The organism is Pseudomonas sp. WS 5503, assembly GCF_012985385.1.
Classification (GTDB): domain Bacteria; phylum Pseudomonadota; class Gammaproteobacteria; order Pseudomonadales; family Pseudomonadaceae; genus Aquipseudomonas; species Aquipseudomonas paracarnis.
This window is the reverse complement of sequence record NZ_JAAQWI010000007.1, coordinates 341,984-394,503: the sequence shown is the minus strand read 5'-3', so window position 1 is coordinate 394,503 and position 52,520 is coordinate 341,984. Positions and strand designations below refer to the sequence as shown.

General features: G+C 59.0%; 68 protein-coding genes, 1 tRNA gene and 1 pseudogene (1 of these 70 cut by a window edge). 20 read left to right on the top strand and 50 right to left on the bottom strand.

The genetic code is table 11. The features are described from left to right. Positions 1-106: 106 nt before the first annotated feature. A pseudogene (locus HBO10_RS31380) lies at positions 107-409 on the bottom strand (tail fiber domain-containing protein); the annotation flags it as partial. Between the two features lie 1,075 nt (positions 410-1,484). Then, positions 1,485-5,507 (bottom strand): DUF1983 domain-containing protein, encoded by a 4,023-nt coding sequence (locus HBO10_RS19900; RefSeq protein ID WP_169922085.1) that lies wholly within the window; start codon positions 5,505-5,507, stop codon positions 1,485-1,487. A 119-nt stretch (positions 5,508-5,626) separates the two neighbouring features. Between HBO10_RS19900 and HBO10_RS19895 the strand changes: the two genes are divergently transcribed. Beyond that, entirely contained in the window at positions 5,627-6,007 is a 381-nt protein-coding gene (locus HBO10_RS19895; protein ID WP_169922084.1) for a hypothetical protein, read from the top strand. Between the two features lies 1 nt (position 6,008). Here the strand turns inward: HBO10_RS19895 and HBO10_RS19890 are convergent, their stop codons facing one another. From HBO10_RS19890 to HBO10_RS19725, 34 genes are all read right to left on the bottom strand, one after another. Then, a complete protein-coding gene (locus tag HBO10_RS19890) occupies positions 6,009-6,596 on the bottom strand; it encodes a tail assembly protein (RefSeq protein WP_057977709.1) in 588 nt (195 codons plus the stop codon). Then, positions 6,593-7,375, bottom strand: a complete 783-nt coding sequence (locus HBO10_RS19885; protein ID WP_169922096.1) for a C40 family peptidase — start codon at positions 7,373-7,375, stop codon at positions 6,593-6,595. The genes HBO10_RS19890 and HBO10_RS19885 overlap by 4 nt, the downstream gene beginning before the upstream one ends. A gap of 2 nt (positions 7,376-7,377) precedes the next feature. Beyond that, positions 7,378-8,082, bottom strand: a complete 705-nt coding sequence (locus HBO10_RS19880; RefSeq protein WP_038449272.1) for a phage minor tail protein L — start codon at positions 8,080-8,082, stop codon at positions 7,378-7,380. A 48-nt stretch (positions 8,083-8,130) separates the two neighbouring features. Continuing rightward, positions 8,131-8,481 (bottom strand): phage tail protein, encoded by a 351-nt coding sequence (locus HBO10_RS19875; RefSeq protein ID WP_038449270.1) that lies wholly within the window; start codon positions 8,479-8,481, stop codon positions 8,131-8,133. After that, positions 8,481-11,909 (bottom strand): tape measure protein, encoded by a 3,429-nt coding sequence (locus HBO10_RS19870; RefSeq protein ID WP_169922083.1) that lies wholly within the window; start codon positions 11,907-11,909, stop codon positions 8,481-8,483. Before HBO10_RS19870 ends, HBO10_RS19875 begins: the two co-directional genes overlap by 1 nt. A gap of 55 nt (positions 11,910-11,964) precedes the next feature. After that, complete coding sequence (locus HBO10_RS19865) at positions 11,965-12,300, bottom strand: hypothetical protein (protein ID WP_138739195.1); 336 nt, start codon at positions 12,298-12,300, stop codon at positions 11,965-11,967. Positions 12,301-12,341: 41 nt separating this feature from the next. Beyond that, positions 12,342-12,551 carry a hypothetical protein gene (locus HBO10_RS19860; protein WP_169922082.1) on the bottom strand — a complete coding sequence of 70 codons (210 nt, stop codon included), beginning with the start codon at positions 12,549-12,551 and terminating at the stop codon, positions 12,342-12,344. Positions 12,552-12,592: 41 nt separating this feature from the next. After that, positions 12,593-12,922 (bottom strand): hypothetical protein, encoded by a 330-nt coding sequence (locus tag HBO10_RS19855; RefSeq protein WP_057977697.1) that lies wholly within the window; start codon positions 12,920-12,922, stop codon positions 12,593-12,595. A gap of 39 nt (positions 12,923-12,961) precedes the next feature. After that, positions 12,962-13,462, bottom strand: a complete 501-nt coding sequence (locus HBO10_RS19850; protein ID WP_038449260.1) for a hypothetical protein — start codon at positions 13,460-13,462, stop codon at positions 12,962-12,964. A 55-nt stretch (positions 13,463-13,517) separates the two neighbouring features. After that, positions 13,518-13,904, bottom strand: a complete 387-nt coding sequence (locus tag HBO10_RS19845; protein ID WP_169922081.1) for a DUF3168 domain-containing protein — start codon at positions 13,902-13,904, stop codon at positions 13,518-13,520. Then, positions 13,897-14,400, bottom strand: coding sequence for an HK97-gp10 family putative phage morphogenesis protein (locus HBO10_RS19840; protein ID WP_169922080.1), 504 nt, complete (start codon positions 14,398-14,400; stop codon positions 13,897-13,899). The genes HBO10_RS19845 and HBO10_RS19840 overlap by 8 nt, the downstream gene beginning before the upstream one ends. Positions 14,401-14,403: 3 nt before the next feature. Further along, the gene (locus HBO10_RS19835) at positions 14,404-14,574 is read right to left on the bottom strand and encodes a hypothetical protein (RefSeq protein ID WP_169922079.1); all 171 of its coding nucleotides are present in this window, start codon (positions 14,572-14,574) and stop codon (positions 14,404-14,406) included. 9 nt (positions 14,575-14,583) lie between these two features. Then, the gene (locus HBO10_RS19830; protein WP_169922078.1) at positions 14,584-14,916 is read right to left on the bottom strand and encodes a head-tail adaptor protein; all 333 of its coding nucleotides are present in this window, start codon (positions 14,914-14,916) and stop codon (positions 14,584-14,586) included. Beyond that, complete coding sequence (locus tag HBO10_RS19825; RefSeq protein WP_169922077.1) at positions 14,913-15,230, bottom strand: head-tail connector protein; 318 nt, start codon at positions 15,228-15,230, stop codon at positions 14,913-14,915. Before HBO10_RS19825 ends, HBO10_RS19830 begins: the two co-directional genes overlap by 4 nt. Then, a complete protein-coding gene (locus HBO10_RS19820) occupies positions 15,223-15,636 on the bottom strand; it encodes a hypothetical protein (protein WP_169922045.1) in 414 nt (137 codons plus the stop codon). The genes HBO10_RS19825 and HBO10_RS19820 overlap by 8 nt, the downstream gene beginning before the upstream one ends. Before the next feature lie 41 nt (positions 15,637-15,677). Next, positions 15,678-16,883 (bottom strand): phage major capsid protein, encoded by a 1,206-nt coding sequence (locus tag HBO10_RS19815; protein WP_169922076.1) that lies wholly within the window; start codon positions 16,881-16,883, stop codon positions 15,678-15,680. 10 nt (positions 16,884-16,893) lie between these two features. Beyond that, on the bottom strand, positions 16,894-17,547 hold the full coding sequence (locus tag HBO10_RS19810; protein ID WP_034127822.1) for an HK97 family phage prohead protease: 654 nt from the start codon (positions 17,545-17,547) through the stop codon (positions 16,894-16,896). Continuing rightward, positions 17,525-18,736 (bottom strand): phage portal protein, encoded by a 1,212-nt coding sequence (locus tag HBO10_RS19805; RefSeq protein WP_169922075.1) that lies wholly within the window; start codon positions 18,734-18,736, stop codon positions 17,525-17,527. Before HBO10_RS19805 ends, HBO10_RS19810 begins: the two co-directional genes overlap by 23 nt. After that, entirely contained in the window at positions 18,736-18,927 is a 192-nt protein-coding gene (locus tag HBO10_RS19800) for a hypothetical protein (RefSeq protein ID WP_038449240.1), read from the bottom strand. The genes HBO10_RS19805 and HBO10_RS19800 overlap by 1 nt, the downstream gene beginning before the upstream one ends. Next, a complete protein-coding gene (locus tag HBO10_RS19795) occupies positions 18,924-20,651 on the bottom strand; it encodes a terminase large subunit (RefSeq protein WP_169922074.1) in 1,728 nt (575 codons plus the stop codon). Before HBO10_RS19795 ends, HBO10_RS19800 begins: the two co-directional genes overlap by 4 nt. Continuing rightward, the gene (locus HBO10_RS19790; protein WP_169922073.1) at positions 20,651-21,136 is read right to left on the bottom strand and encodes a phage terminase small subunit P27 family; all 486 of its coding nucleotides are present in this window, start codon (positions 21,134-21,136) and stop codon (positions 20,651-20,653) included. Before HBO10_RS19790 ends, HBO10_RS19795 begins: the two co-directional genes overlap by 1 nt. A gap of 134 nt (positions 21,137-21,270) precedes the next feature. Further along, positions 21,271-21,666: an HNH endonuclease signature motif containing protein gene (locus HBO10_RS19785; RefSeq protein WP_169922095.1), complete on the bottom strand. Its 396-nt coding sequence runs from the start codon at positions 21,664-21,666 to the stop codon at positions 21,271-21,273. 18 nt (positions 21,667-21,684) lie between these two features. Then, positions 21,685-22,002: a hypothetical protein gene (locus HBO10_RS19780; RefSeq protein ID WP_106118679.1), complete on the bottom strand. Its 318-nt coding sequence runs from the start codon at positions 22,000-22,002 to the stop codon at positions 21,685-21,687. Then, positions 22,002-22,373 carry a chemotaxis protein gene (locus HBO10_RS19775; RefSeq protein ID WP_167418559.1) on the bottom strand — a complete coding sequence of 124 codons (372 nt, stop codon included), beginning with the start codon at positions 22,371-22,373 and terminating at the stop codon, positions 22,002-22,004. Before HBO10_RS19775 ends, HBO10_RS19780 begins: the two co-directional genes overlap by 1 nt. A 409-nt stretch (positions 22,374-22,782) precedes the next feature. Beyond that, on the bottom strand, positions 22,783-22,983 hold the full coding sequence (locus HBO10_RS19770) for a hypothetical protein (protein WP_169911787.1): 201 nt from the start codon (positions 22,981-22,983) through the stop codon (positions 22,783-22,785). Positions 22,984-23,121: 138 nt separating this feature from the next. After that, complete coding sequence (locus HBO10_RS19765; protein ID WP_034127827.1) at positions 23,122-23,475, bottom strand: antiterminator Q family protein; 354 nt, start codon at positions 23,473-23,475, stop codon at positions 23,122-23,124. A 3-nt stretch (positions 23,476-23,478) separates the two neighbouring features. Further along, entirely contained in the window at positions 23,479-23,796 is a 318-nt protein-coding gene (locus HBO10_RS19760) for a hypothetical protein (protein WP_169922072.1), read from the bottom strand. A 205-nt stretch (positions 23,797-24,001) separates the two neighbouring features. Further along, entirely contained in the window at positions 24,002-25,282 is a 1,281-nt protein-coding gene (locus HBO10_RS19755) for a site-specific integrase (protein WP_169922071.1), read from the bottom strand. After that, entirely contained in the window at positions 25,279-25,695 is a 417-nt protein-coding gene (locus HBO10_RS19750; protein ID WP_169922070.1) for a VRR-NUC domain-containing protein, read from the bottom strand. The genes HBO10_RS19755 and HBO10_RS19750 overlap by 4 nt, the downstream gene beginning before the upstream one ends. Continuing rightward, the gene (locus HBO10_RS19745) at positions 25,692-25,988 is read right to left on the bottom strand and encodes a DUF1364 domain-containing protein (RefSeq protein ID WP_032903588.1); all 297 of its coding nucleotides are present in this window, start codon (positions 25,986-25,988) and stop codon (positions 25,692-25,694) included. The genes HBO10_RS19750 and HBO10_RS19745 overlap by 4 nt, the downstream gene beginning before the upstream one ends. Beyond that, positions 25,960-26,721, bottom strand: a complete 762-nt coding sequence (locus tag HBO10_RS19740; RefSeq protein ID WP_130174703.1) for a replication protein P — start codon at positions 26,719-26,721, stop codon at positions 25,960-25,962. The genes HBO10_RS19745 and HBO10_RS19740 overlap by 29 nt, the downstream gene beginning before the upstream one ends. Next, on the bottom strand, positions 26,721-27,497 hold the full coding sequence (locus HBO10_RS19735) for a helix-turn-helix domain-containing protein (protein WP_169922094.1): 777 nt from the start codon (positions 27,495-27,497) through the stop codon (positions 26,721-26,723). Before HBO10_RS19735 ends, HBO10_RS19740 begins: the two co-directional genes overlap by 1 nt. 11 nt (positions 27,498-27,508) lie before the next feature. Then, entirely contained in the window at positions 27,509-28,252 is a 744-nt protein-coding gene (locus tag HBO10_RS19730) for a phage regulatory protein/antirepressor Ant (protein ID WP_346343136.1), read from the bottom strand. Positions 28,253-28,393: 141 nt separating this feature from the next. Further along, positions 28,394-28,621, bottom strand: coding sequence for a helix-turn-helix domain-containing protein (locus HBO10_RS19725; protein WP_138726142.1), 228 nt, complete (start codon positions 28,619-28,621; stop codon positions 28,394-28,396). Between the two features lie 44 nt (positions 28,622-28,665). On the opposite strand from HBO10_RS19725, the gene HBO10_RS19720 reads away from it, so the two are divergent. The 6 genes from HBO10_RS19720 to HBO10_RS19695 all read left to right on the top strand — a co-directional run bounded on the left by HBO10_RS19720 (position 28,666) and on the right by HBO10_RS19695 (position 31,615). Further along, entirely contained in the window at positions 28,666-29,394 is a 729-nt protein-coding gene (locus HBO10_RS19720; protein ID WP_262378115.1) for a LexA family transcriptional regulator, read from the top strand. A 284-nt stretch (positions 29,395-29,678) separates the two neighbouring features. Then, entirely contained in the window at positions 29,679-30,062 is a 384-nt protein-coding gene (locus HBO10_RS19715) for a LuxR C-terminal-related transcriptional regulator (protein ID WP_169922069.1), read from the top strand. Between the two features lie 23 nt (positions 30,063-30,085). Then, the gene (locus tag HBO10_RS19710) at positions 30,086-30,247 is read left to right on the top strand and encodes a hypothetical protein (protein ID WP_155290851.1); all 162 of its coding nucleotides are present in this window, start codon (positions 30,086-30,088) and stop codon (positions 30,245-30,247) included. Between the two features lie 340 nt (positions 30,248-30,587). Beyond that, positions 30,588-30,869 carry a hypothetical protein gene (locus tag HBO10_RS19705; protein WP_169922068.1) on the top strand — a complete coding sequence of 94 codons (282 nt, stop codon included), beginning with the start codon at positions 30,588-30,590 and terminating at the stop codon, positions 30,867-30,869. Further along, positions 30,866-31,180, top strand: coding sequence for a hypothetical protein (locus tag HBO10_RS19700; protein WP_169922067.1), 315 nt, complete (start codon positions 30,866-30,868; stop codon positions 31,178-31,180). The genes HBO10_RS19705 and HBO10_RS19700 overlap by 4 nt, the downstream gene beginning before the upstream one ends. An 81-nt stretch (positions 31,181-31,261) precedes the next feature. Then, complete coding sequence (locus HBO10_RS19695; RefSeq protein ID WP_169922066.1) at positions 31,262-31,615, top strand: hypothetical protein; 354 nt, start codon at positions 31,262-31,264, stop codon at positions 31,613-31,615. Here the strand turns inward: HBO10_RS19695 and HBO10_RS19690 are convergent. Continuing rightward, positions 31,571-32,086 (bottom strand): hypothetical protein, encoded by a 516-nt coding sequence (locus HBO10_RS19690; RefSeq protein WP_169922065.1) that lies wholly within the window; start codon positions 32,084-32,086, stop codon positions 31,571-31,573. The genes HBO10_RS19695 and HBO10_RS19690 overlap by 45 nt on opposite strands. 86 nt (positions 32,087-32,172) lie before the next feature. Beyond that, entirely contained in the window at positions 32,173-32,937 is a 765-nt protein-coding gene (locus HBO10_RS19685; RefSeq protein WP_262378116.1) for a DUF4145 domain-containing protein, read from the bottom strand. A 51-nt stretch (positions 32,938-32,988) separates the two neighbouring features. Here HBO10_RS19685 and HBO10_RS19680 point away from each other — a divergent pair, with 51 nt between their 5' ends. The 5 genes from HBO10_RS19680 to HBO10_RS19660 all read left to right on the top strand — a co-directional run bounded on the left by HBO10_RS19680 (position 32,989) and on the right by HBO10_RS19660 (position 35,328). Beyond that, positions 32,989-33,492, top strand: a complete 504-nt coding sequence (locus HBO10_RS19680) for a DUF4406 domain-containing protein (protein WP_169922063.1) — start codon at positions 32,989-32,991, stop codon at positions 33,490-33,492. Then, positions 33,489-34,052, top strand: a complete 564-nt coding sequence (locus HBO10_RS19675; RefSeq protein WP_169922062.1) for a hypothetical protein — start codon at positions 33,489-33,491, stop codon at positions 34,050-34,052. Before HBO10_RS19680 ends, HBO10_RS19675 begins: the two co-directional genes overlap by 4 nt. A 79-nt stretch (positions 34,053-34,131) precedes the next feature. Beyond that, positions 34,132-34,731 carry a hypothetical protein gene (locus HBO10_RS19670; protein ID WP_169922061.1) on the top strand — a complete coding sequence of 200 codons (600 nt, stop codon included), beginning with the start codon at positions 34,132-34,134 and terminating at the stop codon, positions 34,729-34,731. Next, complete coding sequence (locus HBO10_RS19665; protein WP_169922060.1) at positions 34,712-35,119, top strand: HNH endonuclease; 408 nt, start codon at positions 34,712-34,714, stop codon at positions 35,117-35,119. Before HBO10_RS19670 ends, HBO10_RS19665 begins: the two co-directional genes overlap by 20 nt. Then, positions 35,095-35,328 carry a hypothetical protein gene (locus tag HBO10_RS19660; protein WP_169922059.1) on the top strand — a complete coding sequence of 78 codons (234 nt, stop codon included), beginning with the start codon at positions 35,095-35,097 and terminating at the stop codon, positions 35,326-35,328. The genes HBO10_RS19665 and HBO10_RS19660 overlap by 25 nt, the downstream gene beginning before the upstream one ends. Positions 35,329-35,363: 35 nt before the next feature. Here the strand turns inward: HBO10_RS19660 and HBO10_RS19655 are convergent, their stop codons facing one another. After that, positions 35,364-35,555: a hypothetical protein gene (locus HBO10_RS19655; protein ID WP_238346546.1), complete on the bottom strand. Its 192-nt coding sequence runs from the start codon at positions 35,553-35,555 to the stop codon at positions 35,364-35,366. Positions 35,556-35,731: 176 nt separating this feature from the next. On the opposite strand from HBO10_RS19655, the gene HBO10_RS19650 reads away from it, so the two are divergent. The 3 genes from HBO10_RS19650 to HBO10_RS19640 are packed head-to-tail and all read left to right on the top strand — an operon-like array spanning position 35,732 to position 37,279. Beyond that, on the top strand, positions 35,732-35,962 hold the full coding sequence (locus HBO10_RS19650) for a hypothetical protein (protein WP_169922058.1): 231 nt from the start codon (positions 35,732-35,734) through the stop codon (positions 35,960-35,962). A gap of 11 nt (positions 35,963-35,973) precedes the next feature. Next, complete coding sequence (locus HBO10_RS19645) at positions 35,974-36,210, top strand: DUF4224 domain-containing protein (protein WP_169922057.1); 237 nt, start codon at positions 35,974-35,976, stop codon at positions 36,208-36,210. A gap of 4 nt (positions 36,211-36,214) precedes the next feature. Next, positions 36,215-37,279 (top strand): tyrosine-type recombinase/integrase, encoded by a 1,065-nt coding sequence (locus HBO10_RS19640; protein ID WP_169922056.1) that lies wholly within the window; start codon positions 36,215-36,217, stop codon positions 37,277-37,279. Positions 37,280-37,406: 127 nt separating this feature from the next. Here HBO10_RS19640 and HBO10_RS19635 read toward each other — a convergent pair. Then, a tRNA-Ser gene (locus tag HBO10_RS19635) sits at positions 37,407-37,497 on the bottom strand. A gap of 152 nt (positions 37,498-37,649) precedes the next feature. Between HBO10_RS19635 and HBO10_RS19630 the strand changes: the two genes are divergently transcribed. Continuing rightward, positions 37,650-38,321 (top strand): Bax inhibitor-1/YccA family protein, encoded by a 672-nt coding sequence (locus HBO10_RS19630; RefSeq protein WP_003192030.1) that lies wholly within the window; start codon positions 37,650-37,652, stop codon positions 38,319-38,321. A gap of 70 nt (positions 38,322-38,391) precedes the next feature. On the opposite strand, the gene murB is transcribed toward HBO10_RS19630, so the two are convergent. The 8 genes from murB to HBO10_RS19590 all read right to left on the bottom strand — a co-directional run bounded on the left by murB (position 38,392) and on the right by HBO10_RS19590 (position 45,247). After that, the gene (gene murB / locus HBO10_RS19625; RefSeq protein ID WP_034127854.1) at positions 38,392-39,411 is read right to left on the bottom strand and encodes a UDP-N-acetylmuramate dehydrogenase; all 1,020 of its coding nucleotides are present in this window, start codon (positions 39,409-39,411) and stop codon (positions 38,392-38,394) included. After that, the gene (locus HBO10_RS19620; protein WP_034127855.1) at positions 39,408-39,872 is read right to left on the bottom strand and encodes a low molecular weight protein-tyrosine-phosphatase; all 465 of its coding nucleotides are present in this window, start codon (positions 39,870-39,872) and stop codon (positions 39,408-39,410) included. Before HBO10_RS19620 ends, murB begins: the two co-directional genes overlap by 4 nt. Further along, positions 39,872-40,636: a 3-deoxy-manno-octulosonate cytidylyltransferase gene (kdsB, locus tag HBO10_RS19615; RefSeq protein ID WP_034127856.1), complete on the bottom strand. Its 765-nt coding sequence runs from the start codon at positions 40,634-40,636 to the stop codon at positions 39,872-39,874. Before kdsB ends, HBO10_RS19620 begins: the two co-directional genes overlap by 1 nt. Beyond that, entirely contained in the window at positions 40,633-40,818 is a 186-nt protein-coding gene (locus HBO10_RS19610) for a Trm112 family protein (protein ID WP_003174668.1), read from the bottom strand. The genes kdsB and HBO10_RS19610 overlap by 4 nt, the downstream gene beginning before the upstream one ends. A gap of 24 nt (positions 40,819-40,842) precedes the next feature. Then, positions 40,843-41,853: a tetraacyldisaccharide 4'-kinase gene (lpxK, locus tag HBO10_RS19605; protein WP_034127857.1), complete on the bottom strand. Its 1,011-nt coding sequence runs from the start codon at positions 41,851-41,853 to the stop codon at positions 40,843-40,845. Next, positions 41,853-42,281: a biopolymer transporter ExbD gene (locus HBO10_RS19600; protein WP_014718877.1), complete on the bottom strand. Its 429-nt coding sequence runs from the start codon at positions 42,279-42,281 to the stop codon at positions 41,853-41,855. The genes lpxK and HBO10_RS19600 overlap by 1 nt, the downstream gene beginning before the upstream one ends. After that, the gene (locus tag HBO10_RS19595; RefSeq protein ID WP_034128146.1) at positions 42,278-42,913 is read right to left on the bottom strand and encodes a MotA/TolQ/ExbB proton channel family protein; all 636 of its coding nucleotides are present in this window, start codon (positions 42,911-42,913) and stop codon (positions 42,278-42,280) included. Before HBO10_RS19595 ends, HBO10_RS19600 begins: the two co-directional genes overlap by 4 nt. 108 nt (positions 42,914-43,021) lie before the next feature. Then, a complete protein-coding gene (locus HBO10_RS19590; protein ID WP_230633859.1) occupies positions 43,022-45,247 on the bottom strand; it encodes a DNA internalization-related competence protein ComEC/Rec2 in 2,226 nt (741 codons plus the stop codon). A 135-nt stretch (positions 45,248-45,382) separates the two neighbouring features. On the opposite strand from HBO10_RS19590, the gene HBO10_RS19585 reads away from it, so the two are divergent. Next, positions 45,383-45,898 (top strand): DUF2062 domain-containing protein, encoded by a 516-nt coding sequence (locus tag HBO10_RS19585; protein WP_003192045.1) that lies wholly within the window; start codon positions 45,383-45,385, stop codon positions 45,896-45,898. 3 nt (positions 45,899-45,901) lie between these two features. Here the strand turns inward: HBO10_RS19585 and HBO10_RS19580 are convergent, their stop codons facing one another. Together HBO10_RS19580 and HBO10_RS19575 are read right to left on the bottom strand one after the other, a co-directional pair. Continuing rightward, entirely contained in the window at positions 45,902-47,260 is a 1,359-nt protein-coding gene (locus tag HBO10_RS19580) for a sensor histidine kinase (RefSeq protein WP_034127859.1), read from the bottom strand. Further along, positions 47,247-47,975 (bottom strand): response regulator transcription factor, encoded by a 729-nt coding sequence (locus HBO10_RS19575; RefSeq protein ID WP_034127860.1) that lies wholly within the window; start codon positions 47,973-47,975, stop codon positions 47,247-47,249. Before HBO10_RS19575 ends, HBO10_RS19580 begins: the two co-directional genes overlap by 14 nt. Before the next feature lie 205 nt (positions 47,976-48,180). Here HBO10_RS19575 and HBO10_RS19570 point away from each other — a divergent pair, with 205 nt between their 5' ends. From HBO10_RS19570 to HBO10_RS19560, 3 genes are all read left to right on the top strand, one after another. Further along, positions 48,181-50,934 carry a response regulator gene (locus tag HBO10_RS19570; RefSeq protein WP_034127861.1) on the top strand — a complete coding sequence of 918 codons (2,754 nt, stop codon included), beginning with the start codon at positions 48,181-48,183 and terminating at the stop codon, positions 50,932-50,934. 146 nt (positions 50,935-51,080) lie between these two features. Next, positions 51,081-52,070 (top strand): 2-hydroxyacid dehydrogenase, encoded by a 990-nt coding sequence (locus HBO10_RS19565; RefSeq protein WP_034127862.1) that lies wholly within the window; start codon positions 51,081-51,083, stop codon positions 52,068-52,070. Between the two features lie 71 nt (positions 52,071-52,141). Next, a protein-coding gene (locus tag HBO10_RS19560; RefSeq protein ID WP_003192054.1) for a hypothetical protein crosses the window boundary here: on the top strand, positions 52,142-52,520 show its 5' portion. Its footprint extends 62 nt past the window's final position; 379 of the gene's 441 nt are visible here — the first part of the coding sequence; its start codon is at positions 52,142-52,144; its stop codon lies beyond the right edge, outside the window.

Sequence of the window (52,520 nt, the reverse complement as noted above, 5' to 3'; positions counted from 1 at the left end):
AAGCCACAGCCGCACTACCCAACTGAAGCCCAGCTCGGGCCGCTGCTGGGTTGGTGCCGCCGGTGCCCCCCATGGTTACAGGGACAACGTTTTGTGTGGAGACCAAACCAAGGCCCGCCAATGTCGCCCCCCACTGCTGAATCATCGCCCGGACTTGGTCGGCCAGATCTTTCGTGTATCCCTGCACAGGCATGAGCGCATACGAACCGGCACCGTTAGATGCGCTTCGATAGTTCGGCGTGATCGATAGCGAAGTATTGCTGGCGATATTGGTTACTTCGTACTGCCCGCCATCAGGGCCTATAAATGCGTCTCCCACTCGACTATTAGCGAGAAAGGCTGTGCCGGAGCCGACTACGGCATTCGAATTCAACGCTACAGAAACTGTTCCCGTTCTATACCAAGGCATATTTATCTCCAAATAAAATTTTTTCGTGACGGCGATACGATCTAGAAAATCAAGTAGCTTAAATCAAGTCCCAGGGAGCCTTGCATATACTGCCGCCATGCTACCGATATCCGTCCAAGCCCCAAGAGCAGTCACGCCAAAAACCTGCAAGCAGGACTCGTTATAATTAAATCTAACTCCAATTGGCGTCCAGTTAATATGCGATGGTGTAATTAACCCTCGAGAAAATGGGTTAATCATAAAATACTCATCGCTCAAAAGCTGACCTACAAGCAAGCTCTTCCAGTAATAGCCGTTAGCAATAGGGTTAATTATCACTCTCCCCTGAAACGACCATGAGTGACTGGCTCGGGAGAATAGTACCGGCACAGTGCCGGAGTCGTAGATTACGCTCCCGTCTTCCCCCCACATTCGCAACCCGTATTGAGCCTTAGAAAGCGAAGCAAAGACTGCTGCAAACCACTTACCGTAAGGCCGATCATTGATATTACGCGTCGAAAGAACAAAGCCTGTCCAGTTCCCCGCGCCCCCGGTTATGACCAGCCCTGCATATAAATCATCAGGCCTAGCGGGAGTATTCTGCATAAATATGCATGGAGGCTCCTGCGTGGTTATTGGGGCTGGAAAGTTGACATATGCATTGGAGTTAGAGGTTGCAGCATACGAGCCGCTATAAACAGCACAAAGCCTGGGCATCTCAGAATCTATTTGTATATAGCGCTCATCGTTAGCCACCGACAATCCGAAAGTCAATTTTTATACCTCATGACCAGCAATCTAAATTTGATCACCGTACCCAAAGACTTGTCTGCTTCAGCAGGGTGTTTTCCGTATACATTAACGACACCCTCCCCAACCGACACGTATGGCAGTGCACTGTATATATATTCATTGGCAGGGGGCTCGGTTGGCAGTATCACAGCAGAGCAGTTGCTTGGACTGAAGCCGGGGACAGAGACGGTAATGGGGCCTCCGGTGGTTGCTTGATAGAGTCCGTTGTGGAGGATTTGATAGGTAAAACTATCAGTGTCCATTTCTAGAGCGCCTGATTCGCTCCACGTTCTTACACCATGGCTCATGCGTCTAGATCTCCAAGCTGTACACGTCTACGACCACTTGCGTCGTATACCTTGATGGCCCGATTCGTCATTGATAGACGGCCGCCACCAGGTGCTGGCCCGTTGAATTCAAGGTTCCCCGCCTTATCCAAAAGCCATCCCTGTACGCCGGCGACATAGTTGTCTGATTGCAGCGCCTGGCCGATCTTCAGCATTGTTATAGTGCCGTCCTCGATCATTGCCGACCGCATAAATACCTGGCCGTTGCTCACAACGAATGGGGTAGTAATTCCACCGCCGGCAAGCGTATTCACCACGGCAAACCTGTCAGCACTCACCAGGAACTGGCTTTGCAGCAAGCCATCGGCATTCTGTTCAATGCCCAGGCCAATCCCTGCAGCCACGTACTGGCCGTTTGAGTTCACCTGCATCTTCACCGCCCACATGGTGGACAGCTTTCCATCGGTGTCGGCCTGGGCCTTGGCGGTGATCTGGATCGCCGCCTTGCTCTTCCACTCGCTGAGTGCGCTAGCCAGGTCTCCCTCGTCGGTACCGTCTCGCCCACCACCCACAACAGCCTGAAGCGTGGTTGACTGCGAGGCGACGGCCTTATCGGTGTCGGCCAGAGATTTGGTAACCGTCTGAACGGCTGACGAGTTCTCGTCAACTTGAGCCTGCGTGGTGTCGACTCTTTGACCAAGTGCGGTATCCGCATTCGCCCGGACGGTTGCCTCTTGGATTATCGCCGCGGCGTTGCTGCCGACGTTTGCCCCCATTTGGTCGATGCGCGCGCTAAGGGCGCTGTCACCATCAGCCCTTGTCGATGACTCCACGCCAATCGCGGCCGTGTTGCCATCGATACTGCTTTTCAACTGTTCCAGCCGGGTGACTGTCGCCTGCTTGTCAGTGGCCACCACCTGCTCCAGCGTGGTCAAACTGGCCTTGTTCGCACCTACTGCCGCATCCAGCGACGTCGTGCGCTCGACCATGGCCAGGTTGTCGGAGGCTTGCACCTTCACCTGCTGGGCGAACTTTGCCGCCGCATCCCAGTTCTGCAGCGCGTCTGTCAGTGACCCTTCCCCGTCATCCTCCCTCCAGCTTGCCTGAAGCGATTGCACCGCAGATGCCTGGGCAGTGACCTTGCCGTCCACGGTGTCGATGGACGCCTTGTTCTGCTGGATCTGGACCGCCATAGCCTGGGTTGTTTCGGCAATGGTGCCTATGTCGAACCAGTAAGCGGCGTTGGGAGGCGTGGTGTTTTTCGGTACCGGCCCGGTGGCTTGGTACAAATGCTGGTCCTGCCGCACCACATCGCCGGCGGCGTAGGTTTTGGCAGGATCGTAGACCAGAGCGTCCGTTATCTGGTCGATTAGGTCTTCCAGCTCCTGCTTGGCCTGCTCCAGCCGTTCATTAACCGATCCAGGGCCTGAGCCAGAGATGAGTTCTATCTCGTCTAGAATCTCCTTGACCAGCTCCGTTTTTCCAACCTGTCCGGCGATCAGATCAAGGATCGGGCCGCCCTGAGAACTGGCCTGCCCTATCACTCCATTCGCCACCGGATAGAACGGCCCGATGTTGCCGGTCCGGTCCACCAAGCGCGCCCAGAAGAAGAACCGAGCGCCCGCCAACAGCGATTGCATACGGTAGTCGGCCTGCGGATATGCCAGGTCGGCCAGCTTCGTCGCAGCCGGCAGGTTATTCGCCGGGCCATACCAAAGCTCGGTCCGCTGGGTGTCCTCGGCGCCAGCAGGGAAGCCCCACTTGATGCCAATTCCGAACAGCTCGCTGGTGGTGGTAAGGAACGACACTGCCGGCGGCAGGCCGGTTTTGCCTTCCAAGTTGGTCAGCGCAGAGGTTGCCGGAATCGACGAAACGTTGAGCGCACTAACCGCCCGCACCCTGGCCATGTACTGGCCCGAGTAAATACCGCGGACGTCGACCATCTGCTCGGCGGTACGCGGAACCCTGATCCACTCCCGGGCGCCCCACTTCCATTCAACGTCATAAGCCACAGCGTTTGGCGCTGCATCCCAGGCGATCGACATCACCGTGACGGCGATGCCCTGCTCAATCACGACGTGCTGACTGAGCATGACGCGGGCCGGTGCGTCCTGGCTGCCAATCGGAATACCAGTGATTGGGCGAGGATCCACTACGGCGCCGTTGTCGATAGCGTCAAACTTGCTCGGGTCGTGCTGGATCACCTCGAGCTGGAACTGGTGCCACTCCGGCCGCGTGACGTTGCGTACATAGAACTGCATCAGCTTCAAGTCTTGGTAGTCGAGAATCCACCCGCACTCCGCCTGCGGCTGCTCGCTGAAGTCGGCCATGACGGTCACATCTCGCCCTGCCACAGACTTGACCACCCGGCCCTCTGACTTGCCGCTGGGAAGGTTGACCATCAAGCGGGCACCGACCGGCACCACAGTGTCGCGATCCAGCGTTACCACCCTGCCCGCCGCCGCGGCAATACGCCCGCCGTTTTTGCGGCCCACCAGCATTGGATCGGCCACCGCGATGACCTGCCCAGGCTTGGGAATGTCACCATCAAGGCCGACACGAAACACGCCGCCCTGGGTTTGCAGCTTTTCGGTGAGCGCCGCCCACTGCCCTGCGCGCTGTGCCTGACCCAGGGATGTGCAGCCAATCGCGCCAACCGTGGTTTCGCGCACGATACCGCCAAGCTCGATCATTGCCTCATCGTCGAAGACAGGCTCTTTGTCTGTTTCAAAGCCCTGGTCTGGATTGTCCCATCCGACCATGTACAGCGTGTGCCGGTCCCGCGCCCGGGTGCCCTCGTACTTAATGGCTCCGTTGTTCAGGATCTGCGTCTGGTTGTAGGTGAACACCGGGTCGCCCGGCATATCGGCGTTGACCACGATCTGGCTGCCGTCCCAGTAGGCCAGGCCGTGGAAGATCGAGGCCAGGTCCTGGAGCACTGCATAAGCTTCGGCTTGCTTCTGGAAGTACAGGTTGCAGGTGAAACGCGGCTCCATGCCCCCCTTTCCGTCCGGCACCATCTGATCGCAGTACTGCGCGATGCGATAGAGCGACCAGCGATCAACCATTGTCGCGTCGATGCGGTCGCCGAGGCCGTAGTACGGGTGCAGCACCAGGTCGTAGAAGATCCACGCAGGGTTGTTGGTATAGGCCTCTTTGAAGGTGCCATCCCAAATGCCGTTGCTCGTACCCGTGCCAGATGTTGAGTACGTGCGTGTCTCCGGGTTGTAGTTGGTGGGAACCCGAATGATGCGACCGCGCATCAGCACAGCAATCTTGGCGATGTCGCCGCCGAACGTCTGAGCGTCGTACTCGATGCTGCTGACGGCGGTTAGCGGGTATTCCTGATCACTATCGACAACCTCTGCGATGGCCTTGACCACCATCTGGTCGACCACCAGGTCGGAGTTGGCATTAGGGGTCAGGCGGCGCACCCGAACTGTCCAGCGGTTGCCGGCGGGAAGCTCAAGCCGATGGGCGCGCTCGTACTCGGTGACGTTCTTCCGATCGACAAACGAGACCAGTGCCTCCAGGTAGGGGCCATTGTCCGTGGAGATATCCACCGCGTAGTCAATGCGCACGCCATTGATGTTGCCGGCGGCATCTTGGCTGCGAAGCACTGGCCAGCTCAGGCGCAGGCGTACCGCGTCGAGTACCGGATTGGTGATGCTGTGCAGCCAGGGAGTGCCAAAGATCAGCTCTTGCTTGACGTCGATCTCGTTGCTGGACTCGGTGTTGCCTTCCAGACGAGCCTGATTCAGCTCACCGTTACGGAACTGCCATTTGACGCCAGGGTAGTTCAACGTGCCGTCCGGGCCCTGGATTGGGGTGCCGTCCAGCTTGATCGAGCGCAGACCATCAACCGGGCCAACAATTGGTCCCCAGCTCCACATGTAGAGGATCCGAGCGGTAGAAATCGAAGGAACGCTATTCTGCGCAATGCTCGGCCGTTTCTCTTTGGCCTGGCCGCCTTTGCCGCCGATCACGGCGCGCCGGGTGCGCGCTGCGGCGCGGGACGTCTTCTTTGCTGCTGCGCTCATGCGCCCTCCATAATGCAAAAACCCGCCAAGGCGGGCTGCAAAATATGCAAACTTGCTCGATTGTTTCGCTTTGCTACATATCTTTGATATACAAGAAACCCATGACAAGGAGCGCTGATATGACCGATTTATTCCACGTAGAAGCACTAGATCTAGCTACTCAGCCACAAGGCACGAAACAGGTTTGGTATGTAAAAGAAGGTGACTTTCTGCACTGCACCTGCGATAGCGAAGAAGCGGGAAGACTTTCTTTGCAGCACTTTAAAGATGTGCATCAAATCAACGCTTCTCTAGCCAGAATGAAAATTTTGCATGAGACCCTGACTGCGGAAGAGCATGTATTTGTCGTGGAGACAGAGCTTGCAGCGCAAGCAGTTGGGAGGCTAAAAGCTGTCCTAGAATTTGAAGCTATGATGCAAGCTGCCCCTGATTCGGCTGACAATGACGATGATTCAAAAGCGGGGTTATCCAACAGAAACAAAAACGGTCTAAAGGGCTGAATCAGATGTTGTCTTGCGTGTAGACCCCGCCAGATTCGATGGCGCCACCGATCTCGCGCTCACCGTATAGCAATGGGTAGGGATTGCCCTGGGCAATTGTGGTCACCGCGCCGCCGAAGCCGTAGCTCGGGTTGTTGCCGTCGTCGTTCTTGCCCTCGGCGGTTGCCTTGGTGGTAGGCGAGAGCATCTGCACAACACCGCCTAGCCCCACGGCAGCGCCGGCGGCCAGAAGGCCCATGCCGAGCGCAGACGAAGTACCACCTGTAAACAGGCCGGCCACGATCAGCACCACCCCGAGCAATGTCTGAAACATGCCAGCCTGCTTGCTGCCCTGGATAATCGGCTGTATGCGAATATCGCCTTCGGCACGGCCGACAAGCTCAAGCTCCTGCGCGCTGACGTTCCGCTCATCAACAAACACAGCGAAGACCAGGCCCCGCTCGTGTGCGGTCCGCATGAACTTCTCGAAGCCGGGTTTCATCGCGCACAGCGCCGCAGTGGCGTCATGAATACCGTTCAGGTCGAGTCGGTACTCTTTGCCGAACTTTTTGCCCAGCACCCCGCCTAGCTTGATGGTGCGCATGGTCATGGGCGGTAGTCCTTGTGTCGCAGGATCAGTTTCACCCGGTTCGCCATCGACCAGCCGTAGACTTCACGGGCAGCCAGGCGGCCAGGCATGTGGTGGTAAATGAAAGGGCCTGACCCGCCGAGCTTCGGTGCCGGCTCGCTGAGCAGCGCGGGCTCATCACCCAGATAAATCACCGCGTGGTTCGGGAAATAGCACTCCCGCCCTGGCGTAGGGATCTGCAACACCAGCATGTCGCCGCGCTTTGCCTCGTTGACCTGGTAAAAGCCGGTGGCTGCAAAGTTGTCCTCGTAGAGGCTCGGGCCGTCCTTGCATTCCCACCACAGGTCGGCCCGCTCAAAGTTCGGCAACTGCAGGCCCGCCTCCCTGGCGTACCAGTCCCGGCAAGCTGCCCAGCAATCAAGTAGCCCGTGAGAGAAGTCCCGGCCCAGCAGCGGCGCCTGGAAGCCGGACGGCTTAAACCACTCAATGTCACCGCCAGGCCAGCCGACGATGCCCCAGGGCAGTTCGTGCAACTCGCAGCTGACCCGGTCGGCCATGCTGGGCGTCGGCGCTTTATCCGGATGGCTGTGGATGACCGCCAGCACTTCCCCGCGATCTTCGGCGCGGGCCATGTCCTTGTGATCGATCTGGAAGTGTTCTCGCGGCGTTGTGGCCAAGTTCGTGCAAGGCACATACTCGCGACCCTCGGCAGACTTCACCAGCACCCCGCAAGCCTCGGACGGGTAAGCCCGCTCGGCGTGTGCGCGGATCTCGTCCTGCAGTTTCTGATTGATGCGCATGACTACCTCGAACTTGCGATGAGGCTTGCGCCCATGGAACCACCGAACCGGCGGGTGTTGCCCCTGATCTTGCAACTGCTCCACCAGCCCCCACAGCGGTCGAGCGCGGGGTTGTCGGTGGGTTGGTTCTTCTTATCGAACATCGCAGCTCCTGTGTAGGCGCAAGCCTCCTGCCGGTACCCGCCACGGCAGGCCCACCTGCAGAGCTTGGTTATCTGCTGGCCAGGGAGCATTTGCCCTTCCATATCGGTAGGGCTCGACAGCGAGAACGTGACCGAGATGCTCGGCAACGCCTCGGTCTTCTGCTCGATAAACCAGAGGTTCGTTTTCGATTGGTCGCTGGCTTCCGGGTTGCCGTCGGGAAAGTTGGCGGCATCCAGGAAGTGGCGAAACGTCTCGATTACTTTGACCCGGGCACCGGCCAGGTCGCGGAACTGGAAGCACAGAGCGGTTATCGCACCGCGCACCCCGCCGAGCTCATCATCCACCTGCAGCGTGGGTGTAGCTGGGCGCCCGTCGCCGCGAATGTCAAAGCCCTTGGCCTCGATCTGGAGCGGCGAGTAGAGTTGGCCCTGCCAGATGATGTCGCCCTCATGGGCGTGGCCGTGGAAGCGCCAAACCGTAGCGCCCAGGCGCGTAGCGTCCAGCTCGTACAGCCTGATCTGGTTGCCGGGCTCGAGTTTTTGAATATCGGTGTTGTAATTCATAGGGCCCCAGAAACAAGAAACCCCGCACTTGGCGGGGCTTGATAAGGGTTAAGTTCGAGGATTGAACGCCTGCTTTACCGTGAAGGTGACGGTATAGATGTTCGCGCCCAAGGCTTTCTTTTTGTACCCGTTGGATCGATACCAACCTTCTGACTCTCCAGGCGGCGAGTAGCGAAAGGCCTTGTAGCCTTCGTGTCGATCGAGGAACTTGATCAGCTCAGGAAATTCCTCACCCGGGGAGTCCTCGCCGGTATGCACTAGGTTCCAGACCTGGCTCTTGGTATTGATGCCAATACCTCCGGTCTGGGTCATGCCGTCGCCGAACTCGTTCTCCCAGGTGCGCTGGCTTACGTCGCCATCGGCCCCTACCTCAACGTCAAAAGTAAATGTCTCAGCCATCAACGCCTCCACAGCCGGCCGCCCTGGCGCATCTCTGCATCCAAGAACTTGCCCATACGCGCCTCAAGTGCCGATCCGATGGAATCACCCTGCATTTGCGCCTCTTGGCTGCTCATGCCCGGCTGGGCCTGAACGGTAACTGGTGCGCTGAAGATGATTTGTGAGGGACCGCTGGGCGACGATTCCGTCGAAGAGCCGACCAGCGCAGCCCGGCCATTACCCGTAGACTCCAGACTACCGACCCCAATGCGCGCTTCGGGTTGTGCACCGCTTAGGCTGTTGTCGATCCTTGACAGCATTGCATCCAGCTTCGCGCTGGTTTGAGCAGTGGTAACCCGCTCACCCTTTTGCAGAAACCAGCTGCCATCCTCGGGAACCGAGTCGATACCGTCGTGCGCCATACCTGCCAGCGCGGTCATGCCCACGGCCGAGGCCAGGGGGCCAGTAATCGCCATAGCAGTAGCCATTGCCGCCGGCGCGGCTGCTGGCCCTATGATCGGAATGGCCGCAGTGGACGCAAAGGCATTGAGGCCTGCCGTTAAAGACATAGCCTGAGCGTTTGCGCCCATCATCCCAGCCGCACTTGACTGCGTGGTCTTCCCCACCAGCATCTGAATGCCCTGGTAGATCAACCACTGCGCGGCCATGTCCCCCAGCGCCTTCAACATCGACTTGGCAAAATTGCCGACCATGTCGCCCAACGCATCACCCGCATCTTCTGCACCGCTGGCCACATCTGAAAAGAACGTGCCCAGCCCGCCAGTGGCCTCGCTCAACGCCGTGTTAGTGATATCCGCAGCCTGGGCCGAGTAGTCTCGGGCGGCATCGGCATAGTTCACCCACGCCTCGTTGACGCCATTCATCCAGTTGGCTTGCTGTTCGTCGGTGGCGGCGTAGTAGTTCTCCTGCGCCAGCAGCCGCTTATTCAGCTCATCCTGCAGGACCAGCGTTTCATTGGCATACAGCTCGGGTGTGATCTGCCCAGTGTTGCGTTGCTCATTGAGGGCGGCCACGTCAGCGGCATACTTCTGCCGCATCGTCAGATCAGCCCGCATCCGGTCCCTGGCCTTGTCACCCATCCCGACGCCAGCCAGTTCCTGCTCAAAACCATCCTTCGTGGTTTGGGTGGTCAATGCCTGGGCGTTTTTGAAGGCCGTCAGCTTTAGGTCATCCTCGTTGGCCTTCTTCAGCTTGTTCAGCGCATCCAGCTCGGCAGCCATGCCCATAAGCTTTTTCTTTTGAGCCTCGCTCAGCTTGCCGAGCTTCCCCTCCTGCAGCTCAAAGGAAAGCTTCATCACCTCGGTGGCGTCTTTCTGCTTGTCACCGGTGGTGTTGATCAGCTCGATCTGGCGCTTGTAGCCTTCCTCTGCAGTGTCAAACGACTTGAGCTGTTGCTTGGCGGCCGATTGCCCTTCGGCGGTGTTCTTCCGAGCGGCCTTGGTAGCGGCGTCATCAGAGGCTTTCTGCGCATCCTTCGCCGCGGCCGCGGAACGGATTGCGACGATCATCCCTTCAGTGAGATCTTTATTCTCAGCAATAAACCGATTGGCAGCTTCAAGAGCGGTTTTATCTTGAGCGGCACCGAGTTGCTTTTGCAACTGCTCCAGATACTTTTGCCCGACGCCTGCGGCCGCAGCTTTGGCGGCGGCGTTCTCCAGCTGGGCGCGTGTGTTTTCATTGGTCTGGCCGGTGAGCGCAGTAAGTGCCGCTTTAAGCTGGGAAACCTTTTCGGCATTCTCAGCCGCAGCGCCACCACTTTTCTCCAGGGCGTCTGCCATCTCAGTAGTGACGCCGGGCACCACGCGCACTTGATCCGCCACCGACTTCCAGTCGACAACCATACCGGCCGACTGATCAGAGGACGCTTTCTTGATGATTTCCATTGCCGACTGGAATTCAGGCGGCAGCGGAGCTATGCCGGCCATGAAGCCGGAGGCGCCAGCAAGGCCGGCGTTTGTCAGGCTGCTTTGAAACTCAAAAGCGATTGAGCCCGCCGCGGTAGTCAGATCGCTCTCAGCATCCTCAATGGAAGCCTTGAGCTCCCGAAGGGTGACAGACTGGGTTGCCCTGTTGAGCTTGTTGAATTTCTCAACGAGCTTATCAATCGGGTCACCGAGATCGCCCAGTTTCTTCTCAAGTCCGCTGGTATTGTCGCGCAAAGTAAGGAATGCAGTGGCCGCACCTACGGCAAGCGCAGCGATGCCAACAGGACCGCCAAGCATTCCGACCAAGCCAAGGCCGGCTCGGCTGACACCCGACTGCGCTACAGCTACTGCGTTGGTTGCGCGCGTTTCTGCGAGCCTGGCCTCTGCGAGCTGAAGGGACATCTGGGTTTGTACGGCGGTGCCTCGCGCAGCGATAGCTTCTTTCTCAGCCAGAAACACCGATGTCTGCGCTTTCTGTTGCTCCGCTTGCGCCACCAGCAAGACCGCTGTCGCTTGGGCCTTTCTCGCTGCCGCATCCTTGAGCGCCGAGTAAACAGCCGCCGCGCCCGATGAGGCGGCCATTGCACCGTATCGAGAAAGAGCAGCAACCGCGGCGATGATCGACACATCTGCCAAGGTTGAAAAATTGTCGCCTATCGCGCCAATAGCGTTTCCGAGAACACCGGTAAAATTGGTAGTTTCGTCCAGGCGCCCGACATATACGTCGAAGGCATTTGTCAGATTTTGCAACGCATCACGGACTGCGACCGTCATGCTGTCAGCGAGCTTCCCATTGGCCTCAGCGGCCTTTTGCAAACCTTTGGTGAGTACATCAAGACCAAGCTTGCCGTCCGCACCAAGAGAGCGAATCGCTTCGGCGGATTTGCCAGTTGACGTGGAGACGGTTTCTACGATGGAGGGCATAGCGGCGAGCATCGCCTGCCAACCATCAGCATCTACCTTGCCTGTTTGCAGCGCTTTTGAGTAACCGTCAATAGCGGATTTTGCTCTATCAGCTGATGCCGAGTTGGTCACCAAAAGGAAACTGAAGCTGTCCATAACATCCAGCGCCTGGCTGGTGTTATAGCCCATAGACTTCAGGCTTCCCGAAGTCCTGATGTAGAGTTCTTGTGCTTCGGCGAGCGGTCGATAGGTGCGCTTAGCTGTATCCAGAAGACGTTGCTGGACCAGATCGTACTCAGCAACACTGGATGTGGCCATGCCGATACGGTCGGACATTTGCCCGTAGGAGTCGGCGGCCTCAATGATCTTTCCAATACCAGCCGCGCCGATAGCTCCTGCCAGTGCGGTCTTGATCAACCCTGACGCGTTGAGAGCCCGCTCGCCAACACGATCAAAAGCGCTGTCGATTCTCCCTAGGCTCTTATCAATCTTTCCCGATGCCATGCCTACGCTGGAGTCTGCGCGCGCCATCTCCTGACGCAGCTGGGCCGTGGTCGCTTCGATGCGTACCAGCATCCCCTGTACGTCGGTATCGGCCATGCTTTTCTCCAGACATAAAAAAACCCGCCGGAGCGGGTAGCGAAATTGATAAAAATTAGCGGCAGAACTGTGACCAAGCTTGCTCAAAGTCAGTCGAGGTCATGCGATCATCGCCCGCAAACACCACCATTTCCTCAGACGCCGCGATGAATCTCTTGAAGCCGGCATACCCCCCGAAGGAGTTCTTCGAGTTCACCTCGCCGCAAAAACCTTTCTGATTACGAAATTCAGCGCTTTCTGGATCTTTCAAGACCCCGGACACGAACTCTCTCGCAACACGTTGAGATCGTATTTCAGCCATCTCGGCCTTGCTCCTAGCCTTATCGGCCTCGGACTGACCACAAGCTGCCAGCAACAAAAAAAACGGAACAACCATCATCAGCTTTTGCATTCCCAATCCCTCGCGTTTAATCGGAGAAGACTATCAAAATGCTACGCTGACTGCCTCCCCGTGAGCGCCTGCCGCAGCTTATCCGCTACGCTCGACGGCGAAGGTTTGTCGGTCTTAGTCTTTGTCTTGCCGGTGCCAAACGGGTTGGTCATCTGCGCCCACTCGATCTTGGCGTCCATGGCCAGGAACAGTTCGGGCATCGGCGTGCGCCAGGCCATATCAGGAGGCCAACCCAGCCAGCCCGTGGCCACCGCGTAGAGCCGGTCGACGTAGCTGCCGTCCTCGACAGCACTTACGCCGCCGCCGGCTTTTCCTTTCCCGCATCAGGGCCTTTCGGGTTGTAGAGCGCTACCAGGTAGGCGTTCAGCTGCACGGACACATCCAGCACGCCTGCCTGCCACACTTGCTCAGCAACGGCCTCGGCCGCCTTGCCTTTCAAACCAGCACCGCCGGCGATGATCACGGCGCAACCGTCGATGCTCAATGCGTTGATGGCCTGGGACGCACCACGCAGGCCACCGAAGTGGGCCTCAATCGCTCGCACGGCGCCGAGTGTCGGCATCAAAGTGTAGGTCTCGTCGCCCAGCTTGATGTCGACGGTTCCGTAAAGGGTTTTGCTCATGTGTCGAAACCTCGGGGGGCGGGGCCGAAGCCCCTGTGTTTAAGGGGTGACAGGTGCCGGGAGGATTTCCAGGATGTCTGAGTTGATGCCAATGGTGACGTTGCGGCGGACCACGTTGTCAGCAGCACCGGCGGCGACGGTGTTGTTCATCACCTTGCCGCGCAGGTAGAACGTGGTCGGCAGCACGGCCGGGGTGGCATCTGGATCGCCATCGTTCAGGGTGATCTTGATGTTGTAATCGCCCTTGCTGCGATCGCGGTGAGCGATCTTCAGCTTGGCCTGGCCCAGGTCGCCGTTGTCCAGGCCGACGGCCAGGGTCAGGTCGCCGGCGTCCGCCGTGCCCTTGTACTTGCGCACGCGGCCATCGCGCAACGACGTGAAGGTCACAGAGCTGAACGTGTCGCCGAACTCGCCCAGGTCTTCCACTTCGCCGATATCGACGTAGGTGTCTGCCTTGTAAAGCGCTTCAGTGTCCGCGCCGTTCTTGCTACCGATACCGATCCGGCAGCCGGCGGCTGTATTGAGGTTGTCTTCGGCCATGGGGGTTCCTCCAGGGGCACATTGGATAAAGCCGCGGTGCGGCCGGGTGTTGGGTTTAGTGCGTGGTAATGACGCGGACCGTGACCGATCCTTGATACGTGACGCCGTCAGAATCGCGCTGGGCGTCGGCCTGCTCGACGCGGACCGATACAGCGCGCCCGACGGACAACGGCAGGCGACGCTCGTCCAGAGCAGCCACAACCTCGCCGAGGATGCGCTTCACCTCGGCCTGGCCATGGGCATCCGACCAGACCGACAGATAGACCAGGCGCTGCTCGCGCTTTCTGCCGGTAATGGGCGATATGTTGGTGGATATCTCCCGGTCAAACGAGACGTATGGCATCGGTGAGTTCATCGGAGCGCCGTCGTAAACGGGGCATGACAGCTCGGCCAATAACCGAGCGTACAGCGCCTCCTGCAACGCAACAGAAGGATCAGCCATTGGTAAGCCCCTTGCTCGCCTTGAGCAGCGTTCGCCCGATGGCTGCCTTGATGTTGGCCACCACATACTCCCGATTCACGTCCTTCGCTGGACGAAGCCATGGATGCGCGGGGCGCGCTGGGATGTCCGGGTACTTGCCGAAGAAGTGCGAACCATCCGTCTTGTTTGTAGGCCGACGGCTGCGCCCTCCGGCGCGCTTGTTGCCGGTGTAACCCTTGGTGCCGTACTCGATGAAGCGCAAGTAGAAGAAGCGCTGCTTGTTCTTCTTGCCCCTGATGCCGATTCGGGCGTCCAGGCCGCTTTGCGAAATAAACACCGTCAACGCTGCAGCCGCGGCGCCAGTGTCTTTTGGGATCAGGTTTTTCATCGTTGCAAGGATCTGCTCAGCACTGTCACGCATCACCGGTGCCAGCTCGTTATCCATGGTTTGGTGGATGGTGCGCAGCGTCCGACGAAGCTTGAAGTCGCCGGACATGCGCGATCGGCGGGCGGCCATGGCCTACTCCTTGGCTTTGCCTGCCTTGTAAGCGGCTGGCGGCGCCTCTGGAGCAGGCTCTACCAGGCCGCGGCCCACCAGGTCGGCACCAAGCTTGGCGTCGACCACAAACTCATCACCCTTCTCTCGGTCACCAGTGGCGCCGGACAGGGTTCCCAGGGCAACAACTTTCATAATTCACCTCTATGGATTGGGTACGTTTGAACAGAGCAGTCGAAGCATGTCGCGCTCGTTGTTCGGGAGCGCGGCTTCGATCAGGTAGGTGGTGGCGATTCCATTCGCCTGGTAGACCAGCCGATTGCCTGCGACCGCGTCAGGGCGGGGATGCATGCGAATCTCTGCTGTTACCACCGCTTTCAGTTGCTCAGCCACGGGGGATACCCGCCCCGTCGGCAATGTAATCTCAGACCAGAGCTTGCCGACTTCGACCCAGGCGATATCGAAACCGCCTGTTTTGTTCTTGGTGAGCACTGGCTTGAACATCGTGCCCCGGTGGCGCAGCGGTCCCGCTCTCATACATTCACCCAGCGGTGAGGCTTCCACAGTGCATTGGTTGCCATTGGCAATTCCGCAGTGATCGTTCCGATCACCACCGTCTCGCGGCTGCTATACCAGTGCCCGATCAGCAACAGCGCTCCTTGCTTAATTGCCTTGGTCATCAGCAGCGCATTGCCGACCGGATCAGGCAAAGCCGTCTCAGGATCGACTAGTGTGCGATTGGTCCAGGTCTCAAACGCGCTGAGGGCTGCATCCGTGTAGCCCTGAATCAGCGCATTCTCGTCGTCATGGTCGACCCGTAAGTGAGCCTTGACGATGGGGAGATCAATCAACCTTCGGCACCAACGCCTGAAGGGCTTCTTTGTTGGCGGACGGATCGAACTCGATCCCTTTGCCAGCGAGCCAGACCTTCAGATCGGAAACCTTCATCTTGAGCGGATCGGTTTCTTTCTGCGCATCGATCGCTGCGTCGATTTCTTCCTGAGAGCTGCGCGATGCGTAACCCTCGGGAGGGTAATTCACTGCCAGGTAGCCAGCCTCAACAAACTCAGCAACTGTAGGGCCATCCAGTTTCAGGCCCCTGGCATCTAATTGATCGAGGTAAGACGCCACGCCCAGGTGCTCGATAGCCACCAGCGCGCACCGATCCGAGACCTCCTGCTCGCCAGCAGGAACCTCAACCACATGGTTGCCGTCCGCAGAGAATGGGAACGGCTTCTTCACAAGAATAATCGGCATAAATCCTCCGGTAGGCTGGGCGCCCCTAGGCGCCAGCCGATTTAGGCAGCGGCGCTCAGGGTGAGAATCTTCACGGCCTGGGAGTCAACCAGCATGCCGCCGACACGCTTGGTAGTGTAGAAACCAACGAACGGCTTGTTGGTGTAGGGGTCGCGCAGCACGCGGGTGCCGATGCGGTCGACAATGGTGTAAGCGCGCTTGAAGTCACCGAATGCAATGGCATTGGAGTCAGCCGCAACATCTGGCATGTCTTCGTTTTCGGTGATGCCGTAGCCCAGAAGGACCGACGGCGCACCCGCTTCCAGGCCTGGGCGCCACAGGTAGTTGCCATCGCTGTCCTTCAGCTTGCGGACGTAGGCAACAGTCAGGTTGCCCATCATCCAAGTGCCATTGGCGCGGTAGCCCGCCTTGAGGGCGTGAATGAGGTTGATCAGGCTGTCGCCAGTAATCGCCCCGGCAGTGCCAGAAATGAGCTTTTGAAGAACGCCGAACGCGCGATCGTCATCGCCCTTCAAGTCGAGGCCGTAAGCCAGCATACCTTTGGGCTTGTTGATGCCATCACCTTTCGTAAAAGCACTGCCTTCCTTCTCGGCGAAGTCGCGAGCAACCTCGCCATTCAGCCAGCCCTCGGCATCGAAGAAGATGTCGTCAAGGCTGGTCTGAGTGGCTTGCGGGTTGGCGTACAGCTCACCCATAAACGCAGAGATGTTGCCGAGCTTTGGAGTGTTGGTTGCCGGACGAGGGTCGGTTTCACCCACCCAGCCAGCACCGTTGCCGCCGAGGTTAACCAGGCGTTTGTAGTCTGGGCTACCAACAGTGATCTGATTGCAGACCTGACGCATAGGCGATGTATCGCGCAGCAGTTCGATGATGCTGCGATCCAGTTCTTCGGGAACCGCAAAACCGCCATCGGCATCAACGCCGACCTGCAATGCCTTGGCCTGCAGTTCGCCCAGGCCAGTCTCGGTACCCTTGCGCACGAACTGCATGAATGCGGCCTTGTGCTCACTGGCGGCCTTGGTGCCGGTACCGTCTGGGCGCTTGAGAGACAACAGCTCTTTTTCCAGATTGCTTTTCAGCTCATCCAACTCGCTCAACTTCTCGTTGAGGGTATCGACCTGGCCGGACAGCTTGCCCTTTTCTTCTTCCAGGCCATCAATGCGCTTGTCATTGGTCTTTTTGAATTCGTCGAACTTCTTGCCCAGGGCTTCGGCGACGTCATCGATATCTTTCTTTTCAACAGCCATGAGAGGCTCCTTAAATGCGGGTCAGTAAAGATTTGAGGGATTGCATTGCATCGTCGGCATCCGCCTCTCGCGGTGAAACTGCGCCGTAGCCCTTGGCCATAAAGGCCTTGGCCTGGGAGCCAGAAAACCCAACCTCTCGAAGGGCTCGCTCCACTTTGCTGGGCGGCGGTGTTTCGCCGCGGGCCAGCAGAGATTTCACATCGGTGATACGGGCCTCATCGTTGGCCGGGAACGTCACCAGGGAGAGCTCCCAAAGGTCGATTGCCTTCAGAATCCAAACTCCCTTCTCCTTGTCATACTCGTAGTCATCGAGCATGTAGCCGATGGAGGTCCCGGTCAGGCTGCCTGCCTTCATGTGCGCATGGGCACGCTTGGCAAGCGGGTCATCCTCAATAAGCAGGCGCCCTTTGAAGAACAACCCCACATCGTCTTCACGCATCTCGGTGTAGATGCCGATCGGTTCGTTCATGTTGTGCTGCCAGAGCATGGCCGGCAGGCGGCCCTTCTCTTTCCACTTGGCCAGACTAGCCGTGAATGCCCCGCGAACAACCACGTCGCCGTAGCTGTCCTCGACACCAAACACAGAGCCATAGCCCTCGAACTCGCCGCTTTCGCTGACCGATTTAATGGTGAGCGGTCGGTCAAGACGCTGTTTTGTCTGCATCGTCGGCAGCCTCTGGTTTGGTAGTCATGTTCATCGGGGTTAGGTAGATGTCGCCGCCCTCGCGGGGATTTTCGTCTTCCAGTTCGCGGCAGTCGTTGGGGCTCAAAATCCCCCATTGGATGCCCTTTCCATAGGATTCGTACCGGCCTTTAAGGTCACCACGCATCAGTGCCCCAGCATTGAACTTGGCGTAATGCGTCAGGCGGTCTTTCTCGTTGAGCAGGCCGACCTGAATGCGGTGCTCAATACGAGTCATGATCGGAACCAGCGAGTAGTTCACGAAGCTCATGCCCATGTGTTCGATGTTGTTGAGCGTCATCTTTTCCATGCTGGCCACCAGGTGCGGCGGCACGCGGAACAAGCCGCAGATCTGCGACTCGGTAAGCTTTTTTGATTCGATGAACTGGGTGTCTTGGGCGTTAAGGCTGATCGGCTTCCAGTCCAGCCCCATCTCCAGAATCATCGGCTTATAGGCATTGGCCACGCCCATGTGCTCGCCCTGAAAATCCGCCTTGAGCCGCGCGAATGCTTCGTCGGTGAGCTGCTGCTCAGTGCGCAAAACACCGCTGGTAACGGCACCGTTCGTGAAGAGCTTGGCGGCGTGAGCATCCATTGCCTGGCCCAGGCCCAACGCCTGGCGCGCATACGCAATAGGGTTTAACCCGTTGAGTCCGTCAAGCGTGAATAGCCGCACATGCCACAGCTCATCCTGGGTCAGCGTCCGTGTTCCCGACTTAAAGTTGACGGTGTATTCAACCGTCCAGTCGTCTTTGAGTTTTGGCGTAACGATGTCAGGGCTGAGCGGCAATAGCTCAACCACGTTACCCAGCGCCATCACCTTGTAAGCATAGAAGTTGCCACGAAGACAAAGGCACGCCACCAACATCTCCCAGAACTCCTGGGAGGTCATGTAGCTATTTGGCGCCATAGTGATGAGCGGGTAGAGCCGATGTGTCGTTGCGGGCAATCGAACTCGACCGGTCTGCTTAAGTAGCCGACAAGGCAGCATCCCCATCGACTCAGCCAACACCCGAACGCAATTGAATACGACCAGTTGCTGCATGGCGCTGGTGGTAGTCACGCGCTGGCCGGCATTGCTTTCGTAGCCCGCACCCAGCGCCTGAGCCAGCTTTTCTGGCGTATCAATAACCTGGGTTCCGCTCTTCCTTCCAAGCATTGCGCGGAGCATCAGCGACCCCCTCGAATAATAGAGGCCACTGACAAGGTGATTAACAGTGCACCACAGACAGTCAATGCCAGCGGCTCACCCATCCAGGACCAAAGACCACGGGTCAGCAATGCCAAACCAAGGACGCCGACGAGATCGGGGGCAGCCTCTTTCAGCGCCTCCAGCTTTGGCGGCTTGATTTCGTTGGTCATAGGGTTCGAATTCCGTGCTTTGAGATGTGGTCAGAGAGAGTGTCTTCGGGATGGAGGTTTGCCAGGACACGCCCGATCGCCATGATCAGAGCTACGGCGCCGTCGATTTTGTTGTCATCGCCCTGCTTGATTGGACGGACAATGTCGTCGTTTCCCGGCATGTTTTTGCCAATCACGTTGGCGATACACCAGGTCATAATCGGATGGCCATCATGGTGAAAACGGCCCGCCTCAATGGCGGCCTCCAACTCCTTCATGGGGTCGGACATGTTGGTGTAGTTCTGAGTGATCGTGATCGGCTCAAAACCCTGGTCATCAAGGTCGTGACTGAGGCCTGTGGCGCCGTGCGGGTCAATCGGGCATTCACGCACCGGTGCGTGATGATTTGCCTCTTTGGTGTCCTCAAGGATCTCGCGGTAGTCAACCTCAGCACCGTCGGTCACCTCCAAATGCTTAGTGTGAATCCAAGCCTGGAAGCGCTCAGCCATTCGCTTGTTGTCGGTGTTATAGGCGGTGTCGTATGGGACCCAGAACTTTGGCGCAATGCTGTAGTAGTGGTTCTTCCCATCGATAACACGCCAGAACAACCGGGCTCTCGAGTTCATGTCGAGCTTTCGCGCCAAGTCGAAACCGGCAATCCACTCCTGCCCCTCGAACTGCTCCAGGGTCAGCGAGGTGTCCTCGCAGGCCTTCCAGCTTTCCATGTTGTAGAAGCCGGACTTGGCGCTCACCCAAAGGTTGAGGTGCTTTGTTTTGAAGGTGTTGGCAAAGCGGGCCGAGCGAATGGCTCGTGCCTGCTGACTCTCCAGGTACTCCTGAAACACTGACACGCCGTGGTTCGGGTTGGCCTTGGCCAGCATCTTCGGATCGGTCCAGTCGTCGCCCTCGTCGAGCGTCCAGATCCAGCCGAACAACTCTTCGTCCGGCACGGTACCGGCTAGCATCTCGACGACCTGGCGGCGTTTGTCGTAGCACGGGCCTTCAATGTCAGCGCCGGCAGTGGTGATGATGAACATCAAAGGCTGACGCCGCGCGCCCATGCCGGTGAGCATGGTGTCGTACTGGGCTGACGTTGGGTGCTCGTGGTATTCGTCGACGATGGCGCAGCTTGGCGACGCGCCGTCGCCGGGGTTGCCGATTAAGGGTTCGAAGCGGCTGAAGTCGGACGGAATGTTCATGTTCGAGGCGTTCACCTCGATGCCGGCGGCCTGAATCAGCATCGGCGACTTGCTGACCATCAGCTTGGCGGGCCGGAAAACCTCCCACGCTTGCTTCTCTGTGGTCGCACCGGCATACACCTCGGCGCCGAACTCGCCATCGGCGACGAACATACTGATGCCCACGCCGCCGGCGACAACAGACTTGCCGTTCTTCCTGGGCACTTCCCAGTAGCTTTCACGGAAGCGGCGGTGGCCGCCCTTCTTCTTGACCCAGCCGAACGTCACGGCAAGACCGAAAAGCTGCCAGGGCTCCAGCGTGATCAGCTGACGCTTGAATGCCCACTCGCCCTTGGTGTGCGGGAGCAGCTGCATCAGCTTCAGTTTTTTCTCGGCCTTTGCCGCGTCGAACTTGAAACGGAAGCCGCGTTTGCGGCTGGCCGCCAGGTCGTCGAAGTGGCGCTGCACCGCCTGGTGTATGTAGCGGCACGCCGGCACCTTCCCGCGGAGCAACGACCGACCCCACGCCATTGCCTTGTCGACATTGGGGTGGGCAGATTTGGTCATCAGGTTCTCAGCAGGCTGGCAAATTCGTTGGTTTCTTTCTCCTTATTGCCGCCGATCAGTCGCGTTCGACTGGCCGGGTCCAGGCCCAGCATCGAACCGAACGTCACCATTTGGCGCATCGTTTCGTTCGCGGCGGTAAGTGCGGGGTTCTTCATCGGCCCGCCCATGGCACCAGTCACAACGATCCCGTGCTCCTGGATCGACTCCTGCGCAAGGCGCCAGTTGTCGTAGGCGCTACAGAAGGCCTCAACGTTGTGCAGGTCCGTGATCGCCACCACGTTCTCCCGCAACAGCTCCGGGACAATCATGTTCCACATGGTGGCGGCGCGCGGGCTGAACCAATCCGGCGGGTCGATCTGGGTAATCTTGGAAAACTGCGGCTCGGCTGTGTTCAGCGCGCGCTTGCCAGGGTTCCCGGCGAGTGCTTTTTTGGCCGTTGGCTTGGGTTTGCGACCACGGCCGGCGACCGTGGCGGTGCCTCCCATCGCGCAACTCCTGAATTTTTAATTTCGCGGGTGTAAGAAAAAGGCCAAGGGGACGGTCTAGCTACCAAAAACCCCAGACTTTTTACCCTCCCCCACCTAAATGAGAATCACGATCATTTGAGCGTGACTTTCGGTCAATTTGCACGACTTTTCGACGGATTGCCCCAGCCGCCGTCCTCAGACGCCGTCTTCCTGCTGTGGCAAGGGTGGCAAAGGGCTTGCCAGTTCGCGCTATCCCAGAACACGGCCTTGTCTCCTTTGTGAGGGGTTATGTGATCGAGATCAGTGGCCGCTACTACGAGACCTTGGCGCTCGCACTCGACACAGAGAGGATGCTTGGCCAAGTACGCCTTGCGTGCTTGCTGCCACTTATAGCTGTAGCCGCGCTGCGCGCTGGTCTCACGTTGCCGCTCCTTCCGCTTAGCCTCGGTGCTCTTGCCGATGTCCGCATGGTCATCACAGTAACGAGGGTTGCGGGTAAGGACGTTGCAGCCCTGCACGTTGCATGGCTTCTTTGGCCTCAAAGGCATAACCGCATCCACTCCGAATCATTGGGCCGCGCGACTAAGCGCTTCGTCTGCCTTGTCTGCGGCCTGAGCTGCAGTTGTTGCAGCCTTCGATGCCTTATCAGCGGCGGTGCCAGTCTTACGAGTCAGTTCTTCAAGACGCTTGTCCCGCTCTTCCATGGCCGTGTCGTATGCCTTTCGGATCTCTTCGACCTGCCTGCCTTGCTTGTCTGCGAGCGACCAGTAGCTGACCTGGTAACCAAGAACAGCACCACCACCGACCAGCAGCACGGCAATGGCCCAGACCTCAGCCCGCCTCCACCACCTGCGAGCAATGAATTCCAGTGCGCATCTGTCCATCAGGCGATACCTCCAAGCTTGGTGCGCAGGCGGTGGATCTCTTCGCTCTGCAGCGTTACGCGCTCGGTGAGTTGCCCGACCTGGCTGGTGAGGGCTTCGATCTTCCCCTCCATCCTGCCAACGGCTGCGGCGAGATCGTTCCGCTCTTTCGCGAACTGATCGGCGCGGGCCTCGGCTTCTTTGCGGGCGGCGCGCTCTTGGTTGAGCAGCTCATTGAGCCGACGCAGAGTGCCGATATCGGCGTTGTCCATCGCACGATCGGTTGCATCCTTCGACAAGAACTTGCGAAGCCAAAGCAAGCCACCAAGGACGACAGTGGCACTACCGCCCAGCCAGGTAGCTGTGCCCGGGCCGAGGTCAGTAGGATCCATCCGATACTCCAGAAACGAAAAAGCCCCGCACAGTGGCGGGGCTTGAGGAAAAGTATAAGTTATCGAGCTAACGGCTCTTTGCCCTTAGCGGGGCCTGAAGGTTTTTTAACAGACGTTTTCGTCAGGGGCGATCCCGCGGGCGCCCTTTTCGAACTAATCACGTACTCACCATGCGTGGATCGAGTACGTTGAACTTCGGAATTCACCCAAACCCCTTTATAAGCTCGATCAGCATCCTTAGTGGTTTTCCACAATGTGGCCTCCATTACCCTGGATAAGGCGTCAGCGGAGGCTGTATCTAGAGGAGCGAAAGCGTGTGATTTGTGCTTGGCAGTTGCTCGCCCGCGCACAACAGCCACACCTACAAGGAGCGCGATCCCGACAACCCATAACGCCATGATGGTTAGAGTCATACTTCCTCCTCAAGCATTGCCACTAAATACGACACGACAATCACAAAAAAACTGATAGCTGCCATTGCCGCACCAGCCCTGATTGTATCGGCGTTGATCGCCTCGCCGATTATCAGCGTCGTGGCGCCGGTTACCATGAAGCCGGTACCAATACATAACAATAGATTGGTAATCCACCGGATCGTTTTGCCGTTCATCTACTTCCTTGATATCAATCGATCCAGTCTGATGCCGGGGTACGAACCCAGTATAGCAAAAAGCCCAACTCTAGGGTCGGGCTTTGCTCGCGGAAAAACCGCAAAGTAACTGAAATCTATATGCAGGGACCGGGCCTGTCAAGCAGCCTGACGACGAATATCTAAAGCCCCATCAATCCACGCAATTCCCGCCTTCCAGAGCCCACGTGTCTTCTCTTCGCCGAAGCCCATCTTCTTTCCAACGTCCATTAAGGAGCTGTCGAGCCTGGTGTAGTACTTCATCAGCACCTGGCCGCATTCCGGGTAGCGCTTGAGCAGTCGGCCCATCAAGCCATCGATCATCAGGGCATCGTCATCGGTGATCATTGGCGACAGGACAGTGTTCTCACGAGAGGCGCAGCACGAAACACCAGAGCCCAGTACAACCCAGCGGCCCCAATGCTCCAGCAGATCCTCAGCGGTGCGTTCTCTAAAGCTCGGTGTGAAGGCCATGGTTCAATCCCCTGTGAAGTTGGTGGCGCCAGGGCCACGGCGGTTGTTCTGGTTGTATTGCGCTTCAGCACCGGCAGGCTTGAAGCAGTTGAATTGTGCGATCTGGTGCTCGGCGGCCTGGAGCCGGATGCTCAGCTGCGTCACCAACACTTCCAGCGGCAGCGACTCACCGGTTTCGTCGGCGACCCAGCCCGAGGCGTTGCACTGCACGCAGGCCAGCTCATGGAAGACGCCCTTGATCACTGCGCGACCACGGCATGCCGGGCACCTGGCCAGTTCAAGTTGGGCGGCGCGAAATGCCGGGCCGTGAGACTTCTTCATTTCTTCGGTGCCTCTTCGTGATCGGTGGCGCAAGCCATCGTCCGGTCATACCAAACGATCCCATGGGCTTTTGCTGCGATCGAATAAGCCCGGATAGCGGGGATCGGACTCTCCCGTGACCACTCCCAAATGCGGTAAAACCAATCCATCCGAGATATGGCTTTGGCGATGAGGAATGTCGGGCAAACGATGGCTTCTCTCATTTTTAAACCTCGCCTATGGTTGATTCTTGAATGGCCTTGCAGCCCTTGTTTTCCGTGGCTTCCAGCGAATTACCGGAATCTCCCGTTCTAACGCCGGTCAACCCGTGAATCAGGGCAAAGCCACGCTGGTCTAGATGCGCGTGCCACTTCTCCAAGGCATCGCGCTTGCGCCCCATCACGTCGGACTGGATGTACACCTTCACGTTGTGGCCCATGGCATGGTTGATCAGTAGCTCGCCGATCAGGTGGTCGATGCCGATATCTGCCCAACCGGTGCGGGCCACCTTGCGCAGGTCGTGGCTGGTCCACTCACCACGCCCCAGGCGCGTGAACACGGCACTGGCCTGGCCCTCGCTCAGTGGCTTGCCGTTGCGCGCTGGGAATACGTACTGCCCGTCGTAGCCATTGGCGTACTGCCAGTCGCGGTAACGCTTCAGGATTTCGCACATCTGCTCGGTCAGCGGCAGGTGATGCTCGACGCCGGTCTTGGTGTGATCGCCAGGGATGAACCACTCGCGCTCGGCCAGGCTGATGTGCGGCCACTGGGTCAACCGGCTTTCACCGATGCGGGTACCGTGACACAGCATCAACAGGGCCAGCATGGCGTCACGCGGAGCTGAGACGAACACGCCAGCCAGTTGCTCGAGCACTTCAGGCAACTGGACGCCACGCAGCCGGGACGGCTTGATGCCGACCTTGGCCTTGGAGAAGTCGCTGAACTTGATGCCGGCCATGGGATTGGAGGCGATCAGGCCCAGCTTGAATGCCTGGCGAAAGGCAAGGGCCAGGAGCTGGAACACCAGGCGCACGTAGTCGATGGACAGCGTCTCCTGCAATGGCCACATCAACTGACTGTCCAGTGTGGCCTTGTCGACTCCATTTAAGGAAAGGTCGCTCAGTCGCGGGATCAGGTGGCACTTGATAGCCGAGGCGCCGGTTTTCTTGCGCTTGCAAGACAGGTTGCGATCACGGGCCATGCGCTCGGCGTACCAGGACAGCAGCTCACCGACGGTTGCCCACTTCGACAAACTGGTGCCCTCGCCCGCCTCCAGACGCAGGCGAATCGCCGGGAGCGCTGCGACCACCTGCTTGGCGTTTAAGTCGGGGTAGCTGCCGATCAGATTCCATTTCCTCTTGGTTACCAAGTACCAGGAGGCGCGGTCACGGGCCTTTGTGAAGCGCAGGTATAGGCCACGGTTGTCCGTGTCGCGCAGAACGAGCGCGTCACTGTAGGCCTGGCGCTTTATTTCGGCGTCGGTGATTTTCACGGCAGCAGTTGTCATGCAGCGGCCCTCGTTTGTGGTTGAAGTAGGTAGGCCCGGATCGCCTCGATGGCGTCGATATGCCCGCGGCAGACGATGGCCAGGTAACCCTGATCCGTCAGCGCCTGCAGGTAAGCGTCCTGGGCCGGGGAGACGGCGGCGTCATATGGCGCCCGGGCCTTGAATTCGATGTACAGGCCGAAGTACCCGCCGCGTGCCATAGGCAGCACCAGATCAGGTACGCCGGCCTTCACACCCTGCTCTTTCAGCTTGATCGCCACCAGCTTGTGCCGGTGCCCACCGTTAGGGACGTGAAAAATGAGCTTGGCGGCGACTGGGTAACGCAGCGCGACTTCCTTGAGCAGCGCGGCCTGCTCCAGGCCCTCACGGTCGATGGACCTGGCGCGCACTGGCTTCGCAATGAATGCCTTCAAAGTTTTACCTTCCCTTCACTGATCAGGATGTCTTGGGTGCGCATGACGCCTTCGGCGAGGAACAGGCGGACCTCGTATTTGGTCAGCTCCCCGGGCGCACGCAGGCGTCCGTCGGCAATGTCGTGGCAGTAGCCACAGGCCCAGGCCGCCTGGAAGTCGTTGGGTTTCATGCCCATGCCGCAGGTACCGGCCAGGCGGTAGTGCGCCAGAACTGTGGTGGACGGCTCGCAAGAACAGCCAGGGAACCGAACCTGGCAGTCACGATCACGCGCGGCCTTCGTAAGTTTGCTCATTGCGCCTCCCGATACCGAATCTGGCCAGCAACTCTTGGCGGGCGGCCTTGCCATCCGTCTTGATACCCATCCGGGCGACCTGCGCACAGGCAACTCGCTCGGTGAGCTCCGAAGCCAGCTCGGCGGCCGACTTGTTGCCGTCGTAACCAATGCCCACGGCGATTTCTTCAAGCGGAAGCCCCTGCACCAAGCGGCGAATTGTTATGTCGTAAGCCCGGTCAAACACCTTGCTGGCCTTCTCGGGGATCAATTCGCCGAGGTTATGCAGTTCGCACTGCAAAGCAGCGTGACGGACCGCCGGGTGAGACCAGGTGCGCGCACCAAAACGGCTTGGGTGGGAGTTTTCGAGCGCCTCGCGGAACGCCTTGTCGTGGGAAGGGATGCCAAGCATCTCGGGAGTCGGCTGGCACCATTTGATGAACTTGCCGACGCTTGGCGCAAAGTCTCCGCCGATCTGCCGGCAGTTCTGCAGTCCGTACCGGATCTGCTCAAGGGTCGTTATCCCCGCAACGATGAACGCCTTAATCCAGCTGCGCTTGGCGGCATTCAGCGATTCGGCATCAGGCCAAGCCTGTTTCCAGGCCGGGAAAATTGCCTGCAATTCTTTGAACAGCGCGTTCACGACGTCGGCAGTACCCGGCGGCAACTGCTTCGGCTGAACCAGCATTACCGGCGGAAGATTGCCCATCGTGCTGAGCAGCTGCTCGGTGCTGCGTGGCTTTTTAATTTCCATCACAGATCCCCCAGATCGTTCGCCCAGCTGGTGTCATCGAAGTCAGGCGCCTTGCCCTGCCCTGAAGCTTTCACGCGTTCGCGCTTGACCCACTGAACCAGCCGGTAGCACCAGCCGGCGGAGGTGTCGATGGTTGATGGCTTGGCGACGAAGAACCCCATGAACGCCCGAATCGCCGCTTCAGGGACCGCATCGGCAGGAAGCCCGGCGATAGTGATTTGATCGGACAGCCCCTTCTCGTTCGGAACCCAGGTGGCGAACATGGCGAAGCGCTGGCGATCGTCCTGCGGTTCGATGGCGGCGTTGTTCTGTTCGGCGAGCGCGGCATCAATCTCGCGCTGCTGCAGCTGCTCTTCGGTTCCTTGATGGTTAGGTGGTGGATTGGGTGCAACTGCTGCACCCCGTTCTGTTCCAGGCTGCACCCCGTTCTGTTGTGGGTTGCACCCCGTTGCGTCATCTGCACCCCGTTTTGTTCGGGGTGCAGGATTTGCACCCCGCGATATCTGAAGGTCGTAAACGACTGGGCGGCGGTCATGGCGATCGATATGCACAGCCGCGATAGCCTGGTTGCCCTTCTGGATCAGCCCGGACTTCTCCAGATCGTCCAGCTTGTAACGTACGGTACGTTCGGATAGGCCTGTGTCTTGGGCCAGGGTGGAAGCAGATGGAAAGGCGCCGGTACCGTTGGAGCCGGCATAGTTGGCCAGGCACAGCAGCACATGCCGAGCGCTGGAGTCTTTGAGGGTTTGAACGGGCAAAGAGAGCGCCCATGACATTGCTTGAACGCTCACAGCGAAGCTCCGATATTCTTTTCAGCCAAATAGGCCAAGCCTTTGGGTGTCACGAGGGGTTGGAAGGCTGCACGATCCTCGCCGGTCTCGGGGTCGCTCTTCAGCGCCGTGACCTTGTGGACCAGATAGCCGGAGGTGATACGCGGCTGGTAGGCGGTCCAACGTTTGGAACCACCACGGTGGAAGATCCACCGGTTCTTCTCCAGCCACAGGAACAGCCGGGACGGCGGAACCTGAAGTTGTTTGGCGGCATCGCTAATGCAGATCGCGCCGAAGGCCGATGCCAGGCGCTTGATGGCAGCGACCTTCGGTGCCTGATCCAGAATAACCAGTCGAAGAGATTGGTTTTCCTTGGCTTGGTCGGCGGCCGCCTGAAGTGCCTCTGCGTAGGTCGCCGGAATTTGGAACTGATCCGCCCTCGCCTCCAGCTCCTGCCAGCGATCAATGATCCGCGCGCGCAGTTCGACGTTGTAGCCGGAGACCACCACTAGAGTGTCGCGCTGGGAAAGCAGGAACTCCCGATAGACCTGACCGTTCTGCGGGTGGATATAGGGGGTGTCGTTTGAAGAAACGACACCCTTTGCAACCAAGGCCCGGACGGTTTTCAGCACGTTGTCGTGCGTGCTGCCGGTCAGCTCGGCGATTTCGCGTGAAGACATAGTGTGTCGCGACACGTTTTGTTCCTGACGAAAAAGTGTCGCGACATGGGGGGTATTGCCTGGAGCGGTATTGGTGTTCATAATGGCCCCACTGTGTTTTACAAGTTGTTGAAAGGACCGCCCTGCCAGGCGGTTTTTTTATGTCTGCGATTTAGATACTGGATGAATTAACAGCTGATCCAGAATCTCTACCGTCACGCGCGCTGCTAATGGAGAATCCGCTCACCCAGCAAGCTCTTCGTTTGGATAAAGGTCAGGCCTCATATCGTGACGCGTTACCTTTCCGCCAACGGCCCTCTCGAACGGAATGACGAGATCTGCAGGGATGCGTTTGTTGCGGTGAACGCATTGCCAAATACGCGGCTGGCTGGTGCTGCATCGACGTGCAAGCTCTGCCTGCCCACCAGCCAGCTTCACCACTTCGTCGATAGGTCTTTCTTTGTTTGGCATGTCAGCTGCCTCAATGGGTCGTGGAAGGAATGATAACCTAAGTTATGAACAAGACCAACACATGTTATTTGATGAGCAATAACACATGTTTTAATCTGCTTGGCATGGAAAACAGAACAGAAAATCTCAAAGACCGCATCCTCACCCGGCGCTTGAAGCTGGACCTTAGCCAGCAGCAACTGGCCGAAAGATCGGGCGTAAGCCAGGTGACGATTCAGCATCTGGAGAGCGGCAGAAATCGGACATCCAAGAAACTTGTCGACATCGCCAGGGCGCTTGGGGTATCTGCTGAATGGCTGATGAGTGGTGTTTCTCCCTCAAAAGCAGCGACTGACCGTTATGAATCCAACGTCAGCCTCGCGCCCCAACCGCGCCGATCATTCGAATACCCAGAAATTAGCTGGGTGCAAGCGGGAGCTGCTAAGGAGTCTGTGCAGGAACTAAATCTGGCGGATTGTGAGAGACACGCTTCTGAGGCGTGGGCGGGCGAAAATGGGTTTTGGCTGAGGGTAGTCGGGCCGTCCATGACGCCGGTCTTTCAAGAAGGCATGGTCATTTTAGTGGCGCCGGACGTAGAGCCTGAAAATGGGCAATACGTTGTGGCTCGAATGGTTGATACAGATGAGGCGACCTTTAAGCAATTCATTCGCGACTCCGGCCGCTATTACCTGAAACCGCTTAACCCTTCATTTCCGACGACTCCAATGGACGACACCTGGGAAGTCGTGGGCACCGTGATCGATGGGAAGCTGGCGAAGTCAGTGTTCCGATAGCTCTCCGAAGCAAAAGAAGCCTGCCGCTGAGCAGGTTTTTTTTCGCCTGTCGAAAATTTAATAACTTAGGTTATTGACACGCGACCAACCTGAGTTATCATTCGATCCATAACTTAGGTTATCAAACGACTGGTGAAGCCGCCAGATAGCACGGGATCAGCGAAGTGATCTCCCAGCCCCGGAAAGCGGGACCGACTGGATCAAGCTCTTTAAACAGAAAGGAAGATTTCACTGGCTGGCCTTGGCAACAGGGCCAGACGGGAAAACAACCGGGAGTCACATTGATGGAAGCAACAATCGTCAGCGGCGCATGGAAGGGTCATCTCGGACGCGGCCTTGCGCCAAAGGAAGTTCAGTACCTGCTGGGCAGCGCCCAGGGCAAGACAGCGAAAGAGATTGCCCGCCAGTTCGACGTGGCGGCCTGCACCGTGGCCAAACGTCTTTCCTGCGCCATGTTCAAGCTTGGCGTGACCCGCCAGACAGCGGCAGTAGCCGAAGCCATGCGCCGGCAGATCATTTCGCCGATGTGCTTCGTCCTGGCGAGCCTGATCGCCATGCACGCAATGATCGGTGACGACTCAATGCGTCGTGACCGCCGAGTACCGGAACGCCGTACCGCCCAGGTGCGGATGGTGCGCCGGGCCGAACAACCCGTGTTGCTCGCCTAATTCATCCACCAGAGGCACCCACCATGAAGCACGCTACAGCAATATCCCAGCTCGAAACCCACGCATCCAACTGCGAAAACAACGCAGCCATCCAGGAGCGCGAAGGCGAACACGAAAGTGCCGCCACCAACCGCTCTAACGCTGCCGACTACCGCCAGGCAATCGAAGCGCTACAGGCCGAATAAGCATCACCTCTGCCCATTCGATGAGTGGGCTTTGGGATGCGGACGAAAACCCGGCGCGCGCCGGCCACCTGCATTCAACAGGCCTAGAGAACGGTAGCCACTGCCAAACCAGTGAGCGAACAGAGGGAGGATTGGCAGCCATGTGAATCACAACGAACCCTAGACGCCACAGCGTCTACCGCGTGACGTAGGGAGGTCTACGAAGCGCACTGAAAGCCCGGTTTCGACTGGGCTTTTTTATGGCTCGCCTTTACCCGTCAGCACCCTCCCCTGGGCCCACCGGCACATACCAGGCGGTCAGGGTGCTGACGAATAAACGCAACCCACTGAGGTATCCACCATGCACGCATCAATTCAACAGCGCGTAGACGGGGTTGCGGCCCTGCATATGCGCTCTCGCCTGGCCACCGCCGAGCTCTACGCCATCATCGGCAAAGAGCCGCCGGCCCAGAAAATTCGATTCCAAATCCGCAATGTCGGCAACGCTTACCACATCGTGGAGCTCGCCACCGACAAGGTGAAGGGCTTCCGCTGGACATGGAAAGAGGCCAGCAACTTCGCCCAGGCCCTGGAATCTCGTGCAGACGGCGTGAAGGTGACGCTGTCAGGTGGTGCGAAATGATCGGCGTACCGATGCCAAACCCGAAAGACGCTGTGATTGCTGACCTTAACCGCCAGATGGATGCATTTTTCGGCGCGGGCAATTCAGTTGAAGAGATCGCCAGCGGCGTATCAGGCGAGAAAGGCGGACCAATCAAAAGCACTCGTAGCGAGAAGCTGCGCGCAGCTCGGGACAAGATAGCGCCGCAGTTAAAGCGCCTTGTCGATGAGGGGTATTCGCTGCACGAGGCTTGCCTGGAAGCCGGCGTTGACTACAAGCGCGCCAGGCTGATCGCCAGCGAAAACAACTTCAAGCTGCCCAGCAATCCATGAGGCGGATCAGCAACCAGGTGCGACAGCGCCGGCGCCAGGCATGGCTTGATTTGCCAGCATATGAAATCGAAGAGGTAGGCCATGGCCAAGGACAACGCCCAGATCCAGCGGGACAAACGTGCGAAAGAGAAGGCGCTGCTCGACAAGATCGGCGCCGAGAAGCGGTCGTTGATTGTCTCGAAAGCGCTCGATGATGCACTTCAGATACTGGGCGAGCGCCACGATTTCGAGGAATGGCAAGAAACAGTATCGACCTTCCTGATCAACTTGGCAGCGGCTCCCTCCGAGGAAACGGCACGATTCGCAAACATGTCGCGACCTGAAATAGTGGTATCTGAAAAGCAGTCGCGACAGCTGCAAAAATTTGCAGAGACCGGTCTTGATGCATTATCAGGAATAGATGATCCCGGGTACGTGCCCATGAATCTTAAGTAGCGAGTTCATCCTTCCCTGAACGGCTTGATCGGTCGACACCGAATCAGCCCACTTATCGACTGCGTCAGCCATTTCAATGCAAAACTCATCTACCTGAAGTTGGAGAGTATTGTTGATCTTGTTCCGGTGGATTGAATTCCCGTTACCAGGTGGAAAGATGAAATGAAAATCATCCAAGGCTTTCCTTGCCCGCTGCTGTGTAATGTCAGCTCCGCCTTCGTGCAAATAGCTGCACCTAAGGGCGTAGCAATCTTCACCAGTTAGAAATATATGAAGCCCTGTGCGTGGCATGTTGCTTGTGTAGCCTGGCTCCATCCAGATTTTGAACCAAGCTGGATAGCGCTTTCCGCTCGGCACGGCTGGATCAACAAGCCGCCCACAAACATCAGGCATTGTTAAGGCAGCTGACAGCGCTACATACCAATCACCATTCGCGACAGCCGATCTCAAGCTCTCAGTGAAACGCTTCATAGCTTTTCTCCTTGATCCGGCTCCATGCCGGTCACCCGTAATACCCCATATCACTGAACAGCGCCAGCCGGATAAAGCTACTTTGTTCACAACCCCAACTTATGTAAACGCCCAACAGGCCCTTTACGATTATTGATTGCCGCTGCCAATTCTTTCAACTCTTTTCTCCGATCACCGTAAACCTCTTCGAGTAGAAACTCCATTATCTCTAGGGCGTGTAAAGCGTCATCGAACTCTATTTCGTTTCCGGGATGGCTCCCATGGTTCCCTAGCCACCGAATCGCGTTAAACAGCTCCTTGATAGTTTGTTGCTCTTCGGCAAGTAGATTAATTCGATGGCCAAAAGAAAGCGTTTTTTCACCCTCCTTCGCTGGAATCTCCAACTTATTCAAAACTAACTCAGCAGCAACTCTAACACTATTACAACAGGAGGCTGGACTGGTGAAATATAGGGACGAAGCAACAGACAAAGGGGAGATAACCTCGGAAGGAGTGCTCGCCGCATAATCAATCAGTTGAAGTGGAGGATGAAAAAAACTCGGACTGTAGTATGAAGTCCAGTCGCTGACCCAATTACCATGCTCATCTATATCATGATCAATATTAACAACACCATTCCCAACCATAAACACTAATTCTTTACATGTCACACACTTCAACGCACAACTAAAAACAAGCACTATATGATCCGGGTCCCACCATTCCTCTCCATGCTGAATTTTTGAAGCCTCAGTTTCTTGGGAGTCGAACTCCCCGGATAGGCGCAGCACACCGCCATGACAACTAGGGCATTTATATTCAAATATAGAACTCTTAGTGAAGCCACCCTTCAATACTCCTTTATTCATCATCACTGCCCCCTCCCTTCAGTCAATCGCAGATCATAACTTTGAGTGCCTCCTATGCCTACAGAAAACCGAAACCACCCGGAAGATCACGCCGCTATCGAGCGCCTGCACCAGAACTATGTGGGCAAGATCGAGCGCTTCTCCGATGAGCTGATGACGTTTCAGGACGCGGCCTACGCCATGGGCTTGGATCGTGGTAAGAAGCTCGCCATCAAGCCCGGCGTAACCCTCCAGGTCGCACGCGCCAACCGCGTCTACGTGGCCGGCCCCATGACTGGGATCGCCGAATTCAACTACCCGGCCTTCAACGCCGTGGCCGATCAGCTGCGCGCCCAGGGCTACGAAGTCGAGAACCCAGCAGACCACGGCATCGTTGAGGGTGCCCAGTGGGCCGACTACATGGCCTACGACCTGACCCGCCTGGGCCTGTGCGGAATGATCGCCCTACTGCCCGGCTGGGAGCATTCAAAGGGCGCAAAGCTGGAAGTGCTGATCGCCGAGAAGCTCGGCATGACCGTTGTGGATGCCCATGATCTGGTAACGAGGGAGGCTGTATGAGCGAGGTAAAAAGCTTCTGGTGCCACGAGGCATCCAACGTCTTGTGCGTGCGGGCCTCAGACTTCGACAACTTGACCCGCCTGTTTCTGGACGCCGCCGAGCGCGCCGTTGCTTCGGAGCGCCGCGAGAAGGAACTGCAACAGCGCCTGAACGCAGCGGATGAGCGCTGGGACGAGTTGGTCAGTGCGGTACGGTCAATCAACCGCAGTCCGCACTACATGGTCAAAGCGATTGACGACGACCAACCGCAGTACAGGCAGCGCAAGGAAGGGATTGATTGGGTGCTTGGGCTTTGTGACGCAGCGCCTACCTCCAGTGAGCGATCCCACAAGGACTACGCCATCGAGCACGCCGAATACATGGCCAAGTCAGCCGATGACGTGCTGGCGAAGTTTCAGGTATACGGCCTAGCTCTTCTGGCCGTCGATGAAGGCGGCGACGACGGTGAAGGTGAGCTGTTCGAGAATATCGACTCCGCCCGTGGCAACCTGCAGGAGTCACTGGTAGATCTGCGCAGCATGGTTTACGAGTTCCGCAAGCGTGCCGCCAAATCCCGATAGGAGTACATCCGTACTCCTGCGAAAAACCTGTAACCCCTCCCCCTTCAAAGTCAGCCGCTATAGCGGCAAGGACGAAGTCATGCCTGAAGAAAAAGTCGTGATGTACGAATCCCCACAAGCTGCCAGCATCCAAACCGTCACCGGCTGGGTAGGCGCTGATGGCCGCTTCTGGGGCAAAGATGAGCATATGGCGCGCTGGTGTGGCGCCACCCATCGCCACTGCGAGAAGAATCCAGATCATCCGATCCACGAGATTCGTAGCTACTGCCAGCCTTGTCACCAGGAAAGCCGACAAGCGAAGTTTGCAGCGATGCCCGTCAAGGAATGGTCTGGCGAACCGTTGGTAATATTCGATAGCGACCAGTACTTCTTTGACGAAGACAGCCTACGTGACTTCCTCATCGACAGCGATATCGACCTGGCAGACCTGCAGCTTTGCATCTGTGAGCCGAACATGCCTCGCGAGATCGATCCTTCGGACGTCTTCAGTGATGATCTATCTGACGACGGTGAGATCCGTGATCAGCAGCTTGTCGCAGCATTCGACCTACTGAACGAAATGATTCGCCAGTCCGAGCCACTTTCGTGGTCAGAAGGCGGGTACGCCGCTCAACTCCCTCAGCCGCTCATCGACGAGATCACTGCCGCGAGGGCCGGCCATGCGCTTGAAGAAAGCTGAGCGCGAGCAAGTTCGTTTGAAGTACGGCGGGCACTGCGCCTACTGCGGTGTACTGCTGGGTGACCGGTGGCACGCTGACCATATGGAAGCGGTATGGCGCGAGCCCGAACGGGTGAACGGTCTGTACACCGGCGCCATCGTTATGAGCCGCTCAGCGAACCATGCCATCGAAAACATGATGCCCGCTTGCGTCCCGTGCAATTTAAGCAAGGCGGCGATGCCCTTGGAAGTATGGCGTGAACGCATCGCCGGGCACCTCAACTCCCTCAACAGTTACCACCCCATCTACCGCCTGGCTAAGGCATATGGCCTGGTCGCCGAGACCGGAGCCCCGGTGGTGTTCTACTTCGAAAAGGAGACCCTATGGGCTACATCAACCCACTGTTAAAGTTGCCATCTGGCCGCGCCCTTTTGGATCTACCAGCAGAAGATAGGGCGCGGATTGAAGCCGTAATGCGCGACCTGCGCGACCAGGCCAACACCGAGGCGGAGAACTCCTGGAAGCGCCGCAAAGGCCCCATGGCCGCCTACTGGCGAGCCGTCTCTACCTACGCGCGCCACCTAGCGCATGCGCTTTCTCACAAACCCCTGCCCTAACCCAAATCCCCCTACATGCCTGCCGGTGAGCGTCGTCAGGGCAACTGGCTGTCGATCCATCGTTCAGCTGCCGCCATCGCGTCATCAAGCGCTGCCGGGTAGTCAGGCCAAGGGCCTTCCAACTTTGCTGCAACCTCACCCAAGCCATTGATGGGTGCTGGCTCAATGATCTTTGCGGCAACAGGGCTCTGGTCGTTCGGGCGACGCCAGTCGAACTTGAGAAACATCACGTGGCCCCGGTAAGCGTGCGCTATCGGAGCATCGAAGTTGTGTGACACGTCCATGCCTCATCACGAACTAAGTTGAACCCTTTTGTACACCGCTTCGGTCCTGTTTGAAAGATAGGCAGAAAGCTATCACTCCAATCCCCTATACGCCGCCCCGCGCGGCTAGGACACACCCCATGTTCGCTATGAAACTCACCCTGACTGTACTGGGCGCCCTGTTGTACCTGGTAGGAACCCTCGGCTGGTTCTTCTGGGCTGGGCCTGACCTTGTTGGCACAGGCACCAACGAGGCACTGCTCTACGCCTTCGCCGGCACATGCGCCTGGCTGCTGACCTCCTTCGGCCTGGCAATCCAAATCATCAAGACAGCGAGGCCCGCGGGCTCACTCGACAAACCACAGGCGTAGAGGTGCACACCATGGAAATGCAAAACGAAACCCTTGCCGAAGAAGAAATCGCTGCAATCACTGGCTATATGATCCCGTCGCGCCAGATCGCGTGGCTCAACCTGAATGGATGGAAGTACGTGCTGACGCGGGCGCGCCGGCCGGTTGTTGGCCGGGTGTACGCCCGGATGAAGCTAGCAGGCGTAAAACCCTCAGCAGAAAACGTTGCGGCCGAAGCCTGGTCGTTGGACTTGTCACGAGTAGGATAAAAAGATGCGAGCGAAAAAGGCGGCAAACAGGGACCTGCCGCCGCGAATGATTCGGCGCGTACGCACGCTGAAGGGTGGCAAAGAGTGGGTTGGCTATTACTACGACGGGAGGAATGAAGACGGGAAGCGGGTGGAAATCCCGCTCGGGGGTGATTTGGATATCGCCAAGGCTGAATGGGCAAAGCTTGATTGCAAGCCCGTGCCGAAGAAGAACGCCCTGCTGGCCCAGGTGTTTGACCGGTATGAGCGGGAAATAATCCCTGGCAAGAAACCAAAGACGCAGAGCGACAATCTGCTGAGCCTTAAACAGCTGCGCAAGGCTTTCAATGACGCCCCCATTGACGCAGTTTCGCCACAGATCATCGCGCAGTACCGAGACAGCCGGACTGCCAAGGTTCGAGCCAATAGGGAGATATCCCTGCTATCCCACATCTACAACATTGCGCGGGAGTGGGGACTGACCGAAAACAACCCCGCCGCCGGCGTGCGCAAGAACAAAGAGGTGCCGCGTGACTTCTACGCCACCGAGGAAATTTGGGGCGCAGTGTATGCGGTAGCAGCCTCGGAACTGCGTGACGCGATGGACCTGGCCTACCTGACTGCCCAGCGCCCGGCGGATACGCTGTCGATGCGTGAGGCGGACGCCGTGAACGAATTCCTGCAGGTATCCCAGGGCAAGACATCGAAGAAGCTACGCATTCGCCTGACCGCTGCCGGCGCACTAAATGACCTAGGCGCCTTGGTTGCAAGGCTGATAGAGCAAAGGCGCTCCCGCGGCGTGCGAAACCCTTACCTGATAGTCACCGAAGACGGCAGGCAGGTGACTAAGCACATGCTCCGCCTACGCTTCGACGATGCTCGCGACAAAGCAATTGCCATCGCCAGAGAGGCAGGCGACGGTGTTCTTGCATCCAGTATTCGACAGTTTCAGTTCCGTGACATCCGCCCGAAAGCTGCCAGTGAGATTCTGGACCTAGGCGATGCCAGCCGCCTGCTGGGGCATACGGACAAGCGGATAACCGAGACGGTTTACCGTCGTGTTGGGGAGATTGTGAAGCCGACACGCTGACCGCGATCAGCGCTAGGTTGCGGAAACTGCCGGAAATGATGCGGAAACGATCAGTCTGTAGAGATTTTTCTAAGACAAACCCCAGAAACGCAAAAGCCCCGCTTTCGCGAGGCTTTCGTGTAAATCTTGGCGGGAAACCAGGGATTCGAACCCTGGAGACGCTATTAACGTCCGCCGGTTTTCAAGACCGGTGCATTCAACCACTCTGCCAATTTCCCTTGTGCATCACGGGATTATAGTAGCCCATCCCGTGTCAGCGGGCGCCATAATACCCGAATGAAACACACTGTCAAACTCTCTGCATCGCTTGTTACAAGACGTCTGTTATGATCTTTGCGACTGAACGTTTCAAAACTGAAGGAGTGTCGCCATGCGCGAACAGAATTACGCAGTGAATGGCAACGCGCAGGCTGAGCAGCTTGAAGTCAGCCGCGTGTTGCGCAACACCTACGGCTTGCTCGCCCTTACCCTCGCATTCAGCGGCGTGATGGCTTACGTGGCCCAGCAGATGCGCGTCGGTTACCCGAATATATTTGTCGTGTTGATCGGCTTCTATGGCCTGTTCTTCCTGACCAACAAGCTGCGTGACTCGGCCTGGGGCCTGGTGTCGGCGTTTGCCTTGACCGGTTTCATGGGCTTTATCCTCGGCCCGATCCTCAACCGTTACCTGGGCATGGCCGGCGGTGCGGAAGTGGTCAGTTCGGCATTTGCCATGACGGCCCTGGTGTTTGGTGGTCTGTCGGCCTACGTGCTGATCAGCCGTAAGGACATGAGCTTCCTGGGTGGCTTCATCACCGCAGGCTTCTTCGTGTTGCTGGCGGCGGTGGTGGCCAGCATGTTCTTCCAGATCAGCGGCCTGCAACTGGCGATCAGCGCGGGTTTTGTGCTGTTTTCCTCGGTGTGCATCCTGTTCCAGACCAGCGCCATCATCCACGGCGGTGAGCGTAACTACATCATGGCGACCATCAGCCTTTATGTATCGATCTACAACCTGTTCATCAGCCTGTTGCAGATCTTCGGCATCATGAGCCGCGATGACTGATCAATCGCAGCAATAAAAATGCCCCGTATCGCGAGATACGGGGCATTTTCATTTTCAGAGCAGATAAAGCTCAGTACTGATTGGGTTCCATTTCCAGCTCGACCTTGAAGCGCTTGAAGATATCTTGCTGGATGCGTAGCGCAAGCTGGGCAATCTCTTGCCCGGTGGCGGTGCCGTAGTTGACCAGTACCAGCGCTTGCATCTTGTGCACGCCCGCATCGCCCTCCCGGAACCCCTTCCAACCGGCCTTGTCGATCAGCCAGCCGGCGGCGAGTTTCATTTGGCCGTCTGCCTGAGGGTAGGCCACCAGGTCCGGATACTGGCTTTGCAGTTCAACCGCCAGGGCCTGGGACACCAGTGGGTTCTTGAAGAAGCTGCCCGCATTGCCCAGCTCTGCCGGGTCTGGCAGTTTCTCGCGGCGAATGCTGCAGATCGCACGACTCACATCGCTTGGCGTGGCGTGGGTGATGCCCTGCGCAACCAGACGCTGTTGCACCGGGCCGTAGTCGAGTTTCAGGTGAGTGGCACGGCTGAGGGAAAAGCGTACCCGCAGGATCAGCCAACGCCCGACTTCGTGCTTGAACAGGCTGTCACGGTAGGCGAACTTGCATTCGTCGAGGCTGAAGTCCCGCAGTTCGCCCGTCTGGCGATCCAGGGCGGTGAGGCCGGCGAAGACATCCTTGATCTCTACACCATAGGCGCCGATGTTCTGCATCGGCGCGGCACCGACAGTGCCGGGGATGAGGCTGAGGTTTTCCAAGCCGCAGAAGCCGTGTTCAAGGGTCCACAGCACAAACGGATGCCAGGCTTCGCCCGCTTCGGCTTCGACCACCACGTGCGTGCCATCATCGCTCAGCACACGAATGCCTTGGGTCGCCATACGCAACACCAGCGCCGGAACGTCTTGGGTCAGCAGCAAATTGCTGCCGCCACCGATCACCAGCAACGGCACCGCATGTGCGGCGGCATAGGCGATGGCGTCGCGCACGTCAGCATCACTGTGGGCCTCGGCAAATAATTGCGCGCTCACATCAATGCCAAAGCTGTTGCATGGCTTGAGCGATACCTGCGCACGCACTTGCAAGGTCATAACCGCCCCTTCAATTCGATCACCAATAAGTCACAGGCGCGTTCGATCAGGTCAAGGACCCGTTCGAAACCTTGCTCACCTTCATAGTAAGGGTCTGGCACCTCGTCCACTTCGCCATCAAAGCGACGCAGGAACAAATCCAGCTCCGCCTTGCCCTGCCCTGGCTGCATGGCTTTGAGGTTGCGCAGGTTACTGTTGTCCATGGCCAGGATCAGGTCATAGCGGGCAAAATCAGCACGGGAAACCTGCTGGGCACGCTGGCCCGACAAGTCATAGCCGCGCGCCAGCGCCGCACGCTGGCTGCGCTGGTCCGGTGGGTTGCCGACATGCCATTCGCCGGTACCGGCAGACGCCACCTCAACCTGGCCCGCCAAGCCTGCTTCACGCAACTTATGGCGCAAGATACCTTCAGCGGTTGGCGAGCGGCAGATATTGCCCAGGCATACAAACAGAACTTCCATCAGGCGCCCAGCAGGCGACGGACGCGTTCGAGGTCTTCCTGGGTGTCGACACCGGCTGGCGGTGCTTCCAACGCATCGCCCACGTGGATACGCACGCCGTGCCAGAGGGCGCGCAGTTGTTCCAGGGACTCGGTATTCTCGAGCCAGCACGGGCCCCAACTGACGAAGTCGTGCAGGAAACCGGCGCGGTAGGCATAGATGCCGATATGGCGGCGATATGGCACGCCCTCCGGCAATACGTCGCGATTCTTGGCAAAGGCATCCCGCGCCCACGGCAAGGTGGAGCGACTGAACGTCAGTGCCAGGCCGTTGATGTCGCTGACCACTTTCACCACGTTCGGGTTGAACAGCGTCTCGATGTCTTCGATCGGTTCGGCCAGGGTCGCCATACGCGCCTCGCCATGGGCCGCGAGGTTGGCAGCGACCTGATCGATGACACCCGGCGGTATCAATGGCTCGTCACCCTGCACGTTCACTACGATCGCGTCGGGTGCCAGACCCAGCTGAGTGGCGACTTCGGCCAGGCGATCAGTGCCGGAGTTATGGTCTTCGCGGGTCAGGACCGCTTCGGCACCAAAGCGTTTGCACGCCTCGATAATACGCGGGTCATCGGTGGCCACCACCACCCGTTCGGCGCTGCTCTTGCACGCTTGCTCCCACACCAGTTGGATCATCGGCTTGGTGCCGATCATTTGCAACGGTTTGCCCGGCAGACGGGTCGAGGCATAGCGCGAGGGAATGACAACGGTAAAGGCGGTGGTCATTTATCCAGGCGCTCATCGGTGGTCAGGGTGCGGGCTTCGCTTTCGAGCATGACCGGGATGCCATCGCGGATAGGGTAAGCCAGGCCGGCACCTTTGCTGATCAGCTCGGTTTTGTCGGCGCTGAGCTTGAGCGGGCCTTTGCAGATCGGGCAAGCGAGGATATCGAGCAGTTTGGTGTCCATGAGTGTTTCCTGGAAAAAAGCGTTTTAAGGCAAAAGACGGTTGGGCAACAGACGCATCAACTGCGTGTCGAACCAGGCGACGAACGCCGGCGACGGTACCGCATCCACCGCAAGGTACCACCAGTCGGGCTGGGCAAAGGCGCGGCACTTCACCGCGTCCTTTTCGGTCATGACCAGCGGCAATGACGGGGTAAAATTCAAGACCTCGGCGCTGTAGGGCGCGTGATCGGCAAAAGCATGGGGTAACGCCTGCCAGTGTAGCGTTTCAAGGGTATTGAAGAAACGTTGCGGATTGCCTATTCCGGCCACCGCATGCACCTGCTGGCCCTGCGGAAAATAGGTGACCGGCTGGCGCTCGCCGCTGTGCAGGTTGACCAGCGCTGTGGGCTGCAGGCGGAAGGCAAAGCCATTTTCACGGTCTGTAACGGCACCGTTATAAAGCACCCCGTCCACACTCTGCAGGCGCTCCACCGGTTCGCGCAACGGCCCGGCAGGCAGGCACCGGCGGTTACCGAGGCCACGGGCGGCATCGATCAGCACCAGTTCAAGATCGCGGGCCAGGCGGTAGTGCTGCAGGCCGTCATCGGAGAGGATCAGGTCCAGGGGCTCGCAGGCCAGCAGGGCCTTTACCGCACGACTGCGATCAGGATCGATCATCAGCGGTACACCGCTGCGCTGCACGATCAGCAAGGGTTCATCACCGGCCACCTCGGCACTGTGGCCGGCCTCGACCCGCCACGGCAACTGCGGCGGCTTGGCACCGTAGCCTCGACTGACCACTCCTACGCGCAAGCCGCTGCGTCGGCAGTGCTCGATCAACCACAGGATCAAAGGCGTCTTGCCGGTGCCTCCCACTGTAATATTGCCCACCACGATCACTGGCACAGACGACTGATAAATCTCGCCCTCGCCCGCCACGAAGCGCGCACGCTTACGTTGAACCACGCAGCGATACAGCGATTCCAGCGGTCGCAGCAACATTAGTGCTGGATGACCTTCGTACCATGCCTTGAGTAAACGGTCGGAGATGGCCATCAGGGCGGGCTCGCCGCCTCGACGGTGGTCATGCGCAAATGGCTGAAACCGAGCTTGCCGGCAGCGTCCATGGCGGTGATCACGGCCTGGTGCGGGGTTTTGCCATCAGCGCTGATGGACAGCGGCAACTGGGTGTCGCCGCCAGATTCCTTCTGCAACGCCTCCATCAAGCTGGCAAGGTCGTTTTTCTCCAGCAACTGGTTATTCACCGAAAACACCCCTTCGGCGCTGATGGCGATGTCCAGTTGCTTGACTTGCTGGTCTTCGGCAGGCGAGCCACTCACCGCTTCAGGCAGGTCGACACGCAACTGGGTTTCGCGGGTGAAGGTAGTGGTCACGACAAAAAACAGCAGCAGGATGAACACCACATCGATCAACGACGCGAGGTTGATATCAACATTTTCCCGTTGCTTGCGGCGAAATTTCACGCTTTGCCCTCGACCAGGTCTACATCACGGTCGCCCTGCACCACCTCCACCAGCTTGATGGCTTCCTGCTCCATACCGACCACCAGCTCATCAATGCGACGCAGCAGGAAACGGTGGAAGAACACCGAAGGGATACCTACCATCAGGCCGGCTGCGGTGGTGATCAACGCCTTGGAGATCCCCCCGGCCAGGACCGCTGCGTTGGTGGTCATGCCCGAGCCTGTGAACGAGCTGAAGATATCGATCATGCCGAGTACTGTGCCGAGCAAACCGAGTAACGGCGCCATGGCGGCGATGGTGCCAAGGGCGTTGATGTAGCGTTCCAGTTCATGGATGACCCGGGCGGCCGCCTCTTCGATGCATTCCTTCATGATCTCGCGACCATGCTTGGAATTGGCCAGACCGGCGGCGAGGATTTCACCCAGCGGCGAATTGGCGCGCAGCTCCTTGAGTTTCTGCTTGTCGAGCTGCTTGTTCTTGATCCAGCCCCAGACCTGCCCCAGCAGATGCTCAGGGGTGACGCGACTGGCGCGCAGGGTCCACAGGCGTTCGGCAACGATGCCGAGCGCAGCGATGGAACTCAGAATGATCGGCAACATCATCCAGCCGCCGGATTTGACCAATTCCCACACAGTGAATGCCCCCTCGAAAAAGTGCGCCACTTTATCATATAGGTTCGACAGCGGGGTTCGTCGGCTACACACCCGCCTGTTGCGGCTCGGGTCTTTGGTAACACGCGATTACGGTAACGGATCGCGCCAAAAACGGCGTTGACTGCGCGCAACCATCGGTGGCAGAAACGCCCCCAGGCGCAAGCGTACGGCACCCTGCTCGGCGCTGTCGTAAACCCGGCTGCCCAGCACGTGGTAGCGCTCCAGGACCTGCGGATGGGGATGACCGAACGTATTGCTGCGCCCGCGGGAAATCAACACCGATGTGGGCGCCAACCGTTGCAGGAACGGCCAGGATGACGAACTGCGGCTGCCATGGTGCGGGGCTTGCAGCCAGTCGGTCTGAACCGCCAACGAAGAGGCCAGAAAAGCCTGTTCGGCGGCGCGATCAATGTCACCGGTGAGCAGCAGGCGCTCCCCACTGGCCTCAACCTGCAACACACAAGACCTCGGATTGCCATCAAGCCCATCAGCCCACTGCCACAATTGAAATGACACACCCTCCCATTCCCATCGTTCGCCGCTGGTACAGGGTTGGGTGGCAAGAAAGTCTGGCAAACCTTCGGTTTCACCGCCCACTACACGCTTGACGGGCACCCCCCGAGCCACCGCCGCCGCACCCCCCGCGTGATCGGCATCGGCATGGCTGAGCAGCATCATGTCCAACTGGGCTACCCCGAGTTTTTTCAACGACGGCAACACGACGCGCGCGCCCAGGTCGACAGGCCCCGAGCGCGGCCCGGCATCGTAGAGCAACGTATGATGACGGGTGCGCAGGATCAGTGCCTGCCCCTGGCCGACGTCCAGTTGCACCACATCTACCTGCCCGTGGGGCACCCACTCCCTGGGCGCAAATACAGCCATCAACAGCATGGGCCAGCCCAGCACCCGGAACGGCAACCCCTTGGGCAGCAACAAAATCACCGCGCCAGCCAGGCTAACCAACCAATACCCCAAGGGTACCTCGGCGGGTACCCAGGCCGGTAATTGCGCAGCCAGCAGCCCCAGGCTTTTAAACAATCCGTCCAGCGCACCACCGGCCAGCCACAGCAACCCCTCCCCAGCCAGCGGCACCCACAGCAACGCCGTGCCCAGCAGCGCCAAAGGCAGCACTACCAGGCTGATCCAAGGCACGGCAAGGAGATTGGCCACAGGTGCGCTGAGGCTGATGGGCAAACCCAGCACCAACAACACTGGAAACAAACCAATGGCAATCAGCCACTGGGGTCGGGTCCACACCTGCCAGGCGCTCCAGGGCCCCAGGCGCCCGCCGAACGCCAACAGCAACACCGCGACCGCCGCAAACGACAACCAGAACCCTACCTGCAGGCTGGCCAAGGGCTCCAGTACCAGCACGCCGTTCAGTGCCAGCAGCAACGGCCACCATACTCCCAAATGGCGGAAACGCAGACGCCACAGCAGCACCAGGCCAACCATCATGCAGGCCCGTTGCACCGGCACGCCGAACCCGGCCAGCAGCCCATAACCCAACGCCGCGCCAAATGCCAGACCGCACGCCCACGGCAGCCACGGCCAGGTTCGGGGCCAGCAACCATAACGCGCCAGCATCGCGACCAAGCCGTAGATCAACCCCGCCAGCAAGCCGATGTGCTGCCCGGAAATCACCAGCAGATGCACCGTGCCCGTGTCCTGCAACACCTGCCAATCCTCAGGCGCCAGGCCGGAACCGTCGCCCAATACCAGCGCCGCCAAGCCCGCCTCGCGGCCTTGGGCATCCACCGCCATCAGGCGCTGGCGCACAGCATCGCGCCAGGCATTGCGGGCCGGTGCGAGACGCTCACCGTCTTTTACCGTTGCAGTAGCACCGATACGCTGGGCCAGCAGCCAGGCTTCATGGTCGACCCCATGGAAATTGAGCAGGCCCGCAGGCCGCTTGAGTGTCAACGCCAGACGCCAGCGTTCACCGCTGTTCACCACTGGCCCGCCGTGCCAGGACACGCGGATACGTTTGGGCAGCCGAACCTTGCGCGACCGGCCGTCGGCCATTTCAAAGCGCACGCCCGTACCCGTCTGCTGAGGCAAGCCCACCACACGCCCCTCCACCCAGCGAGTCTGCCCGTCCAGGGCCGGCTGCAGCCGATCATCCAGCGCCCGCTGCGCGCTGAGACAGGCCCAACTCAAGCCCACCAGAAAGAACGCCACGGGATAGGACCGAAAAGGCAACAGCATCAAGGCCAGCACGAGCATTGCCAACAACCCGGCGCCAGGCGGCAACACCGGTAACCACCGCAACGCCAGCAACCCCAGCGCCAACGCCAACATCCCTGTCTTCATGGATCATCCTTTTCCAGTGATCCACTCAGTCTTAGCCGGCTGAACGACAGCGCCTATGATGTTTTGTCACAAAGTCTGAATTTTCTGTTTATAGAATCCGGGCATACTTGCCCCTCGAATTGACCTGGACCCCTTATGCCCCGGCGCTTATTCAAACGGTACATGCCCGATCCCAGCAGTATCAGGGAACACAAGTCATTACAGTTTCTTGGCACGCTGCTGCATGACCCCAACCTCTGGCACCTGAACCGGCACTCAGTGGCTCGCGCCATGGCGGTGGGTTTATTTGCGGCGTTTATCCCGATTCCATTGCAGATGTTGCTTGCCGCGGTCCTGGCGATTTCGGTGCGCGGCAATATGCCTATCGCCATCAGCCTGGTGTGGTTGACCAACCCCATCACCATGCCGGTGGTGTTCATCTGTACCTATATGACCGGCGCCTGGCTGATGAATGTGCCGCCACGCAGCTTGCCCGATAACCTTACGTGGGAATGGATCAGCGGCCAGTTGAGCACTCTTTGGCAGCCATTCCTGCTGGGTTCGGTGGTATTGGGGGTGGTATTGGGCGCCTTGGCTTATTGCCTTACCATGGCGTACTGGCGCTGGTGGGTGGCGCACCAGTGGAAAAAACGCAAACTGCGCCGGCGCTGAGCGCTAACGGGCCAGCAAACGCAAATGCACCCGCAGACCCCGCCCGGTATTTTCCGCCCATAAGCGGCCGCCCTGGCGCTGCACGGCGTTGCGGGCAATGCTCAGGCCCAAGCCGAAACCGCCATCGCCGGGCCGCGAGCCGTCCAGGCGGGTAAAGGGCGCGAAGATGCGCTCCAGATCATCCTCAGCAATCCCGGCCCCCTGATCCTGCAGCCAGATATGCCAATAGCCCCCCTCCCGACATCCGTCGAGTTGCACGCAGCCGTCGTGGGGCGAGTGGCGTATGGCGTTGCGCAGGATATTTTCCAAGGCCTGGGCCAGTGCATTGAGGTTGCCACGCACCCAACTGTCCGCGGGTAACAGGCACGGCAAGCGCGATGCGGACCAACCGCTTTCAAAACAAGCATTCTCGCGCAATATGTCCCACAAGGCCTGGAGCTGAATATCTTCCTGGGGCAACGGTGTAGTTTCGCTGTCGAGCCAGGCCAGTTGCAGGCTGTCTTCCACCAGGCGCTGCATGGCGTCGATTTCCCGACCCAGGCGCTTGCGCAGCTTGGCCAGGTCTTGCTCGCTGTCGCAGGCTACCCGCAGGCGGCTCAAGGGTGTGCGCAGTTCATGGGACATATCGCGCAGCAACTGCTGCTGCAAACGCACCGTGCCCTGCAAGCGTTCGGACATATGGTCAAAGGCGCGGCCCAGCTCGCCCAGTTCGTCCTGGCGGCTGGTGGCATCCAGGGACATCCGCGTATTGAGTTGGTCCGCACGCCAGGCATTGGCCTGCTCGCGCAATTGATTGAGGGGCATGATCAACAGCCGGTAAAGGCCGATGCATAGCAAGAGGGTAAACAGACCTGGGATCACACCATTGGTGACCACCCGCCAGAACAGTTGATAGCGCCCAGGCATAAAGCGCTGCGGCAGCTCGATCACCAGCGACCCCGCGCCAGGGTCGACCGGAAACGGTACTTTCATCCAGGGCAAACCAATGACATGCCGGCTGACCGGCCAATCCAATCCACGCAAAAACGTCAGGCGCTGGCTTTCCTTGTCACTCAAGGGCGTGCTGCCCAGGGACTGCAGGTCGTTACCGATCACCCCTACCCAAGTGCTTTCGCGCTCGGCCATCCGCTGCAGCCAGGCATCTACGCCCGCGCTGCCTTGCGTGCTCCACGCCAGTTCGGCACCCGCGGCATAGCCATTGAGAATCTCCCGCGACTTGTCGGACAGGTAAGCGCTCTGCTGTTCCATGTAACGGCCCCACGACCAACTGAGCCAAATCATCAGCAAACAGAAGGCGATCAACAGGCAGGCCAGCTTCCAGAACAACGAGTGCTTGCCGGGCAGTCGCTCAAAGCCCTTCATCGTGACCGCTCAGCACGTAGCCCTTGCCCCATACGGTGCGTACTTCACGCTCGATGTAACCGATGGCCTTGAGCTTGCGGCGGATCTGGCTGACATGCATGTCGAGGCTGCGGTCATGGGGCGCATAACCGCGCTGCAACACCTGCTGATACAGGAAGGCTTTGCTGAGGACTTCTTCGGCGTTGCGGTGCAGGGTTTCCAGCAGGCGGTATTCGCTGCGCGTGAGCGCGGCCCACTGGTCCTGGCAGGACACATCGCAGCGTTCATCATCAAAGTGCAGCACCCGGGCATCTTCAAGTGCCGGGGCGCGCGTCGGCTCGGGCCGGCGATCCAGGGCAACGCGGCGCAGGATCGCTTCAATACGCACGCACAGTTCAACCATGCTGAACGGCTTGGGTAAATAGTCGTCCGCGCCCAGGCGAAAACCGCTGATACGGTCGGCTTCAGCGCCCAGGGCTGACATCAGGATCACGGGCATGGCGTGGCTCTGGCGCAAATGAGTGAGGATCGACAAACCGTCCAGCCCCGGCAGCAGAATATCCATCAGCACCAGGTCGAAGGCCTGGGCGCGGGCCAGTTGCAGGCCCTGCTGGCCGTTCTGGCACCAGGTCACCTGGAAACCACTGCGGCCCAGTTGCTCGTGCACGTAGGCGCCCAACACAGGGTCATCTTCGATGGTCAGGATACTGGGTAGGCCAACTGCTGCGGGAGTCATTAGCGTCTGCAAGTCATTCTCAATCACTGATTATTCAAGATTAAACGTTCACAGGCAATCGCCACCCGGCGCCGAATGGCCCGAAGATTGCCGCATGTCATTAATTTGCAAGATTCCAGGCCGCGCAAATGGCTACACTGCGCAGGTGGCGCTGGCCGGATGCCGGCGTGGATGATTGATAACAACGTGGTAGCAGGAGAGTGGCGTGCTTAGAAGAATGGGGATAAAAGGCCGCGTACTGTTGCTGACCTTATTACCGACCAGCCTGATGGCGCTGTTGTTGGGCGGCTATTTCACCTGGATGCAGCTGTCGGAGTTGCAGACCCAGCTACTGCAACGCGGCGAAATGATCGCCGAGCAATTGGCACCGCTGGTGGCCCCAGCCATGGGCCACAAGGACACCGACCTGCTGGAGCGTATCGCCACCCAGTCCCTGGAACAGCCGGATGTGCGCGCCGTGTCGTTCCTGGCGCCAGACCGCGCGTCCCTGGCCCACGCCGGCCCGACCATGCTCAACCAGCCACCCACCGGCAACAGCTCGCAACTGTTACAGCGTTCCGGCAACGACGCCACCCGCTATCTACTGCCGGTGTTTGGCCGCCATCGCAACCTGGCGGGCGAGTTGATTCCCGATGAGGCCGACCGCCTGCTGGGTTGGGTGGAAGTCGAGCTGTCCCACAATGGCATGCTGTTGCGCGGCTATCGCAGCCTGTTCGCCAGCCTTCTGCTGATCGCCATCGGCCTGATGTGCACCGCCGCCCTCGCCCTGCGTATCAGCCGTACCATCAATTCGCCGATTGGCCAGATCAAGCAAGCGGTGGCGCAGCTCAAGGACGGCAACTTGGAAACACGCTTGCCACCCCTGGGCAGCCAGGAATTGGACCAGCTCGCGTCTGGCATCAACCGCATGGCCGAAACCCTGCAAAATGCCCAGGAAGAGCTGCAACACAGCATCGACCAGGCCACCGAAGACGTGCGCCAGAACCTGGAAACCATCGAGATCCAGAACATCGAGCTGGACCTGGCACGCAAGGAAGCCCTGGAAGCCAGCCGTATCAAGTCGGAGTTCCTGGCCAACATGAGCCATGAGATCCGCACACCGCTCAACGGCATCCTCGGTTTTACTCACTTGCTGCAAAAAAGCGAATTGTCGCCGCGCCAGCTCGATTACCTGGGCACTATCGAAAAATCTGCGGATAACCTGCTGGGCATCATCAACGAAATCCTCGATTTCTCGAAGATTGAAGCCGGCAAACTGGTGCTCGACAGCGTGCCTTTCAACCTGCGCGACTTGCTGCAAGACACCTTGACCATCCTCGCCCCCGCCGCGCATGCCAAGCAGCTCGAACTGGTAAGCCTGGTGTACCGCGACACGCCCCTGGCGTTGGTGGGCGACCCGCTGCGGCTCAAGCAGATCCTGACCAACCTGATCAGCAATGCGATCAAGTTCACCCGCGAAGGCACCATTGTGGCCCGGGCAATGATCGAGGACGAGCAGGAAGACAGCGTGCAATTGCGCATCAGCGTGCAAGACACCGGCATTGGCCTGTCCAACCAGGATGTGCGCGCCCTGTTCCAGGCATTCAGCCAGGCCGACAACTCGCTGTCGCGCCAGCCCGGCGGTACCGGTTTGGGCCTGGTGATTTCCAAGCGGTTGATCGAGCAGATGGGCGGCGAAATCGGCGTCGACAGCACGCCGGGTGAAGGTTCGGAATTCTGGATCAGCCTGAACCTGCCCAAAACCCGTGACGACGTCGAAGACCTGCCCGCCGCGCCGCTATTGGGACGTCGTGTGGCCGTGCTGGAAAACCACGAACTGGCGCGCCAGGCCCTGCAACATCAATTGGAAGACTGCGGCCTGGAAGTCACGCCGTTCAATACCCTGGAAAGCCTGACCAACGGCATCACCAGTGCCCACCAGACCGAACAGGCCATCAGCCTGGCGGTGCTCGGCGTCACCGCCAACGACATTCCGCCCGAACGCCTCAATCAACACCTGTGGGACCTGGAACACCTGGGCTGCAAGGTGCTGGTGCTGTGCCCGACCACCGAACAGATGCTGTTCAACCAATCGGTGCCCAACCCCAACAGCCAATTGCAGGCCAAGCCTGCCTGTACCCGCAAGCTGCGCCGCTCCCTGGCCGACCTGATCAGCCCGCGCCCTTCACGCAGCGAACCCGGTGAGCCGTTGTCCAGCCGTGCGCCTCGAGTACTGTGCGTGGACGACAACCCGGCCAACCTGTTGCTGGTGCAAACCCTGTTGGAAGACATGGGCGCCAAGGTGCAGGCGGTGGAGAGCGGTTACGCGGCCGTCGACGCCGTGAAGCAGGAAACTTTCGATTTGGTGTTGATGGACGTGCAAATGCCCGGCATGGATGGCCGCCAGAGCACCGAGGCGATCCGCCAGTGGGAAAGCGAACGCCACGGCACACCGCTGCCGGTGGTAGCCCTCACGGCTCACGCCATGGCCAACGAAAAACGCGCCCTGCTGCAAAGCGGTATGGACGACTACCTGACCAAACCCATCAGCGAGCGGCAATTGGCCCAGGTGGTATTGAAATGGACCGGCCTGGCGCTGCGTAACCAAGGCCCGGAGCGTACCCACGAAGGCGCGGCCCAAGGCTTGCAACTCTTGGTACTCGATCACGAAGAAGGCCTGCGCCTGGCCGCCAACAAGGCCGACCTGGCCGCTGATATGCTCGCCATGCTACTGGCCTCCCTGGAGGCTGATCGCCTGGCAATTACCCACGCCCGCGAAGCCAATGACAACCACGCCTTGATCGAGCGTGTGCACCGTTTGCACGGCGCCACCCGCTACTGTGGTGTTCCGCAATTACGAGCAGCCTGCCAACGCGCCGAAACCCTGCTCAAGCAGGATGACGCCAAGGCCACGGCCGCGCTGGACGAACTGGACATGGCGATTGCACGGCTGGCCAGTGAAGCCAGAGTGAGTGCCTGACCGTCCGACTGTAGGAGCGAGCTTGCTCGCGAAAAACCAGAGACACCGCGTTAAACCAGAATGAACGCGTTATCGTTGACGTTTTTCGCGAGCAAGCTCGCTCCTACAGGTACGCATCTATTCTGTCATTGCAGGGAGCCTTCTTAATGCGCGTCATTCTCTTCAGCAGCCAAACCTACGACCGCGAGAGTTTCCTCGGCGAACCGCTGCCGGCTGGCCTGGAACTGCAATTCCAACCCGCCCGCCTCAACCTCGAGACCGTGGCCCTGGCCGAACACCACGAGGTGGTCTGCGCCTTTATCAACGACGACCTCAGCGCCCCCGTGCTGGAGCAACTGGCCAAGGGCGGCACACGCCTGATTGCCCTGCGTTCGGCGGGCTACAACCATGTCGACTTACCCGCCGCCCAGCGCCTGGGCCTGACTATCGTGCGCGTGCCCGCCTATTCGCCCCACGCGGTGGCCGAGCACGCCGTCGCCCTGATCCTGGCCCTCAACCGTCGCCTGCACCGTGCCTACAACCGTACCCGCGACGGTGATTTCAGCCTGCACGGGCTGACCGGCTTTGATCTGGTCGGCAAAACGGTCGGCGTGGTCGGCACCGGTCAGATCGGCGCGACCTTCGCCAAGATCATGGCCGGCTTCGGCTGCCAGTTGCTGGCCTACGATCCCTTCCCCAACCCACAGGTGCAGGACCTCGGGGCCCGCTACGTGAGCCTGCCTGAACTGTTGGCCGAGGCACAAATCATCAGCCTGCACTGCCCGCTGACCGCCGACAGCAAACACCTGATCAATGCCCGCTCGCTCGCGCAGATGCAAACCGGTGCGATGCTGATCAACACCGGGCGTGGTGGCCTGGTCGATACGCCGGCACTGATCGAAGCGCTCAAGCTGGGACAGTTGGGCTATCTGGGGTTGGACGTCTACGAAGAAGAAGCCCAATTGTTTTTCGAGGACCGCTCGGACCTGCCCCTGCAGGATGACGTGCTCGCCCGCCTGCTGACCTTCCCCAACGTGATCATCACCGCGCACCAGGCCTTCCTCACCAGTGAGGCCCTGGCGGCGATTGCCGGCACCACGCTGGCCAACATTGCCGCGTGGGCCGATGGCCGCGCCCAGAACCAGGTCGAGGGATGATCAGCGGTCACATACCAGGCTCATGATAGGCCGGCACCCGTGATAGGATGCCGCGCCTATTTGGAGGATCCATGGCCGAACACGATTTCCGCTTCAGCTTGCTGAGCCCGCAACACACCCTGATCGAATGCCGTGCCCTGGTGCCGGGCCGTTACCAGGTCACCGGCAACGGTGGTTCGATCAAACATGGCGACGTCCTGATCGTCAGCCTGCGCGGCAGTAAAACCCTGTCGATGCGACTCACCGTCGAAGGTGACGCACGCTACTCCATCCGCCCGGCGGGCCAGTGGGTCGCCATGGCCCAAGGGCCGAAGTTCGGCGAACTCGAGATCCACACCTGGAAGGTCAATTGCGACAGCTGCGACGCCGTGCTGGAGTTTGAATTCGCGGTAGAAACCAAGCTGACCAAGGCACCGCTGCAACCGGCCGCCAACGCGCGTATCAAAGAAC

Bases quoted from the DNA above. Each gene is read 5' to 3' on its own strand.
- HBO10_RS19730 (WP_346343136.1), bottom strand. From the start codon at position 28,252: ATGAACACCAATACCGCTCCAGGCAATACCCCCCATGTCGCGACACTT.
- HBO10_RS19645 (WP_169922057.1), top strand. From the start codon at position 35,974: ATGGAAATGCAAAACGAAACCCTTGCCGAAGAAGAAATCGCTGCAATC.
- HBO10_RS19810 (WP_034127822.1), bottom strand. From the start codon at position 17,547: ATGCAGACAAAACAGCGTCTTGACCGACCGCTCACCATTAAATCGGTC.
- HBO10_RS19820 (WP_169922045.1), bottom strand. From the start codon at position 15,636: ATGCCGATTATTCTTGTGAAGAAGCCGTTCCCATTCTCTGCGGACGGC.
- HBO10_RS19765 (WP_034127827.1), bottom strand. From the start codon at position 23,475: ATGGCCTTCACACCGAGCTTTAGAGAACGCACCGCTGAGGATCTGCTG.
- HBO10_RS19830 (WP_169922078.1), bottom strand. From the start codon at position 14,916: ATGAGAGCGGGACCGCTGCGCCACCGGGGCACGATGTTCAAGCCAGTG.
- HBO10_RS19685 (WP_262378116.1), bottom strand. From the start codon at position 32,937: ATGATGAATAAAGGAGTATTGAAGGGTGGCTTCACTAAGAGTTCTATA.
- HBO10_RS19875 (WP_038449270.1), bottom strand. From the start codon at position 8,481: ATGGCTGAGACATTTACTTTTGACGTTGAGGTAGGGGCCGATGGCGAC.
- HBO10_RS19640 (WP_169922056.1), top strand. From the start codon at position 36,215: ATGCGAGCGAAAAAGGCGGCAAACAGGGACCTGCCGCCGCGAATGATT.
- HBO10_RS19870 (WP_169922083.1), bottom strand. From the start codon at position 11,909: ATGGCCGATACCGACGTACAGGGGATGCTGGTACGCATCGAAGCGACC.
- HBO10_RS19900 (WP_169922085.1), bottom strand. From the start codon at position 5,507: ATGAGCGCAGCAGCAAAGAAGACGTCCCGCGCCGCAGCGCGCACCCGG.
- lpxK (WP_034127857.1), bottom strand. From the start codon at position 41,853: ATGGCCATCTCCGACCGTTTACTCAAGGCATGGTACGAAGGTCATCCA.
- HBO10_RS19745 (WP_032903588.1), bottom strand. From the start codon at position 25,988: ATGAGCAAACTTACGAAGGCCGCGCGTGATCGTGACTGCCAGGTTCGG.
- kdsB (WP_034127856.1), bottom strand. From the start codon at position 40,636: ATGACCACCGCCTTTACCGTTGTCATTCCCTCGCGCTATGCCTCGACC.
- HBO10_RS19785 (WP_169922095.1), bottom strand. From the start codon at position 21,666: ATGCCTTTGAGGCCAAAGAAGCCATGCAACGTGCAGGGCTGCAACGTC.
- HBO10_RS19780 (WP_106118679.1), bottom strand. From the start codon at position 22,002: ATGGACAGATGCGCACTGGAATTCATTGCTCGCAGGTGGTGGAGGCGG.
- HBO10_RS19675 (WP_169922062.1), top strand. From the start codon at position 33,489: ATGAGCGAGGTAAAAAGCTTCTGGTGCCACGAGGCATCCAACGTCTTG.
- HBO10_RS19575 (WP_034127860.1), bottom strand. From the start codon at position 47,975: ATGACTCCCGCAGCAGTTGGCCTACCCAGTATCCTGACCATCGAAGAT.
- HBO10_RS19695 (WP_169922066.1), top strand. From the start codon at position 31,262: ATGGCCAAGGACAACGCCCAGATCCAGCGGGACAAACGTGCGAAAGAG.
- HBO10_RS19670 (WP_169922061.1), top strand. From the start codon at position 34,132: ATGCCTGAAGAAAAAGTCGTGATGTACGAATCCCCACAAGCTGCCAGC.
- HBO10_RS19800 (WP_038449240.1), bottom strand. From the start codon at position 18,927: ATGACCAACGAAATCAAGCCGCCAAAGCTGGAGGCGCTGAAAGAGGCT.
- HBO10_RS19655 (WP_238346546.1), bottom strand. From the start codon at position 35,555: ATGTTTCTCAAGTTCGACTGGCGTCGCCCGAACGACCAGAGCCCTGTT.
- HBO10_RS19735 (WP_169922094.1), bottom strand. From the start codon at position 27,497: ATGTCATGGGCGCTCTCTTTGCCCGTTCAAACCCTCAAAGACTCCAGC.
- HBO10_RS19665 (WP_169922060.1), top strand. From the start codon at position 34,712: ATGCGCTTGAAGAAAGCTGAGCGCGAGCAAGTTCGTTTGAAGTACGGC.
- HBO10_RS19580 (WP_034127859.1), bottom strand. From the start codon at position 47,260: ATGAAGGGCTTTGAGCGACTGCCCGGCAAGCACTCGTTGTTCTGGAAG.
- HBO10_RS19770 (WP_169911787.1), bottom strand. From the start codon at position 22,983: ATGAACGGCAAAACGATCCGGTGGATTACCAATCTATTGTTATGTATT.
- HBO10_RS19720 (WP_262378115.1), top strand. From the start codon at position 28,666: ATGAACAAGACCAACACATGTTATTTGATGAGCAATAACACATGTTTT.
- HBO10_RS19700 (WP_169922067.1), top strand. From the start codon at position 30,866: ATGATCGGCGTACCGATGCCAAACCCGAAAGACGCTGTGATTGCTGAC.
- HBO10_RS19880 (WP_038449272.1), bottom strand. From the start codon at position 8,082: ATGAATTACAACACCGATATTCAAAAACTCGAGCCCGGCAACCAGATC.
- HBO10_RS19850 (WP_038449260.1), bottom strand. From the start codon at position 13,462: ATGGCCGAAGACAACCTCAATACAGCCGCCGGCTGCCGGATCGGTATC.
- HBO10_RS19795 (WP_169922074.1), bottom strand. From the start codon at position 20,651: ATGACCAAATCTGCCCACCCCAATGTCGACAAGGCAATGGCGTGGGGT.
- HBO10_RS19815 (WP_169922076.1), bottom strand. From the start codon at position 16,883: ATGGCTGTTGAAAAGAAAGATATCGATGACGTCGCCGAAGCCCTGGGC.
- HBO10_RS19725 (WP_138726142.1), bottom strand. From the start codon at position 28,621: ATGCCAAACAAAGAAAGACCTATCGACGAAGTGGTGAAGCTGGCTGGT.
- HBO10_RS19715 (WP_169922069.1), top strand. From the start codon at position 29,679: ATGGAAGCAACAATCGTCAGCGGCGCATGGAAGGGTCATCTCGGACGC.
- HBO10_RS19650 (WP_169922058.1), top strand. From the start codon at position 35,732: ATGTTCGCTATGAAACTCACCCTGACTGTACTGGGCGCCCTGTTGTAC.
- HBO10_RS19855 (WP_057977697.1), bottom strand. From the start codon at position 12,922: ATGAGCAAAACCCTTTACGGAACCGTCGACATCAAGCTGGGCGACGAG.
- HBO10_RS19890 (WP_057977709.1), bottom strand. From the start codon at position 6,596: ATGACCATGCGCACCATCAAGCTAGGCGGGGTGCTGGGCAAAAAGTTC.
- HBO10_RS19885 (WP_169922096.1), bottom strand. From the start codon at position 7,375: ATGCGCATCAATCAGAAACTGCAGGACGAGATCCGCGCACACGCCGAG.
- HBO10_RS19865 (WP_138739195.1), bottom strand. From the start codon at position 12,300: ATGCAAAAGCTGATGATGGTTGTTCCGTTTTTTTTGTTGCTGGCAGCT.
- HBO10_RS19895 (WP_169922084.1), top strand. From the start codon at position 5,627: ATGACCGATTTATTCCACGTAGAAGCACTAGATCTAGCTACTCAGCCA.
- HBO10_RS19740 (WP_130174703.1), bottom strand. From the start codon at position 26,721: ATGGAAATTAAAAAGCCACGCAGCACCGAGCAGCTGCTCAGCACGATG.
- HBO10_RS19565 (WP_034127862.1), top strand. From the start codon at position 51,081: ATGCGCGTCATTCTCTTCAGCAGCCAAACCTACGACCGCGAGAGTTTC.
- HBO10_RS19755 (WP_169922071.1), bottom strand. From the start codon at position 25,282: ATGACAACTGCTGCCGTGAAAATCACCGACGCCGAAATAAAGCGCCAG.
- HBO10_RS19760 (WP_169922072.1), bottom strand. From the start codon at position 23,796: ATGAAGAAGTCTCACGGCCCGGCATTTCGCGCCGCCCAACTTGAACTG.
- HBO10_RS19845 (WP_169922081.1), bottom strand. From the start codon at position 13,904: ATGGCTGATCCTTCTGTTGCGTTGCAGGAGGCGCTGTACGCTCGGTTA.
- HBO10_RS19630 (WP_003192030.1), top strand. From the start codon at position 37,650: ATGCGCGAACAGAATTACGCAGTGAATGGCAACGCGCAGGCTGAGCAG.
- HBO10_RS19590 (WP_230633859.1), bottom strand. From the start codon at position 45,247: ATGAAGACAGGGATGTTGGCGTTGGCGCTGGGGTTGCTGGCGTTGCGG.
- HBO10_RS19620 (WP_034127855.1), bottom strand. From the start codon at position 39,872: ATGGAAGTTCTGTTTGTATGCCTGGGCAATATCTGCCGCTCGCCAACC.
- HBO10_RS19585 (WP_003192045.1), top strand. From the start codon at position 45,383: ATGCCCCGGCGCTTATTCAAACGGTACATGCCCGATCCCAGCAGTATC.
- HBO10_RS19840 (WP_169922080.1), bottom strand. From the start codon at position 14,400: ATGGCCGCCCGCCGATCGCGCATGTCCGGCGACTTCAAGCTTCGTCGG.
- murB (WP_034127854.1), bottom strand. From the start codon at position 39,411: ATGACCTTGCAAGTGCGTGCGCAGGTATCGCTCAAGCCATGCAACAGC.
- HBO10_RS19680 (WP_169922063.1), top strand. From the start codon at position 32,989: ATGCCTACAGAAAACCGAAACCACCCGGAAGATCACGCCGCTATCGAG.
- HBO10_RS19705 (WP_169922068.1), top strand. From the start codon at position 30,588: ATGCACGCATCAATTCAACAGCGCGTAGACGGGGTTGCGGCCCTGCAT.
- HBO10_RS19690 (WP_169922065.1), bottom strand. From the start codon at position 32,086: ATGAAGCGTTTCACTGAGAGCTTGAGATCGGCTGTCGCGAATGGTGAT.
- HBO10_RS19805 (WP_169922075.1), bottom strand. From the start codon at position 18,736: ATGCTCCGCGCAATGCTTGGAAGGAAGAGCGGAACCCAGGTTATTGAT.
- HBO10_RS19775 (WP_167418559.1), bottom strand. From the start codon at position 22,373: ATGGATCCTACTGACCTCGGCCCGGGCACAGCTACCTGGCTGGGCGGT.
- HBO10_RS19790 (WP_169922073.1), bottom strand. From the start codon at position 21,136: ATGGGAGGCACCGCCACGGTCGCCGGCCGTGGTCGCAAACCCAAGCCA.
- HBO10_RS19710 (WP_155290851.1), top strand. From the start codon at position 30,086: ATGAAGCACGCTACAGCAATATCCCAGCTCGAAACCCACGCATCCAAC.
- HBO10_RS19610 (WP_003174668.1), bottom strand. From the start codon at position 40,818: ATGGACACCAAACTGCTCGATATCCTCGCTTGCCCGATCTGCAAAGGC.
- HBO10_RS19660 (WP_169922059.1), top strand. From the start codon at position 35,095: ATGGGCTACATCAACCCACTGTTAAAGTTGCCATCTGGCCGCGCCCTT.
- HBO10_RS19835 (WP_169922079.1), bottom strand. From the start codon at position 14,574: ATGAAAGTTGTTGCCCTGGGAACCCTGTCCGGCGCCACTGGTGACCGA.